Raw genomic sequence first — 45,734 nt, 5'->3', positions numbered from 1 at the left:
ACGTGTGGGGCTCGTGGTGCCCGCCGTGCATCGAGGAGACCCCGGCGCTGCAGAAGGCGTGGGAGCGGGTCCAGGCCGACCGCAAGGACGTCGTCTTCATCGGCATGGACAAGCTCGAGGGACCCGAGACCGGGTTGGCGTTCCAGAAGGCCAAGGGGGTCACCTACCCGTCGCTCGCCTATGACGGCGGGGTGCCGCTGCTCGCGCTGCAGGGCAAGGCGTCTGCCACGCCGACCACACTCGTGCTCGACGGCGAGGGCCGCATCGCCGCGCGCGTGTCCGGCCCGGTCACCACCGCGACTCTGCTCGGCCTCGTCGACGACGTCCTCGCCGAGCAGGGCTGAGGCTCTCGCGTGACCCCCGACGTGACCACCGGCTCGCTGCTCGTCGCAGCGGTCGTCGCCGTCGCCGCGGGCTTCGTGTCGTTCGCCTCCCCGTGCGTGCTGCCGCTCGTGCCGGGGTTCCTCGGCTACGTCACGGGGCTGTCTGAGGTGTCGCTCGAGAAGCGCTCCCGCGGCCGCCTCGTGCTCGGGGCGCTGCTGTTCGTCCTCGGCTTCTCGGCGGTGTTCCTGCTGGGGGCCGCGACGCTGTCGGGGCTCGGCGTGGCGCTGCGCGAGCACCAGGACGCCCTGCTGCGGGTCGGCGGGGTGCTCGTCGTCGTCGCCGCCCTCATGTTCCTCGGCCTGGGCAACCGGTTCTCGGCGCAGCTGAGCTGGCGGCCGCGCGCGGGCCTGGCCGGGGCGCCGTTGCTCGGTGCGGTGTTCGGTCTCGGCTGGGCGCCGTGCATGGGGCCGACCCTCGGGGCGATCCTCGCGATGGCCGTGCCGCTCTCGGCGGAGTCGGGCACCGTGGGTCGCGGGCTGCTCCTCGCCGTCTTCTACTGCGTCGGGCTCGGCGTCCCGTTCGTGCTCATGGCGGCCCTGTGGGAGCGGGCCGGCCGGGCGAACGGGTGGCTGCGCCGACACCGCCGGGCCATCCAGGTCGTCGGCGGTGGCCTGCTTCTCGCCGTCGGCGTGCTCATGGTGTCGGGGCTCTGGGCGGACGTCATCGTCTGGGTCCAGACCCGCTTCGTCTCGACGTTCCAGGTGGCCCTCTGATGACGACCGGCACCCCGACGACGCCGACGCGACCGGAGACCCTTGCCGACCGACGCGCCGACAAACGGGCCGAGAGGGCGCGCGAGCGGCAGCAGCGGCGCGACGGCGAGCCGGCGCTGCCCGAGCTGGGCCCGGTCGGGATGCTCCGGTGGGGATGGCGCCAGCTGACCAGCATGCGCACCGCCCTCTTCCTGCTCCTGCTGCTGGCCATCGCCGCGGTGCCCGGCTCGATCTTCCCCCAGCGCAACATCGACGCGGGACGCGTCGCCGACTACCTGGCGCAGAACCCGACGTCGTCGCCGTGGCTGGACCGGTTCGGCTTCTTCGACGTCTACTCCTCGCCGTGGTTCTCGGCCATCTACCTGCTGCTGTTCGTCTCGCTCGTCGGGTGCATCGTGCCGCGCACCAGGGTGCACGTGGCGGCCCTGCGTGCCCGTCCGCCGAAGGCTCCCGCGCGGCTGCACCGCCTCGACGAGAGCGCCGAGCTGACGACGGCGCTGACGTCCGAGGAGGCTCTCGAGGCCGCCCGAGAGGTGTTGCGCCGCAAGCGCTTCCGGCTCCACTCGCACGACGCCACCTCGGTCAGTGCCGAGTCCGGCTACCTGCGCGAGACCGGCAACCTGCTCTTCCACCTGGCCCTCACCGGCATCATCGTCGGCATGGCCGTCGGGCACCTGTTCGGGTGGCGCGGCGACGTCATCCTGCCCGAGGGCGAGAAGATCGCCGCGTCGGCGGGCACCTTCAACACGTGGTCGCCGGGGCCGTGGGTCAGCGACGAGTCGCTGCCGCCGTTCGTCCTGTCGCTGACGCGGCTGCACGTCGCGTTCGACGAGACGCCCGGCAAGGACTTCGGCAAGCCGCGCGACTTCACCGCCGAGGCGACGCTCTCGCCCGAGCCAGGCGCCCCCGCGGCCGACGAGTCGATCAGCGTCAACCACCCGGCCACGGTGGACGGGGCGGACATCTTCCTGCTCGGCAACGGCTACACGCCGGTCATCACGGTCCGCGACGCCAAGGGCACCGTGCTCTACCGGGAGGCGACCCCGTTCCTGCCGCAGGACCCGAACTACCGCTCGGTCGGCGTCGTCAAGGTGCCCTCCGCCGCGCCGAAGCAGCTCGGGTTCACCGGGTTCTTCCTGCCGACCGCCGAGCCGACCTTCCGGAACGGTCCGGTCTCGCTGTTCCCCGACGCCCAGAACCCGGAGCTGGCCCTGTCGGTGTGGGAGGGCGACCTGTTCCCCGGCAACCGGCCGCAGTCGGTCTACACGCTCAACACGGACGAGATGACGCAGGTGACCAGGGCCGACGGGTCGCCGGAGCTGATCCGCCTCAAGCCGGGCGAGACGAAGCAGCTGCCCGGCGCCCGCGGGTCGATCACCTTCGACTCGGTCAAGCGGTTCGCCGGCCTGTCGGTCCGCACCGACCCGGGCGCCCCGATCAGCCTGGTAAGCGCCCTGCTCGCCACGGCCGGGCTCATCCTCGGTCTGACGGTCCGGCGTCGACGCGTCTTCGTCCGGGTCCGTCCCGCCACGGCCGCGGACGCGTCCGGCCCCGGCGGACCGGGCGGACCGGACGGCCAGGGTGACGGCGCTGTGGGGGCCGGCGCCGCACCGGTTACCGTGGTGACCATCGGTGGCCTCTCCAAGGACTCCGACCCCGGGCTCGCCGCGATCGTCTCCGCGATCAGCACCGGCGTGCACGACCGACCGGCAGAACGGAACGACCGCTCGTGAACCTCGCAGCCAACGCGAACGCGGCGCTCTACGCGTCGATGATCGTCTACACGCTGGCCATGCTCGCCTTCGCCTGGCACCTGGCGGCGCGTGCGCCGAAGGTCGCCGACCCGCGGCTGGGCGGCCGTGAGGAGGCGCTCGCCCCGGCGGAGCCGGTGGCCGTGGGAGCCGGCGCATCGCGCGGACCCGGTGGCGCCGCGGCCGGTGAGGGTCGGTCGCGTGGACCGGTCTCCCCGTACGCCGCCGGGGCCGGCTATGAGGAGAGCGCCAAGAGCCGCCAGCGCGGCAGCATCGCCCTGATGCTGACCTACCTGGCGTCGGCGCTGCTCGCGGCGTCGGTGCTGCTGCGGGGCCTGGCCGTCTCCCGCCCGCCCTGGGGCAACATGTTCGAGTTCGCCACGGCTGCCGCGGCCGCCGTCGGCGTCGTGTTCTCGGTGCTGGCCCGCCGCCGACGGTGGGAGTGGCTCGGCGTCTTCATCGTCACGCCCATCCTGCTCGTCCTCGGGCTCTCGCTGACGGTCCTCTACAGCGAGGCCGGTGAGCTGATGCCGGCCCTGAAGTCGTACTGGCTCGGCATCCACGTGTCGGTGGCGTTCATCGCCGTGGCGTTCTTCACCATCGCGGCGGCCATCGGGGCCCTCTACCTCGTGCGCCGCCGGCGTGAGGAGACGCCGTCCACACCGGGCGTCATCGAGTCGCTGCCCCCGTCGGCGGCGCTCGAGCGGGCCGCGTACAGCCTCAACATGGTGGCGTTCATCCTGTGGACCTTCACGCTCATCGCCGGCGCCATCTGGGCCAAGCAGGCGTGGGGCGCCTACTGGCAGTGGGACCCCAAGGAGGTGTGGACCTTCGTCATCTGGGTCGTCTACGCCGCGTACATGCACAGCCGGGCGACGGCCGGCGTCGACCACCGCCGCTCCATGTACATCGCCCTGGCCGGCTACGTGTGCGTCCTCGTCAACTTCACCCTGGTCAACCTCGTGTCGACGTTCGTCGGCATGCACAACTACTCGGGCATGTGAGGGTGGTCTGACGTGGTCCGGTACGGCCTGCTCCGCATCCTGATCTTCTTCGGGTTCTTCTTCCTCTTCTGGCTCATCGGGATCAGGGACAACACGATCCTCCTGCTCGGCGCCTCCGTCGTGGCCTCCGCGGCCGCCTCGTACGTCCTGCTGCGCGGCATGCGCGACGAGATCACGGGCAGGCTCGTCCAGCGGCACGAGGCCCGGGCCCAGGCCAGGGGCGAGGCCACGACGCCTGCTCCGGACCCCTCGAGCGACGAGGCCGCCGAGGACGCCGAGATCGAGCGCGACGCCCGCGACCGCTGACCGCCCGCGGACCGGCCCTCAGGAGCGCCCGACGGCCAGGCCCACGGCGAGCAGCAGGGACCAGACGAGCTGGAACCGGCCGGTGCCGGCGAGGGCGGGCACGAGGCCCCGACCCTCGGCGCCGCCGAGCACGGCCTGCATCGGACGGACCGCGAGCGGGGCCGCGAGGAGCGCCAGCAGCGCCCACGGCGAGGTGAACGACACGAGCCCCGCCACGACGAACGCGACCGCGACGAGCGCGACGTAGAAGGCCCGCGTGCCGCGCTCGCCCATCCGCACCGCGAGCGTCCGCTTGCCGTGCAGCCGGTCGGTCGGGATGTCACGCAGGTTGTTGGCCACGAGGATCGCCGAGGCGAGCGCCCCGACGCCGACGGCTCCCCACCAGCAGGCGGCGGTCGGCGGCGTCATCGTCGCCGTCGTGCCGACCGTGGCGACGAGGCCGAAGAAGACGAAGACGAACGCCTCGCCGAGACCCAGGTACCCGTACGGACGCGAACCGCCGGTGTAGTACCAGGCCGCGAGGACGGCGGCGGCGCCGACCGGGATCATGACCCAGAGGCCCGACAGGCCGACGAGGGCCAGCCCGACGACGGCCGCGAAGCCGAAGGACGCGAAGGCCGCGAACCGCACCGACGACGGCTGGGCGAGCCGTTGCCCGACGAGCCGGACCGGGCCGACCCGCACCGCGTCGGTGCCCCGGACGCCGTCGGAGTAGTCGTTGGCGTAGTTGACGCCGACCTGCAGCGCGAGGGCGACGACGAGCGCGAGGACGGCGTAGGCCCAGACGATGTGGCCGGTCTGGTAGGCCGCTCCCGTGCCGACGAGGATCGGCGAGACGGCGGCGGGCAGGGTGCGGGGGCGGGCGCCCTCGATCCACTGGGACAGGGTGGCCATGGGGTGAGGCGGTCCTTCTACAGCTTGCGGAGGAAGTCGGGGTCGTCGTCCGGTCCCTTGGGGCCCGTGGGCCCGGGACGCGGTGGCCCCGGCCGCCGCGGACCGCGCGTCGGACCGCCGCGCGCGTCGGTGCGCCCCGCGACGAGCCACACGAGCGGCCCGAGGACCGGCACGAGCACCGCGAGCAGCCACACCGGCTTGGGCATGACGCGGATGAGGCGGCGGTCGGTCATGAGGCAGTCGACGAGGGCGTAGATCGTCGCGAAGACCACGAGAGCGACCAGCGCGACGCGCAGCACGGCGGCCTCCGGACGACGAGAGGGGCGGGGACCCCTCCATCTTGCCACCGCCTCAGCGGGCGTCCGTCCTCGCCTCGACGGAGGGCTCGACCGGGGCGCCGGCCGACGCGCGGGTGGTCGTCACCGTCGGCCCGTCGCCGCGCAGGAGGGCGCGGAGGGCGGCGCGGTCCGGCTTGCCCGGGCCGCGCAGCGGGATCGAGGGCAGCACGACGACGCGGTGGGGCAGGGCCGCGTCGGGCAGGATGCCGCGCATCCGCTCGCGCACGTCGTCCGTCGTGAGCCGTCCGGCCGGGTCGACGAGCGTGACCGCGGCACAGACGGACTCGCCCCACGCGGCGTCCGGGACGCCGAGCACGACGACGTCCACGACGTCGTCGAGGTGGCGCGTCATGGCGTCCTCGACCACGCCGGGGGTGACCTTGAGGCCACCGGTGTTGATGACGTCGTCGGCCCGGCCGTCGACGACGAGGAGGCCGTCGTCGTCGAAGTGGCCGAGGTCGTCCGTGCGGAACCAGCGCACGCCGTCGGGGTCGGTCGTGAAGGCGTCGGCGGTGAGGTCCGGCTCGCCGAGGTAGCCGTGGGCCAGCGTGTCGCCCCCGAGGACGACGTGGCGGTCGTTGTCGACGTGGACCCGGCTGACCGGCAGCGGGACGCCGTCGTACACGCAGCCGCCCGCGGTCTCGCTCATGCCGTACGTGAGGCTGACGGCCACGCCGAGCGAGTGCGCGCGCTCGAGCAGCGCCGCAGGCGTCGCGGCCCCGCCGACGAGGACGCCGTCGAAGCGGCGCAGGGCGATGACACCGGCCGGGTCCTCGAGGAGGCGACCGAGCTGCGTCGGCACGAGGGCCGTGTACCGCTGCGTCGCGGCGGGCGTCGTGGCGACCCGGGCGGCGGCCTCGGTGAACGCGTCGACGGTGAACCCGCCACGCAGGTCCAGCACGGCCGGCGTCGTACCCGCCGCGAGCGCGCGCAGCAGGACCTGGAGGCCGGCGACGTGGTGGGCCGGCATCGCGAGCAGCCAGGCGCCGCTGCCGCCGAGCACCCGGTGCGTGGCCCACGCGGACCGCTCGAGAGCGTCGGCGGTCAGCAGCGCGCGCTTGGGCCGACCGGTCGAGCCGGAGGTGCCCACGGCGACGGCGAGTCCCTCGGGCAGCGTGGCGGGGTCGTGGTGGGGGATGACCGGCTCGGGTCCGCCTGCCGCGTAGGGCAGGACGGGGGAGCTCCCCTCGAGTGCGGCCGCGAGGTCCGGCAGGACGTCGAGGACCCCCGGACCCGCGGGGATCGGCAGCGGCCGGGGCGCGGACATGGTTGACATTCTGCCTGCCCGTGTGGGCGCCCGACGCCGGGGCGCCGCATCGGGCGCAGGCCGTCCCACCACCTGCCCGCACCCGGGCCGCGGGTGTGCGCCGACGGGGCGAACCTCCGCGCGAACGTCGGCGAACCTCGGCGAACCTCAGGCCCGGCCGGGACGTGACGGGCGCGCCGCGGACCGGTGGCGGGCTGCGACGTGCTTCTGCCGCGCGGCGACGACCACGGTGAAGGCCACCGCCGCCGCGCAGACCGGGAACCCGATGTGCGGCTCGAGCGGAAGGACGATGCCGAGGGCGCCGCCCAGCACCCACAGCATCTGCAGCATCGTCTCGGACCAGCCGAACACCGACGTGCGCACGTTCTCGGGCACGTCGCGCTGCACGAGGGCGTCGAAGCACAGCTTGGCCAGCTGGGCCGAGACGCCCTGGACGAGCCCGAGCAGCGCCAGCGACCAGACGCCGTACCAGACGGCGGTGAGGACGCAGCACACCGTCGCCGCGAGCACCGACAGCATGGCGACCCGCTCCGGACGCTGGTCGCGCACCCGGTCGCCGAGGGCGCTGCCCACGGCGTTGCCGACGCCGATGCCGGCCGCGAGGACACCGAGGACGACCTGGCCCGGCACGTCGCCGACCGGGTGCTCCTTCGTGAGGAACGCCATGAACATGATGAGGAAGCCGGTGAGCACCCTCGTGCCGCCCGTGGTCCACATCGCGTGCATGACCGGCCACGGGATGGCGCGCTTGCGCCGGAGGAATCGCCCGAGGGGACCCGAGGCGTCGACGGTGACGAGCCCGGGCGAGTGGTCCGCGGTACCGCTGGTGCGGATCGGCACCGTGTCCTCCGGGTCGAGCTCGCCCTCGGCGGAGTCGACCCGGGCCGGCAGCCGGATGGCCTGCACGGTCCCCACGACGAACACGACGAACGCGAGCCGCAGGGCCCACGCCGGCCCGGCGAGCAGGCCGAGGCCCCCGAGCGCACCGCCCGCGACGGCGCCCGCCACACCGGCCATCGACACCCGTGAGTTCGCGCGGACCAGGGTGGTGCCCGCGGGGAGCAGGCGTGGCACGGCCGCCGCTCGCGTGATCGTGTAGGCGCGCGAGGCGACGAGGCAGCCGAGCGCGGCCGGGAAGAGCCAAGCGCTGCCCGACGTCACGGCGTCGGCGAGCACCCAGCACAGGAAGGCCCGCAGCGCGGTGGTCGTCCCGACGGCCCACCGGCGCCCGCGGCGGAACCGGTCGAGCAGCGGCCCGACGAGCGGCGCGACGAGCGCGAACGGGACCATCGTCACGAGGAGGAACATCGCGACCTGGCTGCGGGCCTGGGCGGTCTGCGGGTTGAAGAACAGGGTTCCGGCCAGGGCGAGGGTCATGACCGTGTCGCCCGCGGTGTGGCTCGCGTGCAGCTCGGTCAGGCGGGCGAGGCCCGACTCGCCGGCGCCGCCGGCGTGCGTGTACGCGCGGGCCTTCGCCGCGGCGAACCGGCCGGTGCGTGCGGTGAACCGGGCCGTGCCCGTCGCGGCGCGCCCGAGGCCCCGTCCGACACCCCGTCCGACGCCCCGTCCGAGGCCCCGTCGGGCGCCCCGTCGGGCCTCCCGTCCGGCGCTCCCCCCGGCGGACCCGCTGCCGGGCGCGACGCGACGCGGACGGTCCCCGGCGTCCGGGACGCCGCCGACCGTCGGGTCGTCGTCGCGCTGCACCCCCTCATCCTGCCCTGTCGCTGCACGGCGGCCGATCGGGCGGGACCGAGGCGTCCACTCCGCGGACCGCGCCGCGCCGGAGCACCGTCGAGGCCCTCGCGTCGCTACCCTCGTGGCGTGGTCACGTCCGGGGAGGGGAACGGGGCGGCTGTCGGCCGGCGCCGGGGAGGCGTGCGGTTCCGCGTCCTCCTCGGTCTCGTCTGGCTCGCCGTGCCCCTCGTCCTCTTCCTCCTCGCCCGTGGCACGCTGCTCGCCGGCCACCCGGCCCACGTCATCGCCCTCGCGGCGGGCGGGCTCGTCGGCGTCGTGCTGCTCGTCCTGTCAGGCGGACAGGACGAGGCCGCCACGTACCGGCGCCGGTGGGGCATCGTCGCGGGCCGTGTCGTCGGCACGCTGCTCACCGCGGCGCTGCTCGGCGGGCTCGTCTGGTTGCAGCCCTTCGCGGCCACCCCGGCCGGAGCCGCGGCCATGGCGGGCCAGCCGGACGTGCGGGTCGTCGACACCCCGTCCGGGATCGTGCTGTCCCCGCGCGACGCACGCCCGACGCGCGCCCTCGTCTTCCAGCCCGGCGCGCGCATCGACCCGCGCGCCTACGTGCCCGTCCTGACCCAGGTGAGCCGCGCCGGCTACCTCGTCGTCGTCGTCAAGCAACCGTTCCAGATCGCGTTCCTCGCCACGGGGGCACCGGCCGACGTCATGGCGAGGCACCCGGAGGTGACCCGCTGGGCCGTCGGCGGGCACAGCGTCGGGGGTGTCGCCGCGGCCGACTACGCCGCGGCCGACGACGGACGTGTCCACGGACTCGTGCTGTGGGCGTCCTACCCGATGGGCTCGCTCGTCCGGCGCACCGATCTCGCCGTCGCCTCGGTGAGCGGCAGCCGTGACGGGTTCACGACGCCGGCGGACATCGCCGCGAGCCGCTCCCGGCTGCCCGCGTCGACCGTCTTCACCGTCGTCGACGGAGCCGTGCACTCGTCGTTCGGTGACTACGGCACCCAAGCCGGCGACGGCTCGGCGACGCTCGGTCGGGCTGAGGCGCAGCGCCAGGTCGTCGCGGCGACGGTCGCGCTCCTCGCCCGGATGTGACGGCGCGTCCGGCGGCTGCCGGCGCGGCAGGCCCGCGAGGCGCCGTCAGAGGTACCAGGGGAAGTCCGGGAGTAGGGCCGGTCAGTGACGGCAGTCGTTGGAAACGTTGGGTGACCTGCGGAGATGCGTTGGGAAGCGTTGAAGAGAGTCGGGAGGGGCTTGTCGTCTTGCGGACTTTCTGCGGAGGGATTGGGAGGGCGGGCCCCTACAGCAGTCGACCATGCCAGCGGATGATGAACCCTCATGCACAGTGCCACCCGTGCGCTGAAGCCTTGGCTGGACGTAGCCATATGTCCGATCAAGCTGGACGGCACGGGCGTGCCGGGCAGCAGCGAGGGCGCGGTTGCGGTGCTTGCCGGTGACCAGAGGGATGACTGCGGGGACGCTCATGAGAATCATTCTCGCTCGCCCGGGCCGCAGGGAGACGGACGCGCCTTGCCGTATCGCTTTTCGAACACACGGGGGTGGGACTGGCTAACGGTCCTCCGACCCCGACGCGAAGGACAGCAGGAGGTAAGACAATGCGCCGACTGGCCCAGGCCCAGGGACTGTTCAACGTCGTCAGCGTTGGCCGGCGTGGCGGGCCGTCGGGCACCAGACTTCGGAGGTGCCATGGGGGGCCATCCTTCAGGAGGTCGTCCAAGGACGGGTCTCCGTACACTCAGGTGTGACCAGTTCGGCCTCCTCGCCCGCCTCCTCGTCGGACCCCGGTCCGGACGACGCTCCGGACCGCTCGTCTGGGGAGGCCGAGGACGGTCGCGGTGACGATCCAGCGCAGGACCGCAACCGCGACCGGGACCGCGCGGCCCGCACTTCCGGCGACAAGACCGGCCAGCCCCCGCAGTCCGGGCACAACGCTCCGATCCGGCCGGCCACCGCTGGACTGGTCCTCGGTGCCCTCGGGGTGGTGTTCGGCGACATCGGCACCAGCCCGCTGTATGCCCTGAAGACGGTCTTCTCCCTCGACCAGGGCGAGGTCAAGCCCACGCCCGGGGACGTCTACGGCGTGATCTCTCTGGTCTTCTGGTCAGTGACGCTCATCGTGTCGGTGAAGTACGTGCTCGTGGTCATGCGGGCCGACAACGACGGAGAGGGCGGGGTGATGGCGCTGGCAGCCCTGGCCCGCGGGCTGCTCAGCTCGACCTCCAAGCGGACCCGCGTGGTCATGGCCCTCGGTGTCCTCGGTGCGTCGCTGTTCTACGGCGACTCGGTGATCACCCCGGCGATCTCCGTGCTGGCGGCGGTCGAGGGCATCACCGTCACCGGCCCCGGGCTCGCCCCGTTCGTCGTTCCGACCGCGGCTACGATCCTCACCGTGCTCTTCGCGGGGCAGCGGTTCGGCACCGGGAAGGTCGGGTCGATGTTCGGCCCGGTCATGCTGGTGTGGTTCCTAGCGATCGCCGTGGCGGGTCTGGGTCACGTCGCCGGCCACCTTGCGATCATCACGGGGCTCTCGCCGACCTTCGCCGTCGGCTTCGTCGTCTCGCACCCGTTCATCGCCTTCGTCGCGCTCGGTGCGGTGGTGCTCTCGATCACCGGCGCGGAGGCGCTGTATGCCGACATGGGTCACTTCGGGCGGCCGGCGATCAGCCGGGCGTGGTTCTGGGTCGCCTTCCCCGCGCTGGTGCTCAACTACCTCGGCCAGGGGGCGCTGATCCTCCAGGACCCGAAGGCGATCAGTAACCCGTTCTTCCTGCTCGTGCCGGGCTGGGCGACGATCCCGATGGTCATTCTGGCGACCGGGGCCACGGTCATCGCCTCGCAGGCCGTCATATCGGGCGCCTTCTCGATGTCGCGCCAGGCCGTGCAGCTCGGCTTCCTGCCTCCGCTCACCGTGAGGCAGACATCCGACGAGGAGCAGGGCCAGATCTACCTGCCGTTCGTCAACGCTGCGTTGTTCGTTGTCGTCCTCGTGCTCATGATCACCTTCGGCTCCTCGGCCAAGCTCGCCACCGCCTACGGCGTCTCGGTGACCGGGGCCCTGCTGATCGACACCCTGCTGCTCCTCAGCGTGGCCCGCATCCTCTTCGGCTGGTCGACGTGGAAGCTCGTGCTCGCCGGGGTGGCGTTCGGCGGCACCGAGGCGGCCTTCATCAGCGCCAACCTCACCAAGATCTTCAGCGGCGGCTGGCTCCCGCTGCTCATCGCCGCGGTGATGTTCACGGTGATGACGACATGGCAACGTGGCCGGCAGCTCATCATCCACAACCGCACCGAGGCGGAGGGCTCCCTGACGGAGTTCATCGAGCAGCTCTCCACCCAGCACCTCGTCCGGGTGCCGGGGGTCGCAGTGTTCCCGCATCCCTCGAGCGCGACGACTCCGCTGGCCCTGCGGGCCAACGTCGAGCACAACGGGGTGCTGCACGAGCACGTCGTCATTGTCTCGGCGCAGGCGCAGAACGTGCCGCACGTGCCGCTGGAGGACCAGATCACGGTCGACGACCTCGGCGATCCCGACGACGGCATCGTCTTCGTCAGCATCCGCTTCGGCTTCGCCGACAGCCCCAACCTGCCCAGGGGGCTGACCATGGCCGCCGGTCAGCACCCCGAGACGCACTACGACGCCGACACGGCGTCCTACTTCCTCTCCCGCGCCACCCTGCGCGCCGGCCACGAGCCGGGGATGCAGCGCTGGCGCAAGCGGCTGTTCATCGGCCTCGCCCACAACGCCGCCGACCCGTCGGTGCGCTTCCACCTGCCCCCCGACCGAACCGTCGTCATGGGCTCCCGCGTCAACCTCTGACCACCGGCGTCCCTACAACCCGAGAGCCTGACGATCCTCGGCCGTCCTGAACCACCGTGCGGAGCCCACACCAACGGTCGCTGCGTCTGGTCAGTCCGGCCTTCGCGTCGTTATCAGTCATGCCGCTCACTGGGACGCTGCGGTGTCCGCGAAGGACCCGAAGGACCCGAAGGACCTGCTCGGATCACATCATGAAAACACGGCGACGATGCTGTGCCAGACCGGTCAGCTCTCCGGCGCCATCCGCATCCCTCCACGGCGTCTTTACGATCGCGCTCCAGGGCTTGGTGGACGATGCGGTAGGCCGTGCCGCGGCTCGGGCCAACTCGTCGGCGACTTCCTGGTAGGTCTTTCCCTCGGTCGCCAACTGGACGGCGCGGGCCTGCCGGGCGGCGGCGAGGGCCGGTTGCGGTGCCTGCCGGTGACAAGTGGGATGGCGGCCGGAACGCTCATGAGAACCATCTCGCTCCGCGGTCCCACGTCGAAGTGCGACTTGCCCGCGGGCTGAGCAGGCCCTGGGCCCCTGTATACCGCTCCCCGAAGGACCCGAAGGACTGACTCGGATCACCTCATGAACGCTCCCTCAGCCGTTCAACTGCAGTGGTCCTTCGGGTCCTTCGGGCGGTGCCGTTGCCGGCGCACGTGGGGGGAGCGGATGCTCCATCTCAGTGCTGCCCTCGGCTCAGCGCCTGTGGCGAGGCTTGCCTTGTCTGGCGGCCACGGAGGCCCCGCTGCAGGCGCAGGTCGTCACGAAGCCCCGGCGGCATGGGCAGCCTGCGTCTGACAAGCTCGGCGGCAAGGCTCTCCATCGCATCGAGCAGCACCCCACGAGCCGCCACCAGCAGGGCAGGATCGACTCTTCCCGCCCGCAGGGCATGCACCTCTCCACGGGCGGCGCGGACGAGCAACAGCAGTTCGCCCAATTGCGCTCGAGGTTGTGAGAGAGCCGGCGCCACGCCGGGCAGCACGGAATCCGATCCGTCGCCGCAGGATCCGCCAGCCCCGTCCGGGCTGTCCCGCGGCGCCGGAGCGTTCGAGGTCACCAGTGTTCGGCGGTCTTGCGCGCGGCGAGCAGGGTATCTGCCTCTCCCGCTGGGCTGAACTCGCACGACCCCTCGTGGCCGTGTCGCATGATGCAAGTCGCGCCGGTGGGCAGGTGCACCTGCGCACAGGCACCGCTATCCGCTGCGTCCTGGTCGACCGAGGGGTTGTGGACCTCGGTCACATTGTGGGCGCTGGGGTCAGAGTAGGTGTTGGACGGTGCGTGAGGGTCCATCGAAGAATCCAGCTAACTCCCCTCGCAGGCGAGAGGGCATGTGCCCCGAAGTGAGGCTGGGCCCCACCCTACGTGGTCGTTGAACCAGTCGAGGACAGCCGCCGTTACGCCGTCGGCGGGTCGGGGCCGTCCGGGTGCGCCATCACTGGACTCGGTGCTCGCCGCCCTGCCTCTGCTGCTCGTCCTGGGTCTCGGTGTCACTCTCGAAGAACACGTCCTGAACGTCGATGTTGACCTCCGTCACCTCGAGGCCGGTCATCCGCTCGATCGCCGAGATCACGTTGCGACGGATGGCCCGTGCGAGGTCGGTCACGGCCACGCCGTAGTCGGCGACGAGCTGGACGTCGACGGCGGCCTGCCGCTCGCCCACCTCCACAGAGATGCCCTGCGATTGGCTGGCGTGGCCACCGGGCATCCGCTCACGGAAGGCCCCGACCGCCCGAGCCGTGGCGCCACCGAGGGCATCCCGCAGCCATGACGCGCGACAGCATGGGTCTCCCCACATCACCGGTTCCTCACGGTGGAGGAGCGTCGCCGTCGCGAGCACTTCCGCCGCCGGCACCGTCACTGGTTGCGTTTCGACGGGCGTGCTCGGCTGGGGTGATCTGCGCCCCGACGCCCTGCTGCGCGGCTCCGTCGCTACGCGGGCGGGGGCTGCCGGGCACCCACCGTGGGGCGGTGGGGAACGATCACGAGACTCGTCGTAGGTGAATGCCCCGGTCAGGCGTAGCCTGACGAGGAGACGTGAGAGCCCCGTCAGGGCTGTCGGCGTCGGCAGGCGACAGAGGACCCGACCCTTGCGCGGCGTCGGACTCACGGACGGGAAGTGACGAGCGAGCCGCGGTCTATCCCTCACACCACCGCTCCCGAGGAGCCGCTGTGAACGCCATGCCCCTGTCCCCGCCAGTCCTCTGCTCCGCACCCCAGCCGCCGGCGCTCACCAAGCCATTCGCCGAGCCGCTCCTTGAGCCGGCCTTAGAGCCGGTGACGAACCGCTCGCCAGGCTCAGCGACCGACGCCGTCGATCAGGAACCTCGGCTTGCTCTGTCACCGCGGCCCGGGGTGGAGGTCACCGACGGCGTTTGGTGGCCGCTAACGACCGATCTGCAGGTGGAGCTGCCACAGCTCGACGTGGCGGTGCACCACCTCACCGGCGCCCGGATCGCCCGGGTCGGCTACGAGCGTCACCTGTGGGGCCAGGCGCCACGGAAGGTGCGCACACCGCTGGGCATCACGCACATCGGGTGGTTCGAGCACAGCCGATACCCCGACCACATCACCCTGTCGCTGAGCAACTATCAGCGACTGGTGCTCAGCGTCCTCCCACCTGACACCGACGTTGCTGTCGCCCGCGAACTGCTCGAGTCGGCCGGGGCGTAGGGGGCCGAGGGACGCGCTGCGACCGATGAGAGCGTGACGATGCCCGAGCGGGAGATCACGATCGGAGCGTGTCCTATCCCTTCGGTCAGTAGTCGGGGCGGTGGCTGGGCTGCCGTGCCGTGGCCGGGAAGCGGTGAGCGTGGAGGTGAACGCAGCGTGCCCATGGTCGCCTGGCCGCGGTATCGGCCAGGTGCTGGATCAGATGCCGACGCTGCTGCACGCGACGTCGGCCGAGCCGCACGGGGACCGGATGTTCCTCGCCTCGTATGAGCGCACGACCCGCGCCGTCCACCGAGCCATCGACGGCGCGCTCTTCGAGGACCCGGCGTGGGTGCACGAGTGGGACGTGGTCTTCGCCGACCTGTAGCTGGACGCTGTGGCCGAACACTGGTCCACGGACCCGTCGCGTCGGGCCCCACGCCCGTGGCAAATGGCGTTCGAGGCACCGCCGCAGCGCGGCCAACCGTCGCCCACAAGGTGATCGCGGCGGACCCGTGCGAGGGTGTCGTGCTGCCCCGGTGCCGCAAGGCCGAGGCGGCTATACGGGTGCCTACCATCAACGACGTGGGGCGCCTGCTGGGCGCCGCCGATGAGTGCTTCAGGGCATATGTGGCACTGTGCCCGTTCGCCGGGCTGCGGATGGGTGAGGCGGCCGACGTTCAGGTGGGCGACGTCGACTTCCTCCGGCGTCAACTCACGGTCTCCAGGCAGCTCCAGCGGCACGGGCGCGAGGTCGCGGTCCGGGCGCCGAAGTACGGGAGCGAGCGCGTGGTCTACCTGCCGGACGAGCTCGTGACGATGCTGGCCGAGCACGTCCCGCAGCACACCCCCGAGGGTGTGCCCGACCGGTGGGTGTTCACGGCCTACGGCAAGCCGCTGCACGACAACGGGGTGACGTTCCGGTGGCGTCAGACGCGCAAGGCGGCCGGCTGCCCGAGCGTCCGGTTGCACGACCTCCGACACTTCTACGCCTCAGGCCTGATCGCGGCCGGGTGCGACGTCGTCACGGTGCAGCGGGCGCTCGGACACGCGACGGCCAGACCACGGTCGGGACGTACGCGTACCTGTGGCCATCGGCCGAGGATCGGACCCGGTCCGCGGCCTCCGGTCTCGCGGCCGCGGCCCTTGCGGACTCCGTGCGGACCGCCGCGGCCGACTAGGCCGCTGACCTGCGCGGACTTAGAAGTTCAGAAGTACCAGGGGAACGGCGACCAGTCGGGGTCTCGCTTCTCGAGGAACTGGTCGCGCCCCTCGACGGCCTCGTCGGTCATGTAGGCCAGGCGCGTCGCCTCGCCGGCGAACACCTGCTGGCCCATGAGGCCGTCGTCGGTGAGGTTGAAGGCGAACTTCAGCATCCGCTGCGCCTGCGGGCTCTTGCCCATGATCTCGCCGGCGACCTGGAGCGCCTCGGCCTCGAGGGCGTCGTGGTCGGCCACGATGTTGACCGCGCCCATCCGCTGCATGTCCTCGGCCGAGTAGGTGCGTCCGAGGAAGAAGATCTCGCGGGCGAACTTCTGCCCGACCATCTTGGCCAGGTAGGCGCTGCCGTACCCCGCGTCGAAGCTGCCCACGTCGGCGTCGGTCTGCTTGAAGCGGGCGTGCTCGCGGCTGGCGATCGTCAGGTCGCAGACGACGTGCAGCGAGTGCCCGCCACCGGCGGCCCAGCCGTTGACGACGGCGACGACGACCTTGGGCATGGTCCTGATGAGGCGCTGCACCTCGAGGATGTGCAGGCGCCCGCCCTGGGCCCTGACCCGGGCCTCGTCGACGGTGTCGGCCGTGTCGCCGGCGGCGTACTGGTAGCCCGAGCGACCGCGGACGCGCTGGTCGCCGCCGGAGCAGAAGGCCCGCTTGCCGTCCCTCGGGCTCGGACCGTTGCCGGTGATGAGCACGACGCCGACGTCGGGGGTCATGCGCGCGTGGTCGAGCACCCGGTAGAGCTCGTCGACGGTGTGCGGGCGGAACGCGTTGAGCACCTCCGGGCGGTCGAAGGCGATGCGGACGACACCGGACTGGGTCCGCGGGCGGCCCTCGACGTGCCGACGCCGGTGGTAGGTGACGTCGGTGAGCTCGAAGCCCGGCACGGCGTCCCACTCGGCGGGGTCGAAGGTCTCGGACACGCTCTCCGGGCTCGCGCTGCTCACGGGGCGACTGTAACGGGGCGGCCGCGGCCGGGTGGCTAGGGTCGGTCCCATGCCCATCCCCCCGTACGTGGCCCACCTGCGCACCATGATCGGCACCGAGCTGATGTGGCTGCCGGGCGTGACGGCCGTCGTCCTCCGTGACGTTCCGGGCGGGCACACCCCGCACACCGGGGACACCGGGGACACCGGGGACACCGGCGACACCGGGGACACCGGGCCCGACGGGGACGGCGGGCTGGCGCAGGAGGTGCTCCTCGTGCGCCGCTCCGACAACGGGGAGTGGACGCCGGTGACCGGCATCGTCGACCCCGGCGAGGACCCGCACGTCGCCGCCGTCCGCGAGGTGCTCGAGGAGGCGTCCGTCGTCGCCGAGGTCGAACGGCTCGTCTGGGTGTCCGCCACGGGCCTCGTGACGCACGTCAACGGCGACCTCGCGCAGTACCTCGACCACACCTTCCGCTGCCGCTGGGTCTCGGGCGACCCGCGCCCCGGCGACGACGAGTCGACCGACGCCGGCTGGTTCCCCGTCGACGCGCTGCCCCGGATGCGGCCGCTGCACCGCGAACGGATCGCCACCGCCCTCGAGAACCCACGAGACGTCCGGCTCGGCCGGCTCAACCGTGATGCCGGCCGCCGGTGAAGATGTGGCCATGACGCTCCTGCCCCCGGTCGACGCGCTCCTCGACGCCGCCCACGTCGTCGCGCTGCCGATGCGGGTTCGCTTCCGCGGCGTCGACGTCCGGGAGGCCGTCGTGTTCCGCGGCCCGCGCGGCTGGGGCGAGTTCGCCCCCTTCGCGGAGTACGGCGACGCGGAGTCGGCCCGCTGGCTCGCCGCCGGGGTGGAGGCCGCCCACGGGCAGTGGCCGGAGCCGGTCCGCGACGAGGTGCCGGTCAACGCCACCGTCCCGGCGGTCGGGCCGGACCGCGTCCCCGAGGTGCTCGCACGCTTCGACGGCTGCACGACCGCCAAGGTCAAGGTCGCCGAGCGCGGCCAGACCCTCGAGGACGACGTGGACCGCGTGGCCGCGGTGCGCGAGGCCATGGGCCCTGGGGCCCGGGTGCGCATCGACGCCAACGGGGGGTGGGACCTCGACGCCGCGGTCCGGGCCCTGACGCGCCTGGCGCCGTACGACCTCGAGTACGCCGAGCAACCCTGTGCGTCGGTCGAGGACCTCGCGCGGCTGCGGACCACGCTGGCGCGCAACCGGGTCCACGTGCCGGTTGCCGCCGACGAGTCGATCCGCAGGGCCGAGGACCCGCTTCGCGTCGCGCGCCTCGGCGCCGCCGACGTCGTCGTCGTCAAGGTCGCTCCGCTCGGTGGGGTGGCCCGAGCCCTGGAGATCGTGGCGGCCTGCGGACTGCCCGCGGTCGTCAGCTCGGCCCTGGACACCAGCGTCGGCATCGCGGCGGGGGTCGCCCTCGCCCGGGCGTTGCCGTCACTCGACCACGCGTGCGGGCTCGGGACCGTCGGGCTCTTCGCGCGCGACGTCGCGGCGGCACCGTTGCGGCCGCGCTCCGGGCTCCTCGACGGGTCACGACCGGCTCCCGACGCCGGCGCCCTCGCGGCGCTCGCCGTCACGCCGGAGCGCCGCGCGTGGTGGCTGGACCGCCTGCGCCGCTGCCACGCCCTCCTCTCGTCGGGGGTGTCGGCGTGATCGGCCTGTGCCCGACGCGGGGCCGACGGGGAGTGCTCCCCGTTGCGGGCCTCCCGCACCTCGTGGAGGATCGGCGGGTCGCGTCGCCGTCACGCTCCCGCGTGGCGGTGCCGACGAGGTCACGCGAGGTCAGGGGTCGGCGATGGTCATCTATGCCAAGGGGTCGGACCCCGAGGCGCTCGAACGCAGCAGCAGGACGCTGTCGGTGTACGCGCGCGAGTGCGAGCGTGCCCGCGGCGACGCGGCCGCTGCGGTCCGCGCGCTCGACGGCCACTGGGGCGGGGCCGACCTCGAGGCGCTCAAGGCCCGCTGGCCCGCCGCCGACGCCGGTCTGGCCCGGCTCGGCACGCACCTCGAGCAGCTGAGCAGCCGCCTGTCGGCGAACGCCCGCGCCCAGAGGGGCACGAGCACGTCGGGCGGTGGCGGTCTGCACACGGCGGCGGCACCCGGCGGTGCGGCACCCGGCGGGGCGTCGCCCGGACCCTCCGTCGGGCACACCGAACCGCGACCCCAGCGGCACTGGTGGGACGAGGTCGGCGACGCCGTCGGTGACGCCGGCGCGTGGACGTACAACCACACCGTCGTGCCGACCGTCAACGGCCTGGCCGACGTCGGGCAGGCGATGGTGGAGCATCCCGAGGACGTGCTGTCGATGGCGCTCGGGGCGGGGGCCATCGTCCTGGGTGGCGGTGGCGAGATCGGCGGCGTGGCCCTCGACGCGACCGGCGTCGGAGCCGTGGCGGGTGTCCCCGTCAACATCGCGTCGGCCGGGCTCATCGCGACGGGCGTCGCGGCGATGGCCGCCGGCGGCGGCGACCTCGTCGACCACGCGTCCAAGAACGACAACCAGGTCCTCGGCGAGACGAAGGGCCCGAGCGCGAGCAGGCCGCAGCCGGGTGACCGCATCCCCGACGAGAACCGCCCGAGCACGGCCGGCGAGGGCTGGGAGGGGCGGGTCGCCGACAACGGCAAGGGCGAGGTGTGGCAGAAGCCCGAGAACGTCGACGCGCCGCCCGGTACCCCGAAGAACGCGAACTCGGTGCGGATCATGGACGGCACGGACCGGTACCCCGACGGCTACGTCCGGTTCTACAACGAGCACGGCCAGCCGGTGCGGCTCGACGGCAAGCCCGGGGCGAACAACAGTCCCGACACCCACATCCCGGTGCGCCCCGACGGCACCTACGACATTCCCGCAGGATGGAACCCGTGATCCCCAGCTTCGCCGGCAAGGTCGTCCACTCGATCCGGCTCGACTACGCCCTCATGATCTGGACGACGGACAACTGGGAGCTCGACCTCAACGGGCCGGCGCACCTGCTGCGCGCCGACGGCCTGCACGACATCGACAGCGGCACCCCGCAGGAGCAGCTGCCCGCAGAGCTCGCCGATCTCGTCGGTGCCGAGATCACCGAGGTTCTCGTCGCCCGGGAGGGCCACCTCGCCGTGAACTTCGCGGACGCCCAGCTCAGCGTGCGGTCCTCGCCCGACTACGAGGCGTGGCAGATCACCGGCCCGGCGGGGGAGCGGCTCGTCTGCATGCCCGGTGGCGAGCTCGCGAGCTGGCCGGCGTCCACCTCCTGAGCGGCACCGGGGAGCGAGAGCCGGGCGGCGTCAGCCGCGGCGGGGCACGACGGTCTGCGCCAGCTCGCGCAGCCACCGGGCCTCCTCGCGGCGGGCGTCGCGACGCACGGGCACCTCGAGCACGCGGATGCCGGCCGGACGCTCGGCGAGGGCGGCCTCGAGTCGCTCGAGCGTCGTGACCCCTTCGTGGGCGACGTGGTGCGCCGCGCACAGGGCCGCCAGGTCGGTGCCGTGCGGGGTACCGAACACGCGCTCGAAGGCGCCGGCGTACCTAGGGTCGCCCTGCTCGAGGGTCGTGAAGATCGCGCCGCCGTCGTCGCTGAGGACGACGAGGGTGAGGTCGGGGCGCGGCTCCGACGGGCCGATGAGCAGCCCGTTGGCGTCGTGGAGGAACGTGAGGTCGCCGAGGTAGGCGATGGTGCGCGCCGCTCGCGGCCGCCCGAGCGCGACGCCGACGGCCGTCGAGACGACGCCGTCGATGCCGGCGAGGCCACGGTTGCCGACGACGAACCGGTGCTCGTGCGGCGGCCACGGCACGCCCATGACGTCGAGGTCGCGCACCGGGTTGGACGAGCCGACGACGAGCGTCGTGTCGGCCGCCACCGCCGCGGCGACCACCGACGCCACGTGCAGCGGCGAGATCGCCTGTGCCACAGGGCGGCCCGGCAGATGCGCGGAGCCACGCAGCCCGTCATCGATGGCCGCCCCGAGGGCAGCGTCGGCCGACGTCCACGCGTCGAACCAGGCCGGGTCGTCGCGGCCCTCGACGCGGGGGACGCCGTCGACGACGCGGGCGACGCGCCCGGGGTCGGTGGCCACGCCGTCGCGTCCGCGCACGGCGACGACCTCGAGCGAGGGGTCGCTGATCAGCCCGGTGACCGGCCGCGACAGGGTCGGGTGGCCCACGACGACGACCCGCTCGACGTCACGACGGAGGTCGGTCGTCAGGAGTAGACGCCCGCAGCGCAGGGCCTGCCGGCCGATGCGGGCCCCGCTCGTCGGCTCGGCGAGCATCGGCCAGTCGGCGGCCTCGGCCAGCAACCGTGCCGCCGGACCGGCGTCGTCACCGGCGACGACGACGGTGCGCGGCCCGAGCGGCAGGACCTCGCCGTCGGCGCGCACGCGGACCGAGGGCTCGGCGCCCGGCTCGTGCCCGGCGTCGGCAGGAGGGTCGGGGCGCTGCCACCACGTGGCGCGCTCGGCGCTCGGGGGGAGCAGGTCGCCGTCGAGCTGCACGTTGAGGTGGGCGGGGCCGGGGCCGGCGCACGACGCGGCGACGGCCGCGGAGAGGTCGGCGTCGGGCGTCGCGGACGTGAGGTCGTGGCACCGGGCGAAACCCCCGAAGAGACCGGCCTGCTGGGTCGTCTGGTTGGCGCCGGTGCCCCGGAGCCGGTCGGGCCGGTCGGCGCTGACGACGAGGAGCCGGCGCCCGGTGTGGTGGGCCTCCATGACGGCCGGCAGGAGGTTGCCGACCGCGGTGCCCGACGTCGTGACGACCGGCACGGGCCGGCGTGACCCCGTCGCGAGCCCGAGCGCGAGGAAGGCCGCCGACCGCTCGTCGACCCGCACGTGCAGCCGCAGGTCCCCGGCCGCGTCGGCGGCCTCGAGGGCGAGCGCGACGGGGGCGTTGCGCGAGCCCGGGGCGAGGACGACGTCGCGCACCCCGGCCCGCCACAGCTCCTGCAGGACGAGCAGGGCCAGCTGCGGGGCCGTGCGGTGGCGGTCCATGGTCGGCTGGTCGCCGCTCAGTCGTCCGCGAGCGCGTCGCGCATCGGGATGAGCTTGGCGATGGACTCGGCGACCTCGGACTCGGGGTCCGAGCCGGCCACGATGCCGCAGCCGGCGTAGAGCGTCAGCTGCGACGGGTCGCCGGGGGCGTAGGCACCGCTGCGCAGGGCGATGCCCCACGCGCCGTCGCCGTGCGCGTCCATCCAGCCGACGGGGCCCGCGTACCGGCCCCGGTCCATGTGCTCGAGCTCGCGGATCAGCTCGACGGCGCGCGCCGTCGGCGTCCCGCCGACCGCCGCCGAGGGGTGCAGCGACGCCGCGAGCGTCAGGGCCGACGCGTCGTCGGCGCTCACGGCGGCGACGTCGGTCGCCAGGTGCATGACGTTGGGCAGGTGCAGCACGAACGGCGCCTCGGGCACGTTCATCGACGAGCAGTGCGGTGCGAGCGCGTCGGCCACGGAGCGCACGGCGTACTCGTGCTCCTCGAGGTCCTTGCTCGAGCGGGCGAGCGACGCGGCGAGGGCGAGGTCCTTGGCGTCGTCACCGGTGCGGCGGATGGTGCCGGCGAGCACCCGCGAGGTGATGAGCCCCTGGTCGCGGCGCACGAGCAGCTCGGGCGTGGCGCCGACGAGGCCGGAGACGGCGAACACCCAGGTGTTCTCGTAGCGGTCGGCGAGCCGGCGCAGGATCCACCGTGGGTCGATCGGGCCCGCGGCGGTGGCGACGAGGTCGCGGGCGAGGACCACCTTGTCGACCTCGCCGTCGTTGATGAGCCGGACCGCCTCGGCCACCGAGTGCGCGTAGTCGGACGGCGAGACGGCGCCGTCGGCGAAGGCGATACCGGTCGGCGGCGCGGGCTCGGACGCGGGCTCGGGCGGCTCGACGGTGGGCAGCTGCGGACCGGTCGAGATGGTCGTCAGCCACGTGCGGCCCTCGCGCCGCCCGACGATGGTCGAGGGCACGACGAGGCGGGCGGACTCGGCGGAGTCGTCGGCGAAGGGGAACGAGCCGAAGCACACGAGCCCGGAGCCGGGCCGCTCGACGTCGTCGCGCACCACGGCGTGCCCCGTCACCCGGCGCCACCACGCCTCGGCCTCGCGGAACCGGTCGGCGCCGCGCGCCTCGAACGACAGGGCGACGCCCCAGCCGACGAGGCCGTCGCCCCGGCGCACCCACGAGACGAGCTCGTCGTGCGGCACGTCGGCCGGCAGGTGGTGCAGCAACGGGGTGTCCGAGGTGAGCGGCACCGAGCGCACGACGACGGTCGGGGCCGCGGCGGAGGAGGCCGCCTCGGCGGCCGGGAGCGTGGACATCGCCTCAAACTCTACGACCGCCGGACCCGTGCCCGGACCGCGCGGCCGCCGCTCCGCCCGACGGGACGAGGGTGCGAGGATGAGCGCATGACCCGTGCCCAGCTCGACAAGAAGCCGGTCGACGTCGCGTCGATGTTCGACACCGTCGCCGAGAAGTACGACGTGACCAACGACGTGCTCTCCCTCGGGCAGGACCGGCTCTGGCGCCGCGCGGTCGTCAGGGCGGTCGACGCGAAGCGGGGCGAGCGCGTCCTCGACATCGCCGCGGGCACCGGCACGTCGAGCGAGCCGTGGGCCGACCGGGAGATCGAGGTCGTGCCCGCGGACTTCTCGCTCGGCATGCTGCGGGTCGGCCGGCGGCGCCGCCCCGACATGGCCTTCACCGCTGCGGACGCGATGAGCCTGCCGTTCGCCGACGAGAGCTTCGACGTCGTGACGATGAGCTTCGGCCTGCGCAACGTCGCGGACGTCGACACCGCCCTCCGCGAGTTCCTCCGCGTCACGAAGCCGGGCGGGCGGCTGCTCGTCTGCGAGTTCAGCCAGCCGGTCAACAAGGCGTTCCGGACCGTCTACTCCAACTACCTCATGCGCGCGCTGCCGCCGGTGGCCCGCCGCACCTCGAGCAACCCCGACTCCTACGTGTACCTCGCCGAGTCGATCCGGGCCTGGCCGCCGCAGGGCGAGCTGGCCGCGGTCATCGAGCAGGCCGGCTGGACGGGCGTGCGCTGGACCAACCTCACCGGCGGCATCGTCGCGCTCCACCAGGCCACCAAGCGCTGACACCACCTGCCCGGACCCGTCAGGTTAGGTATGCCTTATCTGACAAGCCGGAAACCTCGGGCATAGACTCCGCAGAGTTCGTGAAGATCTTCACAAGCAGGTCGGAAGCCCCGTGGTAGAGATGAGCAGCACCGGCTCGGCGACGAGCCCTGCAGCGCATGCCGGCGCCCTCTCGGACGCCAGCGCCGACGTCATCGTCGTCGGCGCCGGTCCGGGCGGATCGGCCACTGCCGCCTACCTGGCCGACCACGGCCTCGACGTCCTGCTCCTCGAGAAGTCCGCCTTCCCGCGCGACAAGATCTGCGGCGACGGGCTGACCCCGCGCGCCACCAAGGAGCTCGTCTCCCTCGGCATCGACACGAGCGGCTGGCAGCGCACCAAGGGCCTGCGCATCAAGGGCGGCGGTCACACGCTGCAGCTCGACTGGCCCGAGAACGACGCGTTCCCCTCCTACGGCATGGTCCGCACCCGGGCCCAGCTCGACGAGACCCTCGCCCGCCACGCGCAGTCGCGTGGCGCCAAGCTCGAGGAGCGCACCAGCGTCACCGCCCCGGTCCACGACGCGTCCGGGCGCGTCGTCGGCGTCACCGCCAAGAAGGTCGACGACCGTGGCCGCGCCACCGGCGAGAGCGTCACCTACCGGGCTCCGGTCGTCGTCGCGAGCGACGGCGTCTCCAGCCGCCTCGCCACGGCCGTCGGCCGCCCCAAGCGCGAGGACCGCGTCATGGGTGTGGCCGTCCGCGCGTACTACACGACCCCGAAGCGCGACGACTACCTCGAGAGCCACCTCGAGCTGTGGACGCGCGACGACGCGGGCAACCGCATCCTCATGCCCGGCTACGGCTGGCTCTTCCCGCTCGAGGACGGCCGCACCAACGTCGGCCTCGGCACGCTCGACACGACGGCCGCCTTCCAGCACACGGACTACAAGCACGTCATGCGCAGGTGGGTCGAGGACATCTCGCCCGAGTGGCAGCTCGAGCACGACGAGGCCGCCGGCCCGATCCGCGGGGCCGCCCTGCCGATGGGCTTCAACCGCAGCCCGCTCTACGCCGACGGTCTCCTGCTCGTCGGCGACGCCGGGGGCATGGTCAACCCGTTCAACGGCGAGGGCATCGACTACGCCCTGGAGGCCGCCCGCGTCGGCGCGGAGGTCATCGCCCAGGCGCACGCCCGCCCCGACGACGCGGGCCGCGAGCGCGTCCTCGCCAGCTACCCGAAGGTCATGAAGGACGAGCTCGGCGGCTACTTCACCCTCGGCCGCTGGTTCGCCCACGCCATCGGCAACCCCGAGGTGATGCGCCTCGCGACGCGCTACGGCCTGCCCCGCACGAAGCTCATGCCCTTCCTCCTCAAGATCATGGCCAACCTCGCCGACCCCCGCGGGCGCGGCGCGAGCGACCGGATCATCACCGCCCTCTCGCGACTGGCGCCGGACGCATGAGCCACCCCGCTGCCGGGCGCCTTGTGACGCCGAGCACCATCGATCCCGACGCCCCTAGGATGGGTGCGCCGCGCAACTGCCGTGACGCCCTCCTCGACGGACCACCCGTTCTGGCGCACCACCGCCCCGTCGACACGCACGACCGAAAGGCAAAGTGACCTCGGATGAACTCGTACGTCCCGATCCTGTTCATGCTGGGGCTCGGCTTCGCGTTCGCGGCCCTGTCGGTGTTCACGTCGCTCGTCGTGGGTCCGAAGCGCTACAACCGCGCCAAGCTCGAGGCGTACGAGTGCGGCATCCAGCCCACGCCCCATGCGGCCGGCGGGGGACGCGTGCCGATCAAGTACTACCTGACGGCGATGCTCTTCATCATCTTCGACATCGAGTCGATCTTCCTCTATCCGTTCGCGGTGGCCTTCAACAAGCTGGGCCTCTTCGCGCTGGTCGAGATGGTCCTGTTCGTCCTCACGGTGTTCGTCGCGTACGCGTACGTGTGGCGCCGCGGCGGCCTCGAGTGGGACTGACCGGACGGTCGGCGCACCGGGGACGACAGCAAGCTAAGGAGTAAGCAATGGGTCTGGAAGAGAAGCTGCCCGCAGGGTTCCTGCTCTCGACCGTCGAGGGCCTGGCCGGCTACATGCGCAAGGCCTCCATCTGGCCGGCGACGTTCGGCCTGGCCTGCTGCGCGATCGAGATGATGGCCGTCGGCACGCCCGACTACGACATCGCCCGCTTCGGCATGGAGCGCTTCTCGGCGACGCCGCGCCAGGCGGACCTGATGATCGTCGCCGGCCGGGTCAGCCAGAAGATGGCCCCGGTCGTGCGCCAGGTCTACGACCAGATGCCCAACCCCAAGTGGGTCATCTCGATGGGGGTCTGCGCCAGCTCGGGCGGCATGTTCAACAACTACGCGATCGTCCAGGGCGTCGACCACATCATCCCCGTCGACATCTACCTGCCGGGCTGTCCGCCGCGCCCGCAGATGCTCCTCAACGCGATCATCGAGCTGCACCACCAGATCGAGAGCTCGCCGCTCGGCGTCAACCGCGAGCACGCCGCCCGCGCCGCCGAGGAGGCCGCTCTCTCGGCCACCCCGACGCACCAGATGAAGGGGCTGCTCGCATGAGCGAGGACACGAGGGACGCCGTCCACGCCGACACGACCAAGGACCAGACCTCCGGCATCACGCCCGGCGAGGTCGAGCTGGCCCAGCCCGACGGCGCCAACCCCACCGGCCCGCGCGTCGTGGGCGTGCGCCAGGGCATGTTCGGCGCGACGATGGCCCAGGACACCACCGGCTACGGCGGCCTGCGTCGCCCGATCCTCGTGCCCGGCGCGTCGGAGCGGCCCTACGGCGGCTACTTCGACGAGGTCGCCGACAACCTCGAGCGCGGCCTCGTCGGCGGCTCGGCCTCCTACGCCGAGGCCGTCGACCGCGTCGTCATCGACCGCGGCGAGATGACCATCCACGTGCGCCGCGAGCACCTGCTCGCCGTGGCCCGCGTGCTGCGCGACGACGCGTCGCTGCGCTTCGAGGTCTGCACCGGCGTGTCCGGCGTGCACTACCCCGAACGCACCGGCGAGGAGCTGCACGCGGTCTACCACCTCCTGTCGATCACCCACGGCGGCAGGCGCGTCCGCGTCGAGGTCTCGTGCCCCGACGACGACCGGCACATCCCGTCCGTCGTCTCGGTGTACCCGGCCAACGACTGGCACGAGCGCGAGACGTGGGACATGTTCGGGATCGAGTTCGACGGCCACCCGGCCCTGACCCGCATCCTCATGCCCGACGACTGGCCGGGCCACCCGCAGCGCAAGGACTACCCCCTCGGCGGCGTCCCCGTCGAGTACAAGGGCGCCACCGTCCCGCCGCCGGACCAGCGGAGGTCGTACAACTGATGAGCACGCACACCGAGTTCACCCAGACCGAGGTGCCCGACGAGGGTGCCAACGACGTCTACGCGACGTCGGTCGCCGACGAGGAGGCCGCCTCCGGCGCCCACGTCTTCAACGCCGCGGGCGGTGACTGGAACGACCTCGTCGACGAGGCCACCTCGCTCGGCGAGGAGCGCATCGTCGTCAACATGGGTCCCCAGCACCCGTCGACGCACGGCGTGCTGCGCCTCATCCTCGAGATCGACGGCGAGACGGTGACCGAGGCCCGCGCGGGCATCGGCTACCTGCACACCGGCATCGAGAAGAACATGGAGTTCCGCAACTGGGTGCAGGGCGTGACGTTCTGCACCCGGATGGACTACCTGACGCCGATGTTCCAGGAGGCCGCGTACTGCCTCGCCATCGAGAAGCTGCTCGGCATCACCGACCAGATCCCCGAGCGGGCCAACGTCATCCGCGTCCTCATGATGGAGCTGACGCGCGTCAACTCGCACATGGTCTGCCTCGGCACCGGCGGCATGGAGATGGGCGCGACCACCGTCATGACCGTCGCGTTCCGCGAGCGCGAGCGGGTCCTTCGCATCTTCGAGATGGTCACCGGGCTGCGGATGAACAACGCCTACATCCGTCCGGGCGGCGTCGCCCAGGACCTCCCGCCGGGCGCCATCGACGCGCTGCGCGAGATGGTGCCGCAGGTCCGCCGGGGCCTCGGCGAGCTCGAGGCGCTCCTCAACGAGAACCCGATCCTCAAGGGCCGCACCGTCGACGTCGGCGTCCTCGACCTCGCCGGCTGCATGGCCCTCGGGATCACCGGTCCGGTGCTGCGCTCGACCGGCCTGCCGCACGACCTGCGCAAGCTCGACCCCTACTGCGGCTACGAGACGTACGACTTCGACGTCATCACCCGCACGAGCCAGGACGCCTACGGGCGCCTGCGCATCCGCATCGACGAGATGTACGAGTCGCTCAAGATCGTCGAGCAGTGCATCGACCGGCTCCAGGCGGACGAGGGCGCCGACAACGCGGTCATGGTCGAGGACCGCAAGATCGCGTGGCCGGCGCAGCTCGCGCTCGGCAGCGACGGCCTCGGCAACAGCCTCGACCACATCCGCGAGATCATGGGCACCTCGATGGAGTCCCTGATCCACCACTTCAAGCTCGTCACCGAGGGCTTCCGCGTCCCGCCGGGTCAGGTGTACGTCGCCATCGAGTCGCCCAAGGGCGAGCTCGGCTGCCACCTCGTGTCCGACGGTGGCACGCGCCCGTACCGCGCGCACTTCCGCGACCCGAGCTTCAACAACCTGCAGGCCGTGGCCGCCATGTGCGAGGGCAGCCAGATCGCCGACGTCATCGTCGCGGTGGCCTCGATCGACCCCGTCATGGGAGGTGTGGACCGTTGAGCGGTCACGACGCGTCAGGCCACCTGCACGTCAGCCCGGAGTCCAAGGCGCCGTACGACGACGAGACGCTCGCCCGGCTGCGCGCCGACGCGGCCGAGGTCATCGCGCGCTACCCGCAGAAGCGCTCGGCCCTGCTGCCGCTGCTGCACCTCGTGCAGTCGGTCGACGGCTATGTCACGGGTCGCGGCGTCACCTTCTGCGCCGAGGTCCTCGACCTCACCGAGGCCGAGGTCAGCGGTGTCGCGACGTTCTACACCCAGTACAAGCGCCACCCCAACGGTGAGTACACGGTCGGCGTCTGCACCAACACGCTGTGCGCGATCATGGGCGGCGACCTCATCTTCGACCGCCTGTCCGAGCACCTCGGCGTCGGCCACGACGAGACCACCGAGGACGGCAAGATCACCCTCGAGCGCGTCGAGTGCAACGCGGCCTGCGACTACGCACCGGTCGTCATGGCCAACTGGGAGTTCTTCGACAACCAGACGCCCGAGAGCACCATCGGCCTCGTCGAGGACCTGCGCGCCGGCAAGGAGGTCGCCCCGACCCGCGGCGCCGCCAAGGTGTGCACCTTCAAGGAGGTCTCGCGCGTGCTCGCCGGCTTCCACGACGGACGCGGCGACGAGGGCGTGGGCGCCGGGCCGGCCTCGCTGCTCGGCCTGAGGATCGCCAACGAGCGTGGCTGGGTGGCCCCGGGTGCCGGCGGCGCGAACGGCTCGCAGCCCGACGGGAAGGACGGATCGAAGTGACCGACACGCTGACCCCGATCCTCACGAAGTTCTGGGACGACCCGCAGTCCTGGACCCTCGCGACCTACGAGCGTCACGACGGCTACAAGGCGCTGCGCAAGGCGCTCGACATGCAGCCGCAGGCGATCATCGACGCCGTCAAGGACTCCAGCATCCGCGGCCGCGGCGGCGCCGGCTTCCCGACCGGCATGAAGTGGTCGTTCATGAGCCCGCCCGACGGCGGCCCGCGCTACCTCGTCGTCAACGCCGACGAGTCCGAGCCGGGCACGTGCAAGGACGTGCCGCTCATGATGGCCAACCCGCACTCGCTCATCGAGGGCGTCATCATCTCCTCGTACGCCATCGGCTGCGAGCACGCGTTCATCTACCTGCGCGGCGAGGTCGTGCACGTCTACCGCCGCCTGCTTCGCGCCGTCGAGGAGGCCCGCGCCGCCGGCTATCTCGGCGACGACGTGGGCGGCAAGGGCGTCACGGTCGACATCACGGTGCACGCCGGCGCCGGCGCGTACATCTGCGGCGAGGAGACCGCGCTGCTCGACTCGCTCGAGGGCCGCCGCGGCCAGCCGCGCCTCAAGCCGCCGTTCCCGGGTGCCGCGGGCCTCTACGCGCGCCCCACATCGGTCAACAACGTCGAGTCCATCGCGTCGGTGCCGGGGATCATCCTCGAGGGCGCCGACTGGTTCAAGGGCATGGGCACCGAGAAGTCCACGGGCTTCGGCATCTTCAGCCTCTCGGGCCACGTCACCAACCCCGGCCAGTTCGAGGCGCCGCTCGGCATCACCATGCGTGAGCTCATCGACCTCGCCGGCGGCATGCGCGAGGGCCGCCGGCTGAAGTTCTGGACGCCCGGCGGCAGCTCGACGCCGATCTTCACCGAGGAGCACCTCGACGTGCCGCTCGACTTCGACTCGGTCGCCGCGGCCGGCTCGATGCTCGGCACCCGTGCGCTGCAGGTCTTCGACGAGACCGTGTCGGTCGTGCGGGCCGTGGCCCGGTGGACCGACTTCTACGCCCACGAGTCGTGCGGCAAGTGCACCCCGTGCCGCGAGGGCACGTGGTGGCTGCGCCAGATCATGAACCGCATCGAGAACGGCCAGGGCACCCAGGACGACATCGACAAGCTCGTCGACATCTGCGACAACATCCTCGGCCGCAGCTTCTGCGCCCTCGGTGACGCCGCGACGAGCCCGATCACCTCTGCCGTCAAGTACTTCCGCGAGGAGTTCGAGGCCGGCATGCACACGCCCGCGCACGAGCTGTTCCCGCCGGAGCGGTCGGTGCTCTTCCCGGTCCAGACCTCACCGACCCAGTCCAAGGAGTCCAGCGGGATGGTGTCCGCATGACCGCCACGACCGAGAGCAAGGCGCCGGTGGCGCCCGACCTCGTCAACGTCACCATCGACGGCGTCCCGGTGAGCGTGCCCAAGGGCACCCTCGTCATCCGCGCCGCCGAGCAGGTCGGCATCGAGATCCCGCGCTTCTGCGACCACCCGCTGCTCGACCCCGTCGGGGCGTGCCGCCAGTGCCTCGTCGACGTCGCGATGCCCGACCGTGAGGGCAACGTCCGCCCGATGCCGAAGCCGCAGGCCTCGTGCACGATGACGGTGTCCGAGGGCATGGTCGTCAACACGCAGCACACGTCGCCGGTCGCCGACAAGGCGCAGCAGGGCGTCATGGAGCTGCTGCTCATCAACCACCCGCTCGACTGCCCGGTCTGCGACAAGGGCGGCGAGTGCCCCCTGCAGAACCAGGCCATGAGCGCGGGCCGTCCGGTGTCGCGCTTCGAGGACGTCAAGCGCACCTACCCCAAGCCGGTCAACATCTCCTCGCAGGTCCTGCTCGACCGCGAGCGCTGCGTGCTCTGCGCCCGGTGCACCCGCTTCTCCGACCAGATCGCCGGTGACCCGTTCATCGCCCTCGTCGAGCGCGGCGCGCTCCAGCAGATCGGCATCTACGAGGAGCAGCCCTTCGAGAGCTACTTCTCGGGCAACACCGTCCAGATCTGCCCGGTCGGTGCGCTGACCGGGGCGGCCTACCGCTTCCGCAGCCGGCCGTTCGACCTCGTGTCGACCCCGTCGGTGTGCGAGCACTGCGCGTCCGGCTGCGCCATCCGCACCGACCACCGTCGCGGCGTCGTGCTGCGCCGGATGGCCCTCGACGACCCGGCGGTCAACGAGGAGTGGAACTGCGACAAGGGCCGTTGGGCCTTCACGTACGCGACGCTGCCCGACCGCCTCGAGTACCCGATGGTCCGCAACGCCGACGGCGAGCTCACCGTCGTGGGCTGGCCCGAGGCCCTCGCAGCCGCCGCGGCCGGCCTGGCCGGCAAGCGCGCCGGCGTCATCACCGGCGGGCGAGTCTCGGCCGAGGACGCCTACGCCTACGGCAAGTTCGCGCGGATCGTGCTCGGGACCAACGACGTCGACTTCCGCTCGCGTCCGCACTCGGCCGAGGAGGTCGCCTTCCTGTCCGAGCACGTCGCGGCCACCGGGCCGGAAGGTGGCGCCGTCACCTACGCCGACCTCGAGAAGGCGCCGGCGGTCCTGCTCGTCGGGTTCGAGCCCGAGGACGAGTCGCCGATCGTCTTCCTGCGGCTGCGCAAGGCGTTCCGCCACAACGGGACCCGCGTCTTCGCCATCGCGTCGCACGCCACGCGCGGCCTGACCAAGCTCGGCGGCACGCTGCTGCCGACCGTCCCCGGCGACGAGGCCCTGGCGCTGGCCGACCTCGGCTCGACCGAGCTGGGTGCCCAGGCCCGCGAGGCCCTGGCCGGTGGGGGCATCGTCCTCGTCGGTGAGCGCCTCGCCACCGCGCGCGGCGCCCTCCGGGCCGCCGCCGACCTCGCCGCGACGACCGGTGCACGCCTCGCGTGGGTGCCGCGCCGGGCGGGGGAGCGCGGTGCGCTCGAGGCGGGCGCGCTCGGTGCCCTGCTGCCGGGCGGGCGTCCGGTCACCGACGCGGCCGCACGCGCCGAGGTCGCCCGCGCCTGGGACGTCGACACGCTGCCCGACGCCGCGCCCCGTGACACCGCGGGCATCCTCGCGGCCGCCGCAGCCGGCGCCATCGACGCGCTCGTCGTCGGCGGCGTCGACCCCGCCGACCTGCCCGGCGACCTCCAGGCCGACGCGGCCGCCGCGCTCGAGAAGGCGTTCGTCGTCTCCCTCGAGCTGCGAGAGTCCGCCGTCACGGCCGTCGCCGACGTCGTCCTGCCGGTGGCGCCGCAGGCCGAGAAGCCCGGGTCGTACGTCAACTGGGAGGGCCGAATCCGTCCCTTCGAGGAGGCCCTCGCCTCCAACGCGGTCAGCGACCACCGCGCCCTCGACATGCTGGCGAGCGAGATGGGCTTCTTCCTCGAGACCCGCACCCAGGCCGAGATCCACGCGCAGTTCGAGGAGCTCGGCCCCTGGGGCGGTCCTCGCGGCACCGTCGCGCCGGCCGGCCACCGGACCGCCGGGGCCGCCTCGGGCGGCGGCGACTTCGTCCTGTCCACGTGGGCCACGCTCCTCGACGCCGGCCGGATGCAGGACGGTGAGCCGTTCCTCGCCGGCACCGCCCCGAAGCCGGTCGCCCGGCTCTCGGTCGCCTCGGCCGCCGCCGTCGGCGTCGCCGACGGCGACCCGGTCACCGTGTCCGGCCCGGCCGGCAGCGTCACGCTGCCTGCCGTCGTCGTCGAGGACATGGTCGACGGCGTCGTGTGGCTGCCGGCCAGCTCGCGCCACTCCGGCACCTCGACCGGCACCTCGACCGGCACCTCGACCGGCAGGGGCAGCTCCGTGCACACCGGCCTCGGTACCGACGCCGGGGGCCGCGTCTCCGTCACGAAGGGTGGTGCCGCATGAGCCTCAGCCTCGCGGCAGCAGGGGTGGCCACGCTCACCCCGATGACCGAGAACCCGTCCGCCGACTTCAGTGACACCCCCCTGTGGGTCTCGCTCATCAAGGCCGTCGGCATCTTCGTCTACCTGCTGGTGTCGACGCTGCTCGTCATCTGGTTCGAGCGTCGCGTCATCGGCCGGATGCAGCAGCGGCCCGGGCCCAACCGCAACGGCCCCTTCGGCCTGCTGCAGACCCTCGCCGACGGCATGAAGTCGATGCTCAAGGAAGACATCACGCCGGCCAACGCCGAGAAGATCATTTACACGCTGGCCCCGCTCATCGCGGCGACGATGGCGTTCGTGTCGTTCGCGATCATCCCGGTCGGCGGCACGGTGTCGATGTTCGGCCACCGGACGCCGCTGCAGGTCACCGACGTGCCCGTGGCGGTCCTGCTCGTGCTGGCCGTCGCATCGGTCGGCGTGTACGGCATCATCCTGGCCGGCTGGTCCTCGGGCTCGACCTACCCGCTGCTCGGTGGCCTGCGCTCGACGGCCCAGGTCATCAGCTACGAGATCGCCATGGGGCTCTCGCTCGTCGCGATCTTCCTCTACAGCGGCTCGATGTCCACCTCGTCGATCGTGTCGGCCCAGAGCTCGCTGTGGTACATCCTGCCGGCGTTCTTCTCGTTCGCCGTCTACGTCATCACGATGGTCGGCGAGACCAACCGCCTGCCCTTCGACCTCGCCGAGGGCGAGGGCGAGCTCACCGGGGGCTTCCACACCGAGTACTCCTCGATGCGCTTCGCGATGTTCTTCCTCGGCGAGTACGTCAACATGTTCACCGTCTCGGCGCTCGCCACGACGCTGTTCCTCGGCGGCTGGCAGGCCCCGCCGTTCATCGCGATGATCGGTGACGGCGCCCTCAACGGCGGCTGGTGGGGCCTGCTCTGGTTCACCGTCAAGCTCTGGCTGTTCATGTTCCTGTTCGTCTGGCTGCGCGGCTCGCTGCCCCGGGTCAGGTACGACCAGTTCATGCGCTTCGGCTGGAAGTTCCTCATCCCGATCACGCTCGCGTGGGTCATGGCCGTCGCCTTCATCCGCGGCGCGCAGCTGAACTTCCTCGGCGACAGCAAGCTGACGATCGCCGGCCGCGAGCTGTCGGTCGCGACGGTCGTCATCGTCAGTGTCGTCGCCGTCATCGCGCTCGCCGCGGCCTGGATCTGGGACGACAAGCGCGCCGCCCGCCTCGCCGCCGAGGAGCAGCGCCCGCCGGAGGAGGTCGACCCGTTCGCCGGTGGCTACCCCGTCCCGCCGCTGCCGGGCCAGCGCCTCGTCGAGCCGGGCCACCGCCTGGGCTCCGAGCCGGTGCTGTCCACGGCGAGCAGCACGACCACCTCGACTCCCGCCAAGGAGGAGACCCATGGCTGACGACACCGTCGGCAAGGACGTCGCCGGGCCCGCGCAGGGCTCCGGCGCCGTCGGCAGGCCTGCCCGAGACCAGGACCGCACCGGCTCCGGTGACGATCGCGAGAAGGGGTTCCTCTCCGAGCTCTTCGCCCCGGTCGCCGGCTTCGGGGTGTCGTTCTCGACGATGTTCCGCAAGGTCGCCACCGAGGAGTACCCGGAGAAGCCGCGCCCGACGGCGCCGCGCTTCCACGGCCGCCACCAGCTCAACCGGCACCCCGACGGCCTCGAGAAGTGCGTCGGCTGCGAGCTGTGCGCGTGGGCCTGCCCGGCCGACGCGATCCTCGTCGAGGGCGCAGACAACGACGACTCGCCCGGTGGCGCCGGACGTTTCAGCCCCGGCGAGCGCTACGGCCGCGTCTACCAGATAAACTACCTGCGCTGCATCTTCTGCGGCCTGTGCATCGAGGCCTGCCCCACCCGGGCCCTGACGATGACGAACTTCTACGAGCTGGCCGACAACGACCGCGGCAAGCTGATCTTCACCAAGGACCAGCTCCTCGCGCCCCTCCAGGGCGGCATGCTCCCGCCGCCGTTCCCCATGGCCGACGGCATGGAGGAGCGCGACTACTACCTCGGCAAGGTCACCGGGCCGACCGACGCGCAGCGCGAGTACGTCGACGCTCGCGACGCCGCGGCGGACACCGACGACCTCGACCTCCCGGAGTACGCCGAGGCGCCGGGCAACGTCGCCGCCGCCGGCCCCGGACAGCACGACCTCGTCCACGCGGTCAACCCGACCGCGGCCGACACCCGGGAAGGGGCCAACCCGTGACCTCCACCGCCGAAGCCGTCGGCTTCTGGCTGCTCGCCCCGCTCGCGGTCGTCGCGGCACTGGGCCTGCTCTTCGCCAGGAAGGCCGTGCACGCCGCGCTCGGCATGGCGCTCGTCATGTGCGTCCTCGGCGTCTTCTACATCATGCAGAAGGCCGACTTCCTCGGGATCGTGCAGATCTTCGTCTACACCGGCGCCGTCATGATGCTCTTCCTGTTCGTGCTCATGCTCGTCGGCGTCGACTCCTCCGACTCGATCGTCGAGACGATCAGGGGCCAGAAGTGGGCGGCGTTCCTGCTCGTCATCGGCCTGGCCGGGGTCCTCTTCTTCTCGATCGGCGCCGCGACCCTCGACCAGCCGACGGTGCAGACCGGCATGGACAAGCTCGAGTCGACCAACGCCGAGACGGGCAACATCACGGCGCTGGCCGAGCTGATCTTCGGCCAGTACGTCTGGGTCTTCGAGGTCACGTCCGCGCTGCTCATCACGGCTGCCCTCGGCGCCATGGTCCTCGCGCACCGCGAGCGGCTGGTGCCGCGCCGGACGCAGGCCGAGTGGGCCGCCAAGCGCGTCCGCGACAACACGCACGTCGCGGGCCTGCCGGCCCCCGGCGTCTACGCCCGCCACAACGCCGTCGACACCCCTGCCCTCCTGCCGGACGGCACGCCGAGCGACCTGTCCGTCTCGCGCGTCCTCGTCGCCCGCGACCAGGTCGCGACGACCGAGGGGCTCCGCGACGTCGAGCGGTACCTGGAGCACGAGATCGAGGAGGGGCAGACCAAGTGAGCCCGATGCACTACGTCTACCTGGCGGTGCTGCTCTTCGCCATCGGTGCAGCCACGGTGCTGACGCGCCGCAACGCGATCATCGTGTTCATGGGCGTCGAGCTCATGCTCAACGCGACGAACCTGGCCCTCGTCACCTTCTCGCGCATGCACGGCGCCCTCGACGGTCAGGTCATGGCCCTGTTCGTCATGGTCGTCGCCGCCGCGGAGGTCGTCGTCGGCCTGGCCATCATCATGGCGATCTTCCGTGCCCGCCGGTCGGCCTCGGTCGACGACGCCAACCTGCTGAAGCTGTAAGGAGCGCCGGACCGAATGGGAACTCTCGTCCAGACGCTGACGGGCCACTCGAGCTCGTTGGGCACGTACGCGGGCCTCGCCGCCCACGAGGGGGAGGCGCACGCCGCCACCGGCATCACGTCGGCCGCCTGGCTGCTCGTCGCGCTGCCGATGCTCGGCGCGGCGCTGCTCCTGCTCGGCGGACGCCGCACCGACAAGGTCGGACCGGTCCTCGCGACCGTCCTGTCCTGGGGCTCCTTCGTCGTCGGGGCCCTCGTGTTCTTCGCGATGCTCGGCCGCGGCACCGAGGACCGGGCACAGTCGGTGAACCTGTTCGACTGGGTGGCCGCCGGCTCGTTCCACGTGAACGCCGGCCTGCTCGTCGACCAGCTGTCCATGGTCTTCGTCCTGCTCATCACGTTCGTCGGCTCGCTCATCCACGTGTACTCGATCGGCTACATGGAGCACGACCCCGACAAGCGTCGCTTCTTCGCCTACCTCAACCTCTTCGTCGCGGCGATGCTCCTGCTCGTGCTGTCGAACAGCTACCTGCTGCTCTACGTCGGCTGGGAGGGCGTCGGCCTCGCGTCCTACCTGCTCATCGGGTTCTGGAACCACAACCCCGCCTACGCCACCGCGGCCAACAAGGCGTTCGTCGCCAACCGCGTCGGCGACTTCGGCCTGTCCATCGCCATCATGCTGATGTTCTTCCACTTCGGCGCCGTCGACTTCACGACGGTTCTCGGGGCGGCGGGCAGCAACGCGAACGAGGGCTTCATGACGGCGATGGGCCTCATGCTCCTGCTCGGCGCGTGCGGCAAGTCGGCGCAGTTCCCGCTCCAGAGCTGGCTCGGTGACGCGATGGCCGGTCCGACGCCGGTCTCCGCGCTCATCCACGCGGCGACGATGGTCACCGCCGGCGTCTACCTCGTCGTGCGCTCGGCCCCGATCTTCGAGGCCGCCCCGACGGCCCAGCTCGTCGTCGTCATCGTCGGCGCGATCACGCTCCTGTTCGGGGCGGTCGTCGGCTGCGCGAAGGACGACATCAAGAAGGCCCTCGCGGCCTCGACGATGAGCCAGATCGGCTACATGATGCTGGCCGCGGGCCTCGGCCCGGTCGGCTACGCGTTCGCCATCTTCCACCTGCTGACGCACGGCTTCTTCAAGGCCGGCATGTTCCTCGGCGCCGGCTCGGTCATGCACGGCATGAACGACCAGGTCGACATGCGCCGGTTCGGCGGGCTCTCGGGCGCCATGAAGATCACGTGGGCCACGTTCGCGCTCGGCTGGCTCGCGATCCTCGGGGTGCCCCCGTTCTCGGGCTACTGGTCCAAGGACAAGATCATCGAGGCCGCGTTCATCGGCGAGGGCTGGCGGCCGTGGGTCTTCGGCCTCGCCGCGCTCATCGGCGCCGGCATCACCGCCTTCTACATGTCGCGCCTGTTCTTCATGACCTTCCACGGCAAGAAGCGGTGGACCGACGACGTGCACCCGCACGAGTCGGGCCTGCTCATGACGGTCCCGATGATGGTGCTGGCGGTCGGCTCGGCGTTCCTCGGTCTGGCCCTCGGCGTGACCGGCGGCATCACGAGCTGGCTCGAGCCGGTCACCGGCGCCGAGCCCGAGAACGCCCACCCGGTGCTGCCGCCGCTGGTGCTCGTCGTCCTCACCCTCGTGCTCATCGCCGCCGGTCTGGCGCTCGCCTGGCTGCGCTACTGGCGTGAGGACGTCCCCGTCACGGCGCCGGCCGGCAGCCTGCTGACGCAGGCGGCCCGCCAGGACCTCTACCAGGACCAGGTCAACGAGGCGCTGCTCATGCGTCCCGGCCTGCACCTGACGCGCTCGCTCGTCTTCGCGGACGGCAAGGGCGTCGACGGTGCGGCCGGTGGCCTCGCCGCGCTCGTCGGCGGGACCAGCGCCCGCCTGCGCAAGCTGCAGAACGGCTTCGCGCGCTCCTATGCCCTGACGATGCTCGCGGGCGTCGTCGCCATCCTCGGTGCACTGTGGGTGATCTCCTGATGACGACCGTCACGACCAGCCTGTCCGACATCCCGTGGCTGACGATCCTCGTGGTCGTGCCGCTCGTCGGCGCGCTCCTCGTCGCGTTCCTGCCCGGTAGCGCCGAGACCGCCAAGCGCATCGCGCTCGGCACCTCGGTGCTCACGCTCGTGCTCGGCATCGTCGCCGCGCTGCGGTTCGACCGGGGCAGCTCGGCGCAGTTCCAGCTCGGTGAGCAGCACGCGTGGATCCCGCAGTTCGGCGTCAGCTACGCCCTCGGCGTGGACGGCATCGCCCTCGTGCTCATCCTCATGGCGCTCGTCCTCACGCCGGTGTGCATCCTCGCCGCGTGGCACGACGTGCCCGAGGAGGTCGGCCCGCGAGGCGCCCAGCGCGTCAAGACCTACTTCGCGCTGCTGCTCGTGCTCGAGACGTTCATGGTCGGGGTCTTCGCCGCCACCGACGTGTTCCTCTTCTACGTCTTCTTCGAGGCGATGCTCATCCCGGTCTACTTCCTCATCGGGCGCTTCGGCGGCCCGCGCCGGCAGTACGCCGCGATGAAGTTCCTCCTCTTCTCGCTGGCCGGTGGTCTCGTCATGCTCGTGGCCGTCATCGGCCTCGGCATCCAGGGCCCGGGCGGCGCCGAGGGCTTCCTCGTCGAGCGCCTCACCGGCCTGCACATGGACCCGACCACCGAGCGCCTGCTCTTCGTCGGCTTCTTCCTCGCCTTCGCGGTCAAGGCCCCGATGGTCCCCGTGCACACCTGGCTGCCCGACGCCGCCACCGAGTCGACACCCGCCACGGCGACGCTGCTCGTCGGTGTCCTCGACAAGGTCGGCACCTTCGGGATGATCCGGTTCTGCCTCCAGCTGTTCCCCGACGCGAGCCGCTGGGCCACCCCGGTCGTCGTGGTCCTCGCGGTGGTCTCGATCATCTACGGCGCGCTGCTCGCGATCGGCCAGACCGACGTCATGCGGCTCATCTCCTACACGTCGGTCAGCCACTTCGGCTTCATCGTGCTCGGCATCTTCGCCTTCACGTCGACCGGCCACGCGGGCTCGAACCTCTACATGGTCAACCACGGGTTCTCGACGGCGGCGCTGTTCCTCTTCGCCGCGATGCTCGTGCGGCGCCGGGGCAGCAAGCGCATCCCCGACTTCGGCGGGTGGCAGCGGGTCACGCCGGGCCTCGCGGGCATCTTCCTCGTCGCGAGCCTGTCGGGTCTCGCGCTGCCGGGCCTGGCCAGCTTCGTGTCGGAGTTCCTCGTCCTCGTCGGCAGCTTCCCGACGCAGCCGGTCGCCGCGGTCCTCGGCACGACCGGCATCATCCTGGCCGCCCTCTACATGCTGCTCATGTACAAGAAGGTCATGACCGGGCCGAAGCCCGAGGGTGTCGTCGGCGAGCGGGAGCACTCGCGCCTCGACGAGAACGGCCGTCGCGGCCTGTCGCTCGTGCGCGACCTGACGACCCGCGAGAAGGTCGTCGCCGCCCCGATCCTCGCGGCGTTCCTCGTGCTCGGGTTCTACCCCAACCTCGCGCTCAACGTCATCAACCCGGCCGTCGACAAGACGCTGACGGTCGTCAAGACCGCCGACCCGTCCCTCAACCCGGCCGGCACGCTGGCCGAAGGGAGCTCGAAGTGACCGCCGCCGCCCCGCTGGCGCTGACCACGCTTCCCGCCGCGTTCCAGCAGTCGCAGGTCGACTACCTGGCCGTCCTGCCGATGCTCATCGTCTTCGGCACGGCGATCGTCGGGGTGCTCGTCGAGGCGTTCGCGCCGCGCTCGAGCCGCCACGTCGTCCAGGTGTCGCTCGCGGTCGCCGGGCTCGTCGCCGCGGCCGTCGCGGTCGTCGCCGCGGCCGGCCACCAGGGCCTGACGTTCGGACTCGTCGACGGCGCGACCTCCCACCAGCTGTTCGCCCTCGCAGTCGACGGCCCGGCGCTGTTCATGCAGGGTGCCATCGTCCTCATGGGCATCCTCGGCGTGCTGACGATGGCCGAGCGCCTCGGCGGCGTCGGCCCGGAGGCGTTCACGCCGAGCGGTGCGTCGACGCCGGGCTCGTCGTACGAGACCGCGGCCGTCCGCGTCGGCGCGCTCACCTCGGAGGTCTTCCCCCTGACGATGTTCGCCATCGGCGGCATGATGCTGTTCCCGACCACGAACGACCTCATCGGGATGTTCGTCGCCCTCGAGGTGCTCTCGCTGCCGCTGTACATCCTCTCGGGCCTGGCCCGTCGGCGCCGCCTGCTGTCCCAGGAGGCCTCGCTGAAGTACTTCCTCCTCGGCGCGTTCAGCTCCGCGTTCTTCCTCTTCGGCACCGCGCTGCTCTACGGCTACTCCGGCTCGGTCTACTTCGGTGACCTCTCCCGGGCCGTGTCCACGGGTCCGCTGGAGATGAACGGCTTGCTCCTGCCGGGCGCGTTCCTCGTCTTCGTCGGCCTCCTGTTCAAGGTCGGTGCGGTTCCGTTCCACGCCTGGACGCCCGACGTGTACCAGGGTGCCCCGACGCCGGTCACCGGCTTCATGGCCGCCGCCACGAAGGCTGCCGCCTTCGGCGCGATCCTGCGCCTGGCCTATGTCGGCCTCGACACCGCTCGCTGGGAGTGGCAGAACGCCATCGTCATCGTGGCCCTCCTGACCATGGTCGTCGGGGCCGTGCTGTCGGTGACGCAGACCGACATGAAGCGGCTGCTCGCCTACTCCTCGATCGCGCACGCCGGCTTCATCCTCGTCGGCGTCCTCGCCTTCGACCGCGCCGGTGTCGGCTCGGTGCTCTTCTACCTCGTCGCCTACGGCTTCTCGACGATCGCGGCCTTCGCCATCGTCTCGCTCGTGCGCCAGAACGGCACCGAGGCCACCCACCTGTCGCAGTGGGCCGGCATCGGGCGTCGCCACCCGGTCGCCGGTGCCGCCTTCGCGTTCCTCATGCTCGCCTTCGCCGGCATCCCGCTGACGAGCGGCTTCGTGTCGAAGTTCGGGGTCTTCGCGGCCGCCATCGCGACGGGCGGTGCCACCGGCACGGTCCTCGCCGTCGTCGGCGTGCTGTGCAGCGCGATCACCGTGTTCGTCTACGCGCGCGTCATCGTCCTCATGTTCTTCAGCGACGCGCCGGACGACTCGGTGGAGGTCATGACGCCGTCGATGCCGACGACGTTCTCCATCGCGGTCGGCACGCTCGTGACCCTCGCCCTCGGCGTGCTGCCGTCGGCCCTGCTCGATCTGGCCGACCGCGCGTCGCAGTTCGTGCGGTGAGCGGGAGCCGATGACGACGCACGCCACGCCGCCGGTCCTCGGGATCCCGGGGGCCACGCCGGAGCTCGCGAGTGACCTGCGCGACGGGCTCGAGCGGGTCGACGCCCTCCTGCGCGAGGTCGTCGACCACGACGACCCGTTCATCGCGCGCGCGTCGGGGCACCTGCTCGAGGCGGGCGGCAAGCGGTTCCGGCCGCTGCTGACGCTGCTCGCCGCCGAGCTCGGTGAGGGCATCAACGACGACGTCGTCCGGGCCGCGGCCGGTGTCGAGCTGACCCATCTCGCCTCGCTGTACCACGACGACGTCATGGACGAGGGCCGGATGCGCCGCGGGGTCGTCTCGGCCAACGTCGCGTACGGCAACTCGACGGCGATCCTCGTGGGCGACCTGCTCTTCGGCAAGGCCTCCGAGCTCGTCGCGGGGCTCGGGGCCGAGGCGGTCCTCATCCAGGCGCAGACGTTCGTGCGACTGTGCGCGGGGCAGATCCGCGACGACCAGGCCTGCCCGGCCGGTGTGGACCCCGTCGACTACTACCTCGGCGTCCTGGCCGACAAGACCGGCGTGCTCATCGCGACGGCCGGGCGTTACGGCGTCATGTTCAGCGGCGGCTCGGCCGAGACGGCCGAGACGATGCGCCTGTACGGCGAGAAGGTCGGCATCGCCTTCCAGCTCGCGGACGACCTCATCGACATCGAGTCGCAGGTGGGGGAGTCCGGCAAGACGCCGGGCACCGACCTGCGCGAGGGCGTCGACACGCTCGCGGTCCTGCGGGCCCGGGCCCTGGCCGACCCGTCGCGACCCGAGGACGCCCGGCTGCTCGAGCTGCTCGATGCCGACCTGTCCGACGACGACGCCGGTGTCGCCGAGGCGCTGGCCCTGCTGCGCGCCCACCCCGGCCTCGCCCAGGCCCGTGCGGAGACCGTCGCGGTGGCCCGGGACGCCCAGCGTCTGCTCGACCCCCTGCCGGACAGCGACGCCAAGGCGGCGCTGCAGGCCCTGGCCCTGTCGGTCGTCGAGCGCGCGGGGTGACGTCCGGCGCCGGTCGTGAGGTGACGCTCGGTAGGGTGCGCGCATGAGCGGCCACCCCTCCCTGCCCGACGCGTCGGCCTCCGAGCGGGCCGCGGCGCCGCCTCCGCACGGGGCTGCCGGGGCTGCCACGTCGCCCCCGGGCCGGGCCGCCGCGCCGCGGTCGGGCGGGCGACGGACCCGCCTCACGGCGTCCCGGCTGTCGGCTGCCACCGCCGGCCTGTCCTACCCGCTCGCCGTCGTCGACGTCGACGCGTTCGACGCCAACGCGTCGGTGCTCGTCGCCCTCGCGGGCGGCCTTCCCGTCCGCGTCGCCACCAAGTCGCTGCGGTGCCGGCCGCTCATCGAGCGGGCGCTGGAGCGCGACGGTTTCGCCGGCCTCATGTGCTACGCCGCGCGCGAAGCGGTCTGGTGGGCGCGGTCGGGGCAGCGCGACGTGCTGCTGGCCTACCCGAGCGTCGAGGTGGAGGCCCTCACCGAGATCGCGGGCGACCCTGACCTGCGAGCGGCCGTCACGGTCATGGTCGACAGCGTCGAGCACGTGGACTTCCTGGCCCGCCAGGTGCCCGGCCACGGGGGCCTGCGCGTGGCCGTGGACGTCGACGCGTCGCTGCGCGTCGGGCCGGCCCACCTCGGCGTGCGCCGGTCGCCGCTGCGGACGGCCGGCGACGTCGAGGTCGTCGTGCGCCGGGCCCTCGAGCAGGGCCTCGTCGTCGTCGGTCTCATGTTCTACGACGCTCAGATCGCGGGGCTGCCGGACTCCTCGCCTGCGGTGCGCCGGATGAAGCGCCTGTCCGACCGCGAGCTGCGCACCCGCCGCGGCGAGGTGGTCGCGGCGACCCGCGCGCTCACGGACCTCGAGTTCGTCAACGGCGGCGGCACCGGCAGCCTGCACCTGACGGGCCGCGACGCGGCGCTCACCGAGCTCGCCGCCGGGTCCGGCCTCTACGCGCCGACGCTCTTCGACGCCTACGACGCCCTCGACCTGACCCCGGCGGCGTTCTTCGGCACCGCGGTCGTGCGGCGGCCAACCGACGGCGTCGTCACGGGATTCGCCGGGGGCTACGTCGCCTCGGGCCCGCCCGGCTGGTCGCGGGTCCCCGAGCTGCTCGAGGAGCAGGGCCTGCGGCTCGAGCGTCGGGAGGGCACCGGGGAGGTGCAGACACCGTTGCGCGGGCCGGGAGCCGATGCGCTCGGCCTCGGTGACCGGGTGTGGTTCCGGCACGCGAAGGCGGGCGAGCTGGCCGAGCGGTTCACCGAGTTCGTGCTGGTCAGCAGTGCCCGCGGCGACGAGGTCGTCGGACGGGCCGCGACCTACCGTGGGGAAGGGCAGTGCTTTGGCTGACAACACGCCGCGCGTCGTGCGCAGCGTCGACTGGTCGAACTGGTCGGGCACCGAGTCGACCCGGCTGGCCCGGGTCGCGACGCCGCGCAGCGAGGCCGAGGTCGCCGACGAGCTGCTCCGCGCCGCGGACCGCGGGTTGCGGGTCAAGGTGATCGGCGCCGGTCACTCGTTCTCCGGTGTCGCGGTGACCGACGGCGTCCAGCTGCGCCTCGGGGCGCTGTCCGGCATCACGTCGATCGATGCGACGCGCGGCGAGGCGACGGTGCGCGCCGGCACGCCGCTGCACGTCCTCAACGACGAGCTCGCTGCGTTCGGGTACGCGATGCCGAACCTCGGCGACATCGACCGGCAGAGCATCGCCGGCGCCACGGGTACCGGCACGCACGGCACCGGGCTTCGTCTGCAGGGGCTCTCGGCGGGCATCCGCGCCCTGCGCCTCGTGCTCGCCGACGGCTCGGTCGTCGACTGCTCGGCGACCCGTGAGCCCGACCTGTTCCAGGCGGCCCGCCTCGGGCTCGGTGCGCTCGGGATCGTCACCGAGATCACGCTGGCGGTCGTGCCCGCGTTCCTGCTGCACGCCGTCGAGAGGCCGGAGCCGCTGTCGGACGTGCTCGCCCACCTCGACGTCGTCGCCGAGACGAACGACCACTTCGAGTTCTACTGGTTCCCGCACACCGACCGCACCCTCACGAAGCGCAACAACCGCGTGCCCGAGGGGACGACGCCCAAGCCGCTCCCAGCGTGGCGGGAGCGGCTCGACGACGACCTGCTGAGCAACCGGTTCTTCGAGGTGACCAACCGCGTCGCCACCCGGCTGCCGCGCACGACGCGGGGCATCAACGCCGTCGCGTCGCGGGCGCTGTCGGAACGGCAGTACACCGACTGGTCGCACCGCGTGTTCGTCACCGCTCGCGACGTGCGGTTCATGGAGTCGGAGTGGGCCTTCCCGCGGGCAGCGCTCGGGGAGGTGCTCCTCGAGCTGCGCGAGTGGGTCGACACGCACGACGAGCACATCTCCTTCCCCGTCGAGTGCCGGCTGGCCGCCGCCGACGACGTCTGGTTGTCGACCGCCTACGAGCGAGAGAGCTGCTACGTCGCGATCCACCGGTACCACCGGCAGGAGCGCGGCGCCTACTTCGACGCCTTCGAGGCCATCGCGACCAACCACGGCGGCCGCCCGCACTGGGGCAAGATGCACACCCGCGATGCCGAGTACCTGCGCGAGCAGTACCCGCGGTTCGACGACTTCCTCGCTGTCCGCGACCGGGTCGACCCGAAGCGCCGGTTCGCCAACGCCTACCTGGAGCGGGTGCTCGGCACCTGACGGAGCACCACCTCCGGACACCCGCTGCACCCCGGTCGCTACGTCAGTGCTCAGTCTGAGTGAGCAGTGACGTAGCGCGGGGAGGGGGCGTCTCCGGGGCGGTGGGGGGTCGGTGTGTATACGTCAGTGCTCAGTC

Annotated in this window: 41 protein-coding genes; 33 read left to right on the top strand and 8 right to left on the bottom strand. The window is 72.3% G+C overall.

Features of this window, described 5'->3' with window-relative positions:
• From ACR9ZK_RS05220 to ACR9ZK_RS05200, 5 genes are all read left to right on the top strand, one after another.
• Positions 1–344, top strand: a 344-nt coding sequence (locus ACR9ZK_RS05220) for a TlpA family protein disulfide reductase (protein WP_481340821.1), incomplete at its 5' end; no start/stop codon positions are given.
• Between the two features lie 9 nt (positions 345–353).
• Positions 354–1,097 (top strand): cytochrome c biogenesis CcdA family protein, encoded by a 744-nt coding sequence (locus tag ACR9ZK_RS05215; protein ID WP_481340820.1) that lies wholly within the window; start codon positions 354–356, stop codon positions 1,095–1,097.
• On the top strand, positions 1,097–2,830 hold the full coding sequence (gene resB / locus ACR9ZK_RS05210) for a cytochrome c biogenesis protein ResB (protein WP_481340819.1): 1,734 nt from the start codon (positions 1,097–1,099) through the stop codon (positions 2,828–2,830). Before ACR9ZK_RS05215 ends, resB begins: the two co-directional genes overlap by 1 nt.
• Complete coding sequence (gene ccsB, locus ACR9ZK_RS05205) at positions 2,827–3,852, top strand: c-type cytochrome biogenesis protein CcsB (protein ID WP_481340818.1); 1,026 nt, start codon at positions 2,827–2,829, stop codon at positions 3,850–3,852. Before resB ends, ccsB begins: the two co-directional genes overlap by 4 nt.
• Before the next feature lie 12 nt (positions 3,853–3,864).
• Positions 3,865–4,158 carry a DUF4229 domain-containing protein gene (locus ACR9ZK_RS05200; RefSeq protein ID WP_481340817.1) on the top strand — a complete coding sequence of 98 codons (294 nt, stop codon included), beginning with the start codon at positions 3,865–3,867 and terminating at the stop codon, positions 4,156–4,158.
• A gap of 18 nt (positions 4,159–4,176) precedes the next feature.
• On the opposite strand, the gene ACR9ZK_RS05195 is transcribed toward ACR9ZK_RS05200, so the two are convergent.
• The 4 genes from ACR9ZK_RS05195 to ACR9ZK_RS05180 all read right to left on the bottom strand — a co-directional run bounded on the left by ACR9ZK_RS05195 (position 4,177) and on the right by ACR9ZK_RS05180 (position 8,361).
• Positions 4,177–5,052, bottom strand: a complete 876-nt coding sequence (locus ACR9ZK_RS05195) for a 1,4-dihydroxy-2-naphthoate polyprenyltransferase (RefSeq protein WP_481340816.1) — start codon at positions 5,050–5,052, stop codon at positions 4,177–4,179.
• Positions 5,053–5,069: 17 nt separating this feature from the next.
• Entirely contained in the window at positions 5,070–5,351 is a 282-nt protein-coding gene (locus tag ACR9ZK_RS05190) for a PLDc N-terminal domain-containing protein (protein ID WP_481340815.1), read from the bottom strand.
• Between the two features lie 52 nt (positions 5,352–5,403).
• Entirely contained in the window at positions 5,404–6,657 is a 1,254-nt protein-coding gene (menE, locus tag ACR9ZK_RS05185) for an o-succinylbenzoate--CoA ligase (RefSeq protein WP_481340814.1), read from the bottom strand.
• A 147-nt stretch (positions 6,658–6,804) separates the two neighbouring features.
• Positions 6,805–8,361 carry an MFS transporter gene (locus tag ACR9ZK_RS05180; RefSeq protein ID WP_481340813.1) on the bottom strand — a complete coding sequence of 519 codons (1,557 nt, stop codon included), beginning with the start codon at positions 8,359–8,361 and terminating at the stop codon, positions 6,805–6,807.
• 117 nt (positions 8,362–8,478) lie between these two features.
• On the opposite strand from ACR9ZK_RS05180, the gene ACR9ZK_RS05175 reads away from it, so the two are divergent.
• Positions 8,479–9,447, top strand: coding sequence for an alpha/beta hydrolase (locus ACR9ZK_RS05175; protein ID WP_481340812.1), 969 nt, complete (start codon positions 8,479–8,481; stop codon positions 9,445–9,447).
• A gap of 667 nt (positions 9,448–10,114) precedes the next feature.
• Complete coding sequence (locus ACR9ZK_RS05170; protein WP_481340811.1) at positions 10,115–12,190, top strand: potassium transporter Kup; 2,076 nt, start codon at positions 10,115–10,117, stop codon at positions 12,188–12,190.
• Positions 12,191–13,608: 1,418 nt separating this feature from the next.
• On the opposite strand, the gene ACR9ZK_RS05165 is transcribed toward ACR9ZK_RS05170, so the two are convergent.
• On the bottom strand, positions 13,609–13,971 hold the full coding sequence (locus tag ACR9ZK_RS05165; RefSeq protein WP_481340810.1) for an Asp23/Gls24 family envelope stress response protein: 363 nt from the start codon (positions 13,969–13,971) through the stop codon (positions 13,609–13,611).
• A 383-nt stretch (positions 13,972–14,354) separates the two neighbouring features.
• On the opposite strand from ACR9ZK_RS05165, the gene ACR9ZK_RS05160 reads away from it, so the two are divergent.
• The 3 genes from ACR9ZK_RS05160 (at position 14,355) to ACR9ZK_RS05150 (ending at position 16,121) form a co-directional block, all read left to right on the top strand.
• Positions 14,355–14,846: a DUF5994 family protein gene (locus ACR9ZK_RS05160; protein WP_481340823.1), complete on the top strand. Its 492-nt coding sequence runs from the start codon at positions 14,355–14,357 to the stop codon at positions 14,844–14,846.
• A 100-nt stretch (positions 14,847–14,946) separates the two neighbouring features.
• On the top strand, positions 14,947–15,213 hold the full coding sequence (locus tag ACR9ZK_RS05155) for a DUF5995 family protein (RefSeq protein WP_481340809.1): 267 nt from the start codon (positions 14,947–14,949) through the stop codon (positions 15,211–15,213).
• Complete coding sequence (locus tag ACR9ZK_RS05150) at positions 15,174–16,121, top strand: tyrosine-type recombinase/integrase (protein WP_481340808.1); 948 nt, start codon at positions 15,174–15,176, stop codon at positions 16,119–16,121. Before ACR9ZK_RS05155 ends, ACR9ZK_RS05150 begins: the two co-directional genes overlap by 40 nt.
• Here ACR9ZK_RS05150 and ACR9ZK_RS05145 read toward each other — a convergent pair.
• Entirely contained in the window at positions 16,034–17,041 is a 1,008-nt protein-coding gene (locus ACR9ZK_RS05145) for a 1,4-dihydroxy-2-naphthoyl-CoA synthase (protein ID WP_481340807.1), read from the bottom strand. The genes ACR9ZK_RS05150 and ACR9ZK_RS05145 overlap by 88 nt on opposite strands.
• On the opposite strand from ACR9ZK_RS05145, the gene ACR9ZK_RS05140 reads away from it, so the two are divergent.
• The 4 genes from ACR9ZK_RS05140 (at position 17,040) to ACR9ZK_RS05125 (ending at position 20,229) form a co-directional block, all read left to right on the top strand.
• Positions 17,040–17,630 (top strand): NUDIX hydrolase, encoded by a 591-nt coding sequence (locus tag ACR9ZK_RS05140; RefSeq protein WP_481340806.1) that lies wholly within the window; start codon positions 17,040–17,042, stop codon positions 17,628–17,630. The two genes, ACR9ZK_RS05145 and ACR9ZK_RS05140, sit on opposite strands and share 2 nt — an antisense overlap.
• 10 nt (positions 17,631–17,640) lie before the next feature.
• Positions 17,641–18,645, top strand: a complete 1,005-nt coding sequence (locus tag ACR9ZK_RS05135; RefSeq protein WP_481340805.1) for an o-succinylbenzoate synthase — start codon at positions 17,641–17,643, stop codon at positions 18,643–18,645.
• Between the two features lie 142 nt (positions 18,646–18,787).
• A complete protein-coding gene (locus ACR9ZK_RS05130) occupies positions 18,788–19,858 on the top strand; it encodes a WXG100 family type VII secretion target (RefSeq protein ID WP_481340804.1) in 1,071 nt (356 codons plus the stop codon).
• Positions 19,855–20,229: a DUF6188 family protein gene (locus ACR9ZK_RS05125; RefSeq protein WP_481340803.1), complete on the top strand. Its 375-nt coding sequence runs from the start codon at positions 19,855–19,857 to the stop codon at positions 20,227–20,229. The genes ACR9ZK_RS05130 and ACR9ZK_RS05125 overlap by 4 nt, the downstream gene beginning before the upstream one ends.
• A gap of 30 nt (positions 20,230–20,259) precedes the next feature.
• Here ACR9ZK_RS05125 and menD read toward each other — a convergent pair whose 3' ends face one another.
• A complete protein-coding gene (menD, locus tag ACR9ZK_RS05120) occupies positions 20,260–21,957 on the bottom strand; it encodes a 2-succinyl-5-enolpyruvyl-6-hydroxy-3-cyclohexene-1-carboxylic-acid synthase (RefSeq protein WP_481340802.1) in 1,698 nt (565 codons plus the stop codon).
• A 17-nt stretch (positions 21,958–21,974) separates the two neighbouring features.
• Positions 21,975–23,270 carry an isochorismate synthase gene (locus ACR9ZK_RS05115; RefSeq protein ID WP_481340801.1) on the bottom strand — a complete coding sequence of 432 codons (1,296 nt, stop codon included), beginning with the start codon at positions 23,268–23,270 and terminating at the stop codon, positions 21,975–21,977.
• An 87-nt stretch (positions 23,271–23,357) separates the two neighbouring features.
• Here ACR9ZK_RS05115 and ACR9ZK_RS05110 point away from each other — a divergent pair, with 87 nt between their 5' ends.
• From ACR9ZK_RS05110 to ACR9ZK_RS05020, 19 genes are all read left to right on the top strand, one after another.
• Positions 23,358–24,050 carry a demethylmenaquinone methyltransferase gene (locus tag ACR9ZK_RS05110; protein WP_481340800.1) on the top strand — a complete coding sequence of 231 codons (693 nt, stop codon included), beginning with the start codon at positions 23,358–23,360 and terminating at the stop codon, positions 24,048–24,050.
• A 121-nt stretch (positions 24,051–24,171) separates the two neighbouring features.
• Positions 24,172–25,494, top strand: a complete 1,323-nt coding sequence (locus tag ACR9ZK_RS05105; RefSeq protein ID WP_481340799.1) for a geranylgeranyl reductase family protein — start codon at positions 24,172–24,174, stop codon at positions 25,492–25,494.
• 164 nt (positions 25,495–25,658) lie between these two features.
• On the top strand, positions 25,659–26,018 hold the full coding sequence (locus tag ACR9ZK_RS05100; protein WP_481340798.1) for an NADH-quinone oxidoreductase subunit A: 360 nt from the start codon (positions 25,659–25,661) through the stop codon (positions 26,016–26,018).
• 47 nt (positions 26,019–26,065) lie between these two features.
• Positions 26,066–26,620 carry a NuoB/complex I 20 kDa subunit family protein gene (locus tag ACR9ZK_RS05095; RefSeq protein WP_481340797.1) on the top strand — a complete coding sequence of 185 codons (555 nt, stop codon included), beginning with the start codon at positions 26,066–26,068 and terminating at the stop codon, positions 26,618–26,620.
• Positions 26,617–27,393, top strand: coding sequence for an NADH-quinone oxidoreductase subunit C (locus ACR9ZK_RS05090; RefSeq protein WP_481340796.1), 777 nt, complete (start codon positions 26,617–26,619; stop codon positions 27,391–27,393). The genes ACR9ZK_RS05095 and ACR9ZK_RS05090 overlap by 4 nt, the downstream gene beginning before the upstream one ends.
• The gene (locus ACR9ZK_RS05085) at positions 27,393–28,790 is read left to right on the top strand and encodes an NADH-quinone oxidoreductase subunit D (RefSeq protein WP_481340795.1); all 1,398 of its coding nucleotides are present in this window, start codon (positions 27,393–27,395) and stop codon (positions 28,788–28,790) included. The genes ACR9ZK_RS05090 and ACR9ZK_RS05085 overlap by 1 nt, the downstream gene beginning before the upstream one ends.
• Positions 28,787–29,539: an NADH-quinone oxidoreductase subunit NuoE gene (gene nuoE / locus ACR9ZK_RS05080; protein ID WP_481340794.1), complete on the top strand. Its 753-nt coding sequence runs from the start codon at positions 28,787–28,789 to the stop codon at positions 29,537–29,539. Before ACR9ZK_RS05085 ends, nuoE begins: the two co-directional genes overlap by 4 nt.
• Positions 29,536–30,882, top strand: a complete 1,347-nt coding sequence (nuoF, locus tag ACR9ZK_RS05075; protein WP_481340793.1) for an NADH-quinone oxidoreductase subunit NuoF — start codon at positions 29,536–29,538, stop codon at positions 30,880–30,882. The genes nuoE and nuoF overlap by 4 nt, the downstream gene beginning before the upstream one ends.
• Positions 30,879–33,377 (top strand): NADH-quinone oxidoreductase subunit G, encoded by a 2,499-nt coding sequence (locus tag ACR9ZK_RS05070; RefSeq protein WP_481340792.1) that lies wholly within the window; start codon positions 30,879–30,881, stop codon positions 33,375–33,377. Before nuoF ends, ACR9ZK_RS05070 begins: the two co-directional genes overlap by 4 nt.
• A complete protein-coding gene (gene nuoH / locus ACR9ZK_RS05065; RefSeq protein ID WP_481340791.1) occupies positions 33,374–34,780 on the top strand; it encodes an NADH-quinone oxidoreductase subunit NuoH in 1,407 nt (468 codons plus the stop codon). The genes ACR9ZK_RS05070 and nuoH overlap by 4 nt, the downstream gene beginning before the upstream one ends.
• The gene (gene nuoI / locus ACR9ZK_RS05060) at positions 34,773–35,591 is read left to right on the top strand and encodes an NADH-quinone oxidoreductase subunit NuoI (protein WP_481340790.1); all 819 of its coding nucleotides are present in this window, start codon (positions 34,773–34,775) and stop codon (positions 35,589–35,591) included. Before nuoH ends, nuoI begins: the two co-directional genes overlap by 8 nt.
• Positions 35,588–36,376 carry an NADH-quinone oxidoreductase subunit J gene (locus ACR9ZK_RS05055; protein WP_481340789.1) on the top strand — a complete coding sequence of 263 codons (789 nt, stop codon included), beginning with the start codon at positions 35,588–35,590 and terminating at the stop codon, positions 36,374–36,376. The genes nuoI and ACR9ZK_RS05055 overlap by 4 nt, the downstream gene beginning before the upstream one ends.
• Positions 36,377–36,381: 5 nt before the next feature.
• Positions 36,382–36,672: an NADH-quinone oxidoreductase subunit NuoK gene (gene nuoK / locus ACR9ZK_RS05050; protein WP_481340822.1), complete on the top strand. Its 291-nt coding sequence runs from the start codon at positions 36,382–36,384 to the stop codon at positions 36,670–36,672.
• A 15-nt stretch (positions 36,673–36,687) separates the two neighbouring features.
• Positions 36,688–38,670 carry an NADH-quinone oxidoreductase subunit L gene (gene nuoL / locus ACR9ZK_RS05045; protein ID WP_481340788.1) on the top strand — a complete coding sequence of 661 codons (1,983 nt, stop codon included), beginning with the start codon at positions 36,688–36,690 and terminating at the stop codon, positions 38,668–38,670.
• Positions 38,670–40,292, top strand: coding sequence for an NADH-quinone oxidoreductase subunit M (locus ACR9ZK_RS05040; protein WP_481340787.1), 1,623 nt, complete (start codon positions 38,670–38,672; stop codon positions 40,290–40,292). The genes nuoL and ACR9ZK_RS05040 overlap by 1 nt, the downstream gene beginning before the upstream one ends.
• Entirely contained in the window at positions 40,289–41,902 is a 1,614-nt protein-coding gene (gene nuoN, locus ACR9ZK_RS05035; protein WP_481340786.1) for an NADH-quinone oxidoreductase subunit NuoN, read from the top strand. The genes ACR9ZK_RS05040 and nuoN overlap by 4 nt, the downstream gene beginning before the upstream one ends.
• A 10-nt stretch (positions 41,903–41,912) precedes the next feature.
• A complete protein-coding gene (locus tag ACR9ZK_RS05030) occupies positions 41,913–42,932 on the top strand; it encodes a polyprenyl synthetase family protein (protein ID WP_481340785.1) in 1,020 nt (339 codons plus the stop codon).
• A 43-nt stretch (positions 42,933–42,975) separates the two neighbouring features.
• On the top strand, positions 42,976–44,274 hold the full coding sequence (locus ACR9ZK_RS05025) for a type III PLP-dependent enzyme domain-containing protein (protein ID WP_481340784.1): 1,299 nt from the start codon (positions 42,976–42,978) through the stop codon (positions 44,272–44,274).
• Positions 44,267–45,598 carry a D-arabinono-1,4-lactone oxidase gene (locus ACR9ZK_RS05020; RefSeq protein ID WP_481340783.1) on the top strand — a complete coding sequence of 444 codons (1,332 nt, stop codon included), beginning with the start codon at positions 44,267–44,269 and terminating at the stop codon, positions 45,596–45,598. The genes ACR9ZK_RS05025 and ACR9ZK_RS05020 overlap by 8 nt, the downstream gene beginning before the upstream one ends.
• Positions 45,599–45,734 lie beyond the last annotated feature (136 nt).

It is taken from the genome of Monashia sp. HAY1-5C (genome assembly GCF_056755255.1).
This window is presented reverse-complemented; position numbering and strand designations above follow the sequence as displayed.

What these genes read in the sequence shown, in the direction of transcription:
- ACR9ZK_RS05105 (WP_481340799.1), top strand. Translation starts at nt 24,172, where the DNA reads ATGAGCAGCACCGGCTCGGCGACGAGCCCTGCAGCGCATGCCGGCGCC.
- ACR9ZK_RS05165 (WP_481340810.1), bottom strand. Translation starts at nt 13,971, where the DNA reads ATGTGGGGAGACCCATGCTGTCGCGCGTCATGGCTGCGGGATGCCCTC.
- menE (WP_481340814.1), bottom strand. Translation starts at nt 6,657, where the DNA reads ATGTCCGCGCCCCGGCCGCTGCCGATCCCCGCGGGTCCGGGGGTCCTC.
- ACR9ZK_RS05135 (WP_481340805.1), top strand. Translation starts at nt 17,641, where the DNA reads ATGACGCTCCTGCCCCCGGTCGACGCGCTCCTCGACGCCGCCCACGTC.
- nuoK (WP_481340822.1), top strand. Translation starts at nt 36,382, where the DNA reads ATGCACTACGTCTACCTGGCGGTGCTGCTCTTCGCCATCGGTGCAGCC.
- ACR9ZK_RS05110 (WP_481340800.1), top strand. Translation starts at nt 23,358, where the DNA reads ATGACCCGTGCCCAGCTCGACAAGAAGCCGGTCGACGTCGCGTCGATG.
- nuoL (WP_481340788.1), top strand. Translation starts at nt 36,688, where the DNA reads ATGGGAACTCTCGTCCAGACGCTGACGGGCCACTCGAGCTCGTTGGGC.
- ACR9ZK_RS05090 (WP_481340796.1), top strand. Translation starts at nt 26,617, where the DNA reads ATGAGCGAGGACACGAGGGACGCCGTCCACGCCGACACGACCAAGGAC.
- resB (WP_481340819.1), top strand. Translation starts at nt 1,097, where the DNA reads ATGACGACCGGCACCCCGACGACGCCGACGCGACCGGAGACCCTTGCC.
- ACR9ZK_RS05095 (WP_481340797.1), top strand. Translation starts at nt 26,066, where the DNA reads ATGGGTCTGGAAGAGAAGCTGCCCGCAGGGTTCCTGCTCTCGACCGTC.
- ACR9ZK_RS05030 (WP_481340785.1), top strand. Translation starts at nt 41,913, where the DNA reads ATGACGACGCACGCCACGCCGCCGGTCCTCGGGATCCCGGGGGCCACG.
- ACR9ZK_RS05025 (WP_481340784.1), top strand. Translation starts at nt 42,976, where the DNA reads ATGAGCGGCCACCCCTCCCTGCCCGACGCGTCGGCCTCCGAGCGGGCC.
- ACR9ZK_RS05145 (WP_481340807.1), bottom strand. Translation starts at nt 17,041, where the DNA reads ATGGGACCGACCCTAGCCACCCGGCCGCGGCCGCCCCGTTACAGTCGC.
- ACR9ZK_RS05085 (WP_481340795.1), top strand. Translation starts at nt 27,393, where the DNA reads ATGAGCACGCACACCGAGTTCACCCAGACCGAGGTGCCCGACGAGGGT.
- ACR9ZK_RS05040 (WP_481340787.1), top strand. Translation starts at nt 38,670, where the DNA reads ATGACGACCGTCACGACCAGCCTGTCCGACATCCCGTGGCTGACGATC.
- menD (WP_481340802.1), bottom strand. Translation starts at nt 21,957, where the DNA reads ATGGACCGCCACCGCACGGCCCCGCAGCTGGCCCTGCTCGTCCTGCAG.
- ACR9ZK_RS05115 (WP_481340801.1), bottom strand. Translation starts at nt 23,270, where the DNA reads ATGTCCACGCTCCCGGCCGCCGAGGCGGCCTCCTCCGCCGCGGCCCCG.
- nuoH (WP_481340791.1), top strand. Translation starts at nt 33,374, where the DNA reads ATGAGCCTCAGCCTCGCGGCAGCAGGGGTGGCCACGCTCACCCCGATG.
- ACR9ZK_RS05100 (WP_481340798.1), top strand. Translation starts at nt 25,659, where the DNA reads ATGAACTCGTACGTCCCGATCCTGTTCATGCTGGGGCTCGGCTTCGCG.
- ACR9ZK_RS05130 (WP_481340804.1), top strand. Translation starts at nt 18,788, where the DNA reads ATGGTCATCTATGCCAAGGGGTCGGACCCCGAGGCGCTCGAACGCAGC.
- ACR9ZK_RS05195 (WP_481340816.1), bottom strand. Translation starts at nt 5,052, where the DNA reads ATGGCCACCCTGTCCCAGTGGATCGAGGGCGCCCGCCCCCGCACCCTG.
- ACR9ZK_RS05160 (WP_481340823.1), top strand. Translation starts at nt 14,355, where the DNA reads ATGCCCCTGTCCCCGCCAGTCCTCTGCTCCGCACCCCAGCCGCCGGCG.
- nuoI (WP_481340790.1), top strand. Translation starts at nt 34,773, where the DNA reads ATGGCTGACGACACCGTCGGCAAGGACGTCGCCGGGCCCGCGCAGGGC.
- ACR9ZK_RS05140 (WP_481340806.1), top strand. Translation starts at nt 17,040, where the DNA reads ATGCCCATCCCCCCGTACGTGGCCCACCTGCGCACCATGATCGGCACC.
- ACR9ZK_RS05070 (WP_481340792.1), top strand. Translation starts at nt 30,879, where the DNA reads ATGACCGCCACGACCGAGAGCAAGGCGCCGGTGGCGCCCGACCTCGTC.